Here is a 56,615-nt window from a genome sequence, read left to right as displayed (position 1 = left end):
CGCCGGGCTCGCCGCTGCCGTCTCGCCGGCCGTCGCGGTTCTGATCGTCGCCTGCCCGTGCGCGCTGGGCCTGGCCACTCCCACCGCCGTGCTCGTGGGCACCGGCCGCGGCTCGCAGCTCGGGATCCTCTTGCGCGGGCCAGAGGTGCTTGAAGCCAGCCGCGGCATCGACACGGTCGTGTTCGATAAGACCGGCACTCTCACCACCGGCGCCTTCCAAGTGGTCGAGTCGAGCGATGACGAGAGCCTACGGATGCTCGCCGCGCTCGAGCGCGGGTCCGAGCATCCGCTTGCCGCCGCGATCGTGGCCGGAGCCGCAGATCTGGACGTCCCTGAAGCGACCGGGTTCCGCGCGAGCGCCGGCTTCGGCGTGCGCGCCCGGGTGCAGGGCCGGCTGGTCGTCGCCGGCCGGCTGCGCTGGCTAGAGGAGCAGTGGGGCTTCGCGCCGGGGGATCTCGCCGAGCGAGCCGAGCGAGCCACCGCAGAGGGAGGCACCGTCGTCGGCGTCGGCTGGGATGGCGCGCTGCGTGGCTTCGCGGTGCTGCGCGACGAACCACGGTCGGAAGCCCCCCACACCGTGCAGACGCTTCGCGCGCGCGGACTGCGGGTGCTGGTGCTCACGGGCGACAATCCCGGTGCCGCGCGGGCCGTTGCCTCCGCCGTGGGGATCGACGAGGTGATCGCCGAGGTGCTGCCGGAGGAAAAACTGGCCGTCATTTCGCGGTTGCGCGCCGAGGGCCGCCGGGTCGCATTCGTCGGGGACGGTGTCAACGACGCCGCGGCGCTCGCGGCAGCCGATGTCGGCATCGCGATGGGCGCCGGCTCCGACGCCGCGATCGAGGCCAGCGACATCACTCTCGTCGGCGACGACCTCGGTCGCGTGCCCGACGCCCTCCGCCTCGGGCGCCGCACCCTCGGCATCATCCGCGGCAACCTCTTCTGGGCCTTCGCGTACAACGTCGCCGCGATTCCCTTGGCGATGGCCGGGCTGCTCGGCCCGCTTGTCGCTGGAGCCGCTATGGCCTTCTCGAGCGTCTTCGTGGTGCTGAACAGCTTGCGCCTGCGATCGTTCCGGTGACGGCTCCGCCGCGGTGAGGCTCTTGACGTTGCGCTTGCTTTTCGCAAGTGTCGGCAGATGAGCCTTTTCATCACCTGCCCGGTCGAGAGCGTCGAGCGCTCGACCGCCTTTTATACCGCCCTCGGCTGGATTCTCAATGCCGAGATGTCCGACCACCATGTGTCCTGCTTCGCGATCACGCCCGAGCAGTACGTCATGCTCGGCAGCCGCGAGATGTACGCGAGCGTCGGTGCCACCGACGAGCTGATCGGCGGACCCGACACGCCCTCGAAGGTGACCGTGTCCTTCGACCTCGACAGCCGCGAGGCAGTCGACGAACTCACCGAGCGCGCCGAGGCAGCGGGCGGGCGGATCGGCGACACCGACGACTATCCGTTCATGTACCAGCGCCAGTTCGATGACCCCGACGGCTACCACTACTCCCCGTTCTGGATGAAGCCGGACGCAGATCCAACGGCGTGAGCGTCCTCGCCGCAGCGCTCGACGTGATCGGAGCGCGGTGGGCGCTGCTCATCGTCGAGCGGCTGCTCGACGGTCCGCAGCGCTACGGAGACTTGCAGCGCGACCTCGGTGCGCCGACCAATATCCTCACGACCCGCCTGCGCGAACTCGAGGCGGCCGGCGTCCTCTCCCGCCTGCCCCTCCGGCACAACACCCGCGCCTACGCACTGACCGATCACGGGCTCGCCCTGCGCGAGCCAGTCCTCGCCCTCACCCGGTGGGGCACAGACCACACGCGGGTGCCGCTCGACATCGGGGGAACCTCCGACCGTTGAGGGAACCCGCTGCTCAGGGCTCCCTCGGCTGTGAAGTCTCCAGACATCGGTGACGGTTCGGGGTTCCCCCGCGAAGGGGGAGAGCCGCGGCTGGAGAGGGGGCGTCCTTCGTGGGGAGCGTTGCTAGCGTTGAGAACACGTCGTGCTGAGGGGCGTTGGTGAGGGGAAGCATGATCGGTCAGGTTGTCGGACACCAAGGCCCTCCCGCCCCCGCGGCGATGAAGCCAGTCACGAGCGAGCGTGCTAGCCGGTGAACGCATTCGAGGAACTCGTGGAGGACGTCCTTGGCGGCACCGCCCTCGCCTCTGCCGACGCTCTGCGCATTCTTCGAGCCCCCGACTCCGATCTGCTCGCGCTCGTCACCGCGGTGAGCAGGCTCCGCCGCGAATACTTCGGTGATCGGATCAAACTCAACTACCTCGTCAATCTGAAGTCGGGACTGTGCCAGGAGGATTGCGGCTACTGTTCGCAGGCCCTCGGATCGACCGCTGCGATTGTGACGTATTCCTGGCTAACTCCCGATGACGCGGTTGCCCAGGCGTCCGCGGGGATCGCCGGCGGTGCAGTTCGGGTCTGCCTGGTCGCGAGTGGCCGCGGGCCGCTGCACCGAGACATCGAGCGCGTCTGCCAGATCACGTCACAGCTCAAGCATCTACATCCGGATATCGAAGTGTGCGCCTGTCTCGGTCTCCTTAAGAACGGCCAAGCCGACCGGCTCGCTGCCGCCGGAGTCCATGCCTACAACCACAACATCAACACTGCCGAGTCGTTCCACGATGACATCGTTCGCACCCACACCTACGCGGACCGTGTCGAGACCATCGCGAAGGCGCATCGAGCGGGCCTCTCCCCCTGCAGCGGCCTCATCGTGGGGATGGGTGAGTCCGACGAACAGATCGTGGAGGCGCTCATGGCCCTCCGGGAGCTGGAGGCCGAGTCGATTCCGATCAACTTCCTGGTGCCCTTCGACGGCACCCCGATGGCGGACCGCTGGACGCTCACTCCGGCGCAGTGCATCCGCATCATCGCGCTGGCTCGGCTGATCCACCCCGATGCCGAGATCCGTCTCGCCGGCGGACGAGAACTTCACCTGCGAAGCCTGCAGCCTCTCGCGCTCCACCTCGCGAACTCGATCTTCCTCGGGGACTACCTCACGGCGGAAGGGCAAGCCGCCGCCGCTGACCTCGAACTCATCCGGGACAATGGCTTCACCATCATGACCCCCGAGACTGTTGCTGCCACTCCCGCACCCCGGTCACCTCGTACCCGCCAACGCGGTGCCGGTACCGGAGTTCCGCCCAACGCCTGAAACATCCCGGCGCCCCTCGTCGCGCCAGCACCGACGTGATTGGCTGGGGCGATGAGAACCGAGACCCGCCAGGGCGTCCCCGTCGTACTCACCGATGAGGAAGGAGCGGCGCTGTCCACTGGTGAGGACGCGCTCACGCTCATCGGCGAGACCTACGGCGGCGAGGCTGAGACGATCGTCGTGCCGGTCGGCCGACTCGATCCCGAGTTCTTCCGCCTCCGCTCCGGCATCGCAGGCGAGTTCGTGCAGAAGTTCGTCAACTACGGCAAGCGCCTCGTGATCCTCGGTGACGTGAGCGGATCCGTATCCGCGTCGAGCGCGCTACAGGCCTTCGTGGTCGAGTCCAACCGCGGCAACCATCTGTGGTTCGTGGCGGACCTCGACGCACTCGACGCCCGCCTCCGCGCCTGGGCAACCACGACCGACCCGGGTGCCGATCCCCGCGTGGAGCCAACTCCCGGCCCCGCCCGCTGATGCCGTTGCTCCGCCCCGGGCCCGACGGCGCTCCGCCTCGGCTCGACGGGCCGGTTCGCCTCCTGCTGCTCGCCGACACCCATCTACCCAAGCGGGCGAAGGCCCTGCCCGACGACGTGTGGCGGGCCGTCGAGGAGGCCGACCTCGTCGTGCACGCGGGCGACTGGGTCGACGAAGCGACGCTGGACATGCTGGAACACCACGCGGCGAGGCTCCTGGCGGTCTGGGGCAATAACGATCCGGAGGCTCTGCGAGCGCGGCTGCCCGAGGTCGCGCAAGCAAGCATCGCCGGCCTCGACGTTCGAGTCGTGCACGAGACCGGGCCGGCGACAGGCCGGGAGGCTCGCGCCGACGCGAACTTCCCGGGCGCCGACGTCCTGGTGTTCGGGCACAGCCACATTCCCTGGGACACCGTCTCCCCGGGTGGCCTGCGCCTGCTGAATCCCGGCTCGCCGACGGATCGACGACGCCAGCCGGTCTGCACGTTTCTGACCGCGGTGGCCGAGGCCGGAACGCTTCGCGAGGTCCGGCTGACGCCCCTTGCGCCTCCGGCACGAACCGTTCCCGGCGGCGGCGCAAGGGGGTCACAGGGGTTTTAGGTCGGCCTAAGCTCCCTGAGATGAGCAGCTCACACGACCACCCGGACTCCGCGCACCTGCGCCCGGAGGGTCTCGATGATGCCACGGTGGCGGCGCTCGGAAAGCTCTCGGAGGCGCTGGAAACGGTCGAGCACGCCCGAGGTCTGCTCTACGGCTTCCACCGGCTCACCGGAGCGGCCGATCTTGCGCTAGGCGAGGCCGTGGAGGCCTTCCGCGCGGCCGGACACCACGAGATCGCCGAGCGGCTCGACTCGGAGCTTGTTGGGCGCAACGTCATCGAGGGGCGCTGGACGTTCCAGATCGTGGAGGACTACGACGACTCCTATTACAGCTCCTTCCGCGAGAACGAGCGCGCCGCCCGCGAGACCCTTGCCGGCGGGCGACGGCATTTGCTCGAGTCCGAAATGAAAGAGGACCGCCGCTCCCAGGGCCATCGTCACCACGAGTCCCGGCCGGAGTCCGCATGAATGCCGTGATCCGGATGCACTCCTCAGCACTGCGGGTCAAGGCGGTCACCGCGGAACACGGCGGGCGTGGCACTACTCCTGGGTCTGGAGCGATGGTGCGACGCACCACCCTGAGCATCGACGGTCGCCGCTTTCTCTTAGCCGCCTCGCTCGACACGAAGGCGCTGGAGAAAAGCCTTGTCGAGGCGGTGCGTAACCGCGGCGACATGGTGAGCTTCACGGCCGCCGGTGAGCGCGAGGTCTGCGTGCTGGTCTCTCCCGGAGTGGCCGTTATTCTCGAGCACGAGGACGTGCCGATCGAGGATCCGGAGGCGGAGGATGCGCCGATCCTGTATGACGATGTCGAGTACCTGACCTAGTCGGGCTGACGACCCGGGCAAGGGGCCGTCGCGGTAAGCGATTGCGCGGACGACATGGGCGCCGTTCCCCTCGTCCGACACCTGATTTTTCGTAGCTCTTTGCGGTGCCGAGTCTCGATGATCGAGAGTGCCAAGCTGACCTTTCCCTCCCGTAAGGGTGATGAAGTGATAGCCGCGGCGAGCCATGGATCACTCTCGCCGATCTCGATGCCGCAACCTCGATATCGCGACAGCTTGGCGCGTTATGGACAAGGAATATGTAGACGTATACGAGTTCGAGCGGTCACGCGCTCGCGAGTATGGGATCTTCGTAGTGAATGCCTCAGCGCTCCTGCCTACTCCCCTGCGTAGGACAGCGTGCGAAGGTTCCTGTTGACGGCTGACTAGCTACTCTGTCCGCCTTCCCGAGACCCGCAGGGGGGCTATGTAAATTCACATCCCGCGCCACATTAGCCTGCACGCCGAGCCGAGCATTAGGGTCAGAGGTGCTGGAAAGGGCGACCCACGGACGATAGGAGCTATACCCGCCGTCCTCGTCGGCGCGCCCGAAGCTGGACCTCGACAGGGAGACCGTCGCGGTGGCCTTTAGGTAGTAGCCGCCGCGAATGATGCTACCTACCCGCACCGATAATCCTTCAGGCTCGTTGAGATACAAGGACATGCACCGTGCGGGATCAACACGCAGACGACTGCGAAGTTGTGCCACTGATGACTCCAGAATTTCCGACAGCTAATGCGGTCACTATCGAATAAATTACGGAAGGTTCTACATGAAGCGCATAAATCGACTACGGGTGGTTACGGCAATTACATTACCGCTATGCATCTCAGGGGCGTACATTCCGTCGCTTGCTTTTGCGAGCGAGACAAAAGACGCTAGTTTAGTAGTCGAACTCGAAGCCACAGGAGCTAGCGTCGCCGATGCATCCAGTTTAGCTAAAGAGACGGTCGTGGGTAAATCGGACGAGGGGGAGACCATTCAGATTGTCCATGTAAATGATCAGGATGCACTTGTCACGGTGCAGTATGCGCCATCCATGGATGCTAGCAATGCTAGCAATAATACGGCGTCAATTCCGAAGCCCGAAGTCACGACCATCAATGGCAATGTTTTCACATCAGGTAATTTTGGCGATGCAGTTGATCGTCATACGCCATTGGAAGCGGCGCCAGAGTTTGCGTCAGCAATTACCTCGGACTCTGCTAGCTTCGACTGGGACACGCCGCCAGGCGGAGAGTACAGCGTTCTCCGAGACGGAGACATTCGCGGAACTTCGTCGAACGGTCGCTTCACAGATACCGGGTTGAAGCCTGGGGATTCTTACGACTATGTCCTCGAAGGGAAAGCGGACGCTCAGGGGAACGTTGCGAGCCGAGCAATGACCGTCAGTGCACTTAGCGCCGACACCAATCACAGCGATCAGATAGTTTATCCGCTCAGATACCAGCCGAGCACGACAGCATACGATTATAAAACATTCATCCCGGACGCCACGGTGAGCAATTTTGAAGCAAAGGTCGGATGCGGGCTTGGGGACGGCGAGTCGTTCAAGGGAGATAACCGCGACTTCATTGGCCCGGGCGCAGGGGCTCCATATGAAACGTCATCCTACCGGACACAAATGTTCTTCAATGTAAATTGGGATAATACTGAGCCATACGATCTCGCCTATGTGAAGAGTGTAGGGCCGACGCGGAAGTTGAACTCCAAAGGTGACGTTATCGAGACTCGCACAGCTTCGGATGCGGGCATGGTGTTTCAAAATCCGACGCGCTCCGGCGATCTCGTGACGTTCGGTGTTTCTCACGAAGTTGGAGACCCTTTCTGTCTCGCTGGTGCTATCCGGTACTCTTTGACCTGGGTAAAAATCTATCGAAGTGGCTCTGTGTCAATTCAGGGTTCCCGTCAGCCAGTTCCATCTCACGAGGCTTACGCGCGGTTCTCGAATAGTGACGGAAGTGAGTCTTGGAAGACACTCTACCAAGGCACAGGCACCAATTTCCTCTGCCTCCTTCCGGGCGTTTGCCCTTCGGAGAATATCGACGAGACTGTTTCTGGCTAAGATCGCGTAGGGAGGTTTTATTGTGAGCAGAGTGCGTCTTCGATGGCTTGCAGCCTGCCTCGTTTCTGGACTCATTGGCAACGCGCCAGTCTCCCTGGGAGGAATGTTGGTCAGCGCTGAGGTTTTTGCCGCGGTAGTGTCGTCGGTATTCGTGGTCGTAGCGCTACCCGCTCTGCTCACGGTTCCGCGTCGTGTCCTCTCCGAGGATCGGCCAGAGCACGACGCGGAGCTACCGTGGAAACCCTTCGCGCGAGCGTCCGTCTTTTGCTCGGCCTTGACTTTCGCGGTCGGATTCTTATTCGACAATTTTGCTCCGGTCCACTACTGGGTAGACGGCAGTGGTATATTTATGAGCGTATCAATTCTCTTGTTCGCATCCCTTTTTGCCACACGATCGTTTTACACTTGGCGATCCTCCGTGTTGGTCGTTGCGGGGGCTGGATTAGTCACCTTGATTTACGCGGTTGTTGAATATACAGCGAGCTTGCACTAGCTACAGCGAGAAGTAGCTATCAGAAGCGCGGGGTCGGTCCTCCACTACACCGCCCCCGTGCTCGCCCAGAGGTGGAAGGCTGCGAGCGCGCGATGTGGCCGCCAGGCTTGCGAGGCCGCCTCCGCCTCGGCCGCGCTCACCCGTCCGAGCGCCCTCCGCAGCACCAGGTCGCCCGCAGGAAACGCATCCGGGTCGCCGAGCAGCCGCAGCGCGAGGTAATCAGCAGTCCAGGGACCGATGCCGGGAATCGCAAGCAGGAGACGACGCTGCTCGGGCAGGTCGCCGGCCCGGTCGAGCGCGAGACCGGCGAGGAATGCTTCGGCCACGGCGCACACGGTCCGCGCACGGGCGTTCGTGATTCCGATCGCCGCCCGCAGCTCATCGAACGCCGGGACGAGCAGAGCCTGCGGACTCGGGAAGGTCACCAGCCCTCGCTCCCCTGCGACTCCGAACGCCGCCACCATGCGCCCGCCGAAGGTGCGGGCCGCGGCGACCGACACCTGTTGGCCGAGGACCGCCATCACGGCCGCTTCGAAAGCCTCCGGATACTGGGTCGCTCGCAGGCCAGGTCGCGCCATTATCGAGCGGGCGAGCAGCGGCTCGTGCGACAGCACACGGCCACTCGCGACGACGTCGGAGTCGAGGTCGAACCACGCGCGCAGAGCGGCCGCGGCCGGAATCAGCACCGCTGGCGCAGCCTCGAGTCGCACCCCTGTCGCCGTCAGCTCGACCGCCACGGGGTGGGCGACGCCGTCGATCGTCAGCAGGCGCTCCAGCCGCCGGCCGTCCTCCGACACTCGCTCCACGCCCGGGAGAGCATGGTTGCGGAGCAGGTTCGCGGCACCCACGGAGTCGAAGGGTCCATTGGCGTAAAGGTCAGTCGTCGCGGTCAGAGCAGCAGCACCACCTTGTCGCGCGCCGCGAGTTCGAGTCGAGCCGCGTTGCGCGGAGCCGTGCCGGGATCGGCTCCGAAGCCTCCGCCTCGCATCAGCAGCTCGCCGACCTGGGCGGCGCGCTCGAACCCGGTGGCCTGCATCGCGACGACCATGTGCCCCGCCTCCCTTTCCCGGCGCCACTGCGCGCCCGAGCGCGACGCTAGCAGCCGGGAGCGCCGCAGTGTCCGATCCGCAGGGACCCCGTCCGATTCACCGGGGTGCCCGCGGCATCGCGACTGTCGATGCGCCGAGAGCCAGGCTCAGATCCCCTGCACATCAGACGGCTCCACACCGAGAACGCACGTTCCCGCAGCGCTTACCATGGGGGAATGTCCATGACAGCGCTCGTCGAGCACCCGCCCCGCGAGGCGATCCTTGCGGCCGCCGACCGCCTCTACTACGAGCGTGGCATCCAGTCTGTCGGCATGGACGAGCTGCGGACTGCGGCCGGCGTCTCGCTCAAGCGCCTCTACTCGGAGTTCCCCAGCAAAGAGTCCGTCATTGTCGCCGTGCTGCACGGCCGTCACGAGCAGTGGACGATCGGCGTCAGCGCCCGGGTTGCGGCGGCCACAGGTCCGCGTGGCAAGCTGCTCGCCATCTACGACTTTCTCTTCGATTGGTTCTCAGAGGACTCCTTCCGCGGCTGCGGCTTTATCAACGCTTTTGGCGAACTCGGCTCGTCGAATCCCGGAGTCGCCCTGCTTGCCCGCGAGCACAAGGACTCCTTTCAAACATTTCTCGCCCGCCTAGCAAAAGAAGCGGGAGGAGGCTCCGAGCTCGCCGCACAGCTCGCCATCCTGGCCGAGGGCGCCCAGACGACGGCGGCCATCTCCGGGAGCCCGGAAGCCGCGCTGCACGCCCGCCGCGCGGCCGAGATCCTGATCGATGCCGAGACGCGGCTCGTTCGCTCACCCTGAGGGCGCCGGCGAGTACCCATTGCCCGAGCGCCGAGAGGAGCATCCGGCTCGTCGTTCGCGGATCACGCCAGCCGGTGAGCGAAAGCACTGAGACGGCGCCAACGAAACCCGCGGCAATAGTGGATCTCCGGCAGGTGCTGCAAGGGTCTTGTCCGAGGCGGGATTAACTAGACCTTCTTAATACTCGCCTGCCTAGACTATTCAGATGGACGAGGTCACGCTGAAGCGCACCGAAGCCTTTTGGTACTCGGGCGAGACGACCGAGCCGGGAGCAGTCGAGGTGCTCGCCGCGATGCGAGCGTTCCGCACAGCGGAAGCAGCCATGCGTCGGCGGACGCGGGGGTCGATGGGAATGGGCGAGAACGATCTCCTCGCCGTCCAGTTCCTGATGCGGCGCCAGCAAAAGGGTGTGCCCGTGAGCGCGAAGGACCTGGCTGCCTACCTCGGCATCTCGTCTGCGTCGACCACTGTCCTCATAGATCGGCTCGTCAAGAGCGGTCATGTGGTGCGGGAGCCGCACCCGAGCGACCGGCGGGCTATCCGTATTGTTGCGACCGCCACGTCCCACCGCGAGGTCCGTGAGACTCTCGACGAGACGCACCAGCGGATGCTTGAGGCAGCCGAGACGCTGAATCCCTCCGAGGCCGACACCGTCATTCGTTTCCTGCAAACCATGCGCGACATCGTCGAACGCCCGGCGGCGATCCGATCGGTCGACCGCTCCACTGAGCTGCCGGCCGGCGAGTACGACGCGAACGATGTCTTGGAGCAGCGTCGCGCCTGAGACGCGGCTCCCTCGGCCCCAGGGCCTGCGAATTCGGCTTCGCACGCCGGAGATCCGCTCTGCCGACGATCTGCAAGCAGTTCCTGGTCGAGCGGCTGGACAGAAAACGCACTCTTGGATGTTTATAGCTAGCTCAACTAGTAGGAAGGTTATCTAGCGATATACGCTGATTTTTGTCAGCCATTCGCTCGCTAGATCGGAGACAACCATGGGCAACATCCTGTACGGCACCCCTCCCGCCGCCATCGAGGTCGAAGATCGCGCCCTCGCTCACCTCCAGATCGTGATCATCAACAAGTTCCGACGCGACGAGCGATTCCTGCTCACCCTCGATGCCAGTCCGCAGGCTGGAACGGGCCGCCGCGGCGTGTGGATGCACCCGACCATCCCGATCCAGTTCGAGTTCAAGGGCAGCCGTCAGCCCACGATCAATCCTGAATGGGTCGAGGCACTGATGGAACGCGCCAACAGCGGCGCCGGTCTTCGTATCGTCCCCGAGCCGGTGAACAACGCCGCCGTACCCCTGCGCCGGGCGGAGCCCGCGGCCTGACTTCTCGCGCCGGAGCGCGTACCCGATCGGCCTCCGACACTCTCCACGACCCGCTTCCCCCCGCAGGGACGCGGGTCGTGCCGTTCTCGCCACTGCTGAAAGGTCTGGCAGGTGCTGCGCAAGTGGTTGACACTACGCGCCACTGTCAGAAACACCCCCCTACACTTCCAATGCGGCACAGGATCGGTTCGGCGGGCTCGATCCTTCTGTCGCACCCATAACCGGTCGCCGGACGCACAGGCCCCCCTCCTGTGCGTCCGGCGTCCGGCGTCCGGCTGCGTGGCGTACGGCACGCGTCATCCCGAGGTCCGCCTTTCACAGGAGTCGACCTCATGAGCCGCGACGCGACCAGCCCCTCACCTACCGCCGACAGCACACCTCTACGGCCCGGGGACAAGTTCTGCGCCATTGTCGGCAACGAGACTGCGCAGTGGCGGATTGTGGCCGTGCTCGGTGTCCGCGTCCTCGCCGAGCGGATCGACGGCATCGGCCGCCGCAGCTTCACCCTTCGCTTCGTCCGGCACCAGATGTCACCCGAAGCGCACGTACCAGTTCCGCCCGCGACAGCGGGGGCTACTGCAAAGAGCGACCAGGCCATCGACACAGAGACGACGGACGCTGCCGAGCAGGCCCGCGACGCCGACGCGTCCTCCAGCTGAACAGAGACGCTTTGACCGACCGCCGAACAGGTCGACGGACGTGGGCGCGGCCTTGATCAGTTCAGCAACCGCTTCGCCAGAGGAGTGCCCGTAGGCTGAGGAGCACTTATCGATCCGAGGAGGAGTTCACCGTGCGGATCACTCACGTGACGGCGAGCAATTGGCGGAATTTCAAGACCTTGGACTTTCCGCTTGACAATCGCCTCTTCGTCGTCGGGCCCAATGCGTCAGGCAAGTCCAATCTACTCGACCTCTTTCGGTTCCTCGGCGACATCGCTGGGGCAGGTGGAGGCTTGACGTCGGCGATAGAACGCCGCGGCGGCATCAGCAAAGTTCGTAGCCTCTTCGCGCGAAACAACCAGGGCGGTCGGCTCATTATCGACCTCCGGCTGAGCGATGGCGAGGACGAATGGCGATACGTCTTGTCGATCCGCGGCGAGAAGGGCGGGCTGAACCGCCCGATTGTCGATCAAGAGCGAGTAGAGAAGAACGGGATAGTTCTTCTGCAACGTCCCGATCGCGAGGACGCGACAGACAGCGTTCGTCTCACACAGACGCACCTAGAGCAGATAGCTGCGAATCAGCAGTTCCGGGTGCTCGCCGATTACTTCGCCAAGACGCAGTACTTTCATCTCGTACCTCAGATCATCCGTGATCCCGCGCGGATAGGGGCCCTTGCCGGTGATCCATATGGGGCCGACTTCATTGCACAGATGAATGCCGTGCCCACGGCGACGAAGAACGCGTGGCTCCGTCGGATGGAAACAGCTTTGCAATCCGCAGTGCCCGAGTTCCAATCCCTCAAGTTGGAGGTTGACTCGGCGGGGCGACCGCACCTCATCGCCGGTTATAAGAATTGGCGGGAGACGCCCGCGCGTCAGAGCGAGGCCGACTTCTCCGACGGGACGCTCCGACTGATCGGGTTGCTCTGGACTTTGATTAGTGCTCCATCAAACGGCGGAGTCCTGCTGCTCGAAGAACCGGAACTGTCCCTCAACTCCGCGATCGTCCGCACGCTGCCAACCGTTCTCGCTGCCACCCAGAGAGATCGAAATCTCCAGGTGGTCCTTTCGACACACGCCCCAGAGCTGCTCGATGACGAGGGAATCCGGGCTGAGGAGGTGCTCGTGCTGAGAGTCACCGAAGACGGCACGGTCGCGCACCTGATATCGGAAATCACCGAAGTCTCGGGAGAGCTGGACGCTGAGCTTCCGATGTCTGACATCGTCGATGGATTGATCGCGCCGCAGGATCTCACAGGCCTGATCACCGCCCAAGGAAAGAAGCGGAAGTGATCAATATCGCTGTGGAGGGTGAATCAGATCGAGAGATGGCTTCGGCCGTCGCACGGGAGGCGGGGAAGTCCGTGAATAAGGTCCGTGTCGCGGGAGGGAAGACGCGTCTCGATCCCCTCATCCCCAAATACAACAACGCGTCGGCGCAGACACCCTGGGTAGTCTTTCGCGACTCCGACTCACGGTGCCCAGTGTCACTGCGGGCGGAGCTGGGGGCACAGATCTCACGGTGGAACGCGTCATTTTCTCTCCGTGTCGCACACACGATGTCCGAGGCATGGCTTCTCGCGGACGCTGAGGCGTTCTCCTCGTACTTCGCCGTGTCACGTGCACGTGTGCCCGTCGATCCCGAGGCCCTTCCTCATGCCACAAGGACACTGCTCGCACTGTGTGCCGATTCACGATCTGCAGCGATCCGACGGGATGTCACCGCGTCCGGCGGCGCAATCGGCCCCCTCTTCGTCTCGCGGATCAACGACTTCGCATCGACGGTGTGGCGGCCCGCTCTCGCCGTGGGGAGGAGCGACAGCTTGCGCAGGGCTGTCAACCGAATTCGAGAGCTCGACTCCTCGCGATCGGTCGACTGAGTAACCTCGCCGCTGACGGCGCGCCCACGATGGGTTGGATGCACACCTGGCGACGGCACGGAGCGCGCGTGACAGGGACGACGGAGCGCCTCCTTTCCCGGAAAGGTATGACCCCTACGGGATCAATCGCTCCGCGCGGTAGCGGTCGAACAGCGCCGTGAACGAGTCGACGGTGCGGTGGTAGGTGCTGAAGCCGGCGACGCGCGACTTGCCGATGTCGGTGACGACCTCGATCATCCGCCCGAGGTCGGCGTCCGTGTGCCACCACGAGGCGACGCGCTCGAGGTCGGGCTCGATCAGGCCGTGCTCTCGCACGAGGCGCTGCCACGTGGCGCCCGACTCCGCCATCTGCCGCTCGAGCGGCTGCGGCTCCTCGCCGGGTCCGACGGGCTCGACTCCGAAGTACTCGGCGATCCGGGCCCACATCCAGCGCCAGCGGAACACGTCACCGTTGACTACGTTGAACGCCTCATCACGGCCCGCCTCGGATGTCGCCGCCCACAGCATCTGCTCAGCCAGGATCGTCGAGTCCGTCATATCGGTCAGCCCATTCCACTGCGTCAGCGAGCCGGGGAACACAAAGGGAGTGCCCTGGGCCCGGTGGATCGACGCAGCGACCGCCAGGGTGAGCCCCATGTTCATGGCGTTCCCCACGGCGTGGCCGATTACCGTGTGCGAGCGATGCACTGACCAGGTGAAACCGGCCCGCTCCGCTGCGGCGAAAAGTTCGTCCTCCTGCGCGTAGTAGAAGTTCGGCGCATCAAGGCGCTCCTCCTCCTCATGGAACGGAGTGTCAGGCATGGCGCCCTGACCGTACGCCTCGAAGGGGCCGAGGTAGTGCTTCAGACCCGTCACGAGGGCGACGTGTTCAAGGGGAGCGTGCGCGAGGGCGGCGAGGAGGTCTCGGACCATCCCGCCATTCACGGCGATGTTCTCCTCCTCGCTCGCCTGCCGCGACCACGCGGTGAAGAAGACGTGGGTGGGTCGCTGGTCGGAGAGGACGCGCGCGAGGTCATCGGCCGAGCGGAGGTCGGCGGCCAACGGAGTGACGCCCGGACGTGCGGCGACCGGCCGCCGCGACAGGGCGATCACCGGCCACTCGCATTCGGTCAGGAGGTCGACGAGGGCTGAGCCTCCGATGCCCGTCGCACCGACGACGAGGGCGCTCTGGGTGCTGGACGGGTGAAGGGGCGTGGAGGAGGGCATGCCCTGTCCCAACGCCTGGCGGCGTGCTGCATTCCCACCGGTCCCCCGGCCGCGAGCACGCAGCGTGCACCGAGAGTTCATCCTGAGACAGGGTGCGGCGACCACTCCCCCACTGCCAGGCTGGACGGATGACTCCGCAGACCCCCGCACTTCGGCCGTTCGGACCCTCTGGCGCGCGGGTGACCCGCCTCACGCTGGGCACGTCCTGGCGACCCGAGCGGGTAGCCGACCTCGACCGGGTGCCGGCGCTTGACCGCGTGCTCGACTCCGAGGCTGTCTCGCGCCCCGTCTCGGTGATCGACACCTCCAACGAGTACGCCCAGGGCCACAGCGAGCGTCTTATCGGCGAGGCGCTGCTCGCCCGGGGCGGCGTGCCCGAGGGGATCACCGTGGTCACCAAGCTCGACCGCGATCCCAGCACCGGCAGCTACTCGGCCGAGCGGATGCGGCGCAGCCTCGACGAGAGCCGCGAGCGCCTCGGGATGGATGTCCTCCCCCTGCTCTACCTGCACGATCCGGAGCGCATTTCCTACGACACGGCGTTCGCCGAGGACGGCCCCGTTCGCGCGCTCGTGGCGATGAAGGACGCGGGTGTCGCCCTGTCGATCGGCATCTCTGGCGGGCCGGCGCCCATGCTGCGCCACTACGTCGAGACCGGGCTCTTCGACGCGGTCATCACGCACAACCGCTTCACGCTGGTCGACCGCTCGGCCGAGGAGCTGATCGACGTCTCCGTCGCGCACGGCGTCATCGTGGTGAATGCGGCAGTGTACGGCGGAGGGGCGCTCGCCCGGTGGCCCGAGCCGGTCGCCTCCTACGCATACCAGCCGGCGCCGACCGCCCCCATCGACGCTGTCGCGGCGATGGGGGCGGCGTGCGAGCGCGCGGGCGTACCCCTGGCCGCCGCGGCGCTCCAGTTCTCGACCCGCGACCGGCGCGTGACGACCACGGTGGTGGGCGCCACCTCCGCAGAGCACTACGACGCGTTCGTCGCCGACGACGCGCTCGAGATTCCGGACGCGCTGTTCGAAGAGCTGGAGTCGCTCGCTCCCCCGAGCAGTGCCTGGCAGGACACGCCCGGCTCGCTCTGGCCGCGCTGATCCGGCATACCCACCCCCTGCCGTCGGTTGCAGCCTGTGCCCCTACCCCCCACCGCGAGATGTCCTTCGGTACGCCTCCTTCGGCGTGCCGCGTACCCAAGAGGCATCTCGCGCACGGGGAGAGGAGGGGACGACGAGACGTGGATGGAGAGACGTGAACGAGACTGCACTATTCCAAGCGCTGACGCTGCGGTCGAGGACCGCGCGCAATCGGCTCTGGGCCGCACCCATGTGCCAATACTCGGTGGAGGCGCAGGACGGCGTGCCGACTCCGTGGCACCTCGTGCACCTCGGCGGACTCGCGCGCGGCGGGGTCGGAGTGGTGATCGCGGAGGCGACCGCCGTCGAGCCGACTGGGCGGATCAGTCCCTGGGACACCGGGCTGTGGAACGACGTGCAGCGCGACGCATGGGCGCCAATTGTCGACTTCGTGCACGGGCGAGGCGCACTCGCGGGCATCCAGCTCGCGCACGCCGGGCGGAAGGCCTCGACCTACCGCGAGTGGAGCGGGCGTGGCTCGGTCCCACACGACGAGGGCGGCTGGGAAACGGTCGCACCATCGGCTGTCGCCTTCGACGGCTATGCGGAGCCGCGCGAGCTGGGCGCCGAGGAGTTGCCGGGCCTCGTCGAGGCTTTCCGTGCTTCCGCTCGCCGCGCCGTCGAGGCCGGCTTCGACGTGATTGAACTGCACGCAGCACACGGCTACTTGCTGCACCAGTTCCTCTCACCGCTGGCGAACCGGCGCGACGACTCGTACGGCGGCTCGCTCGAGAACCGCGCCCGGCTGCTGCTCGAGGTCGTCCGGGCCGTCCGTGCTGAGATCGGCGAGTTGGTGTTGCTGGTGCGCTTCTCGGCCACCGACTGGGCCGAGGGCGGCTGGACGCTGGAGGAGACTATCCGCGTGTCGGAGTGGGCACGGGACGACGGCGTCGATCTGTTCGACGTGTCCACCGGCGGACTCGTCAGCGGCACCGACATCCCGGTCGCCCCGCTCTACCAGGTTCCGTTCGCCCGGGATCTGCGGAGGGCGACAGGCGCGCCGGTCGGCGCCGTGGGACTGATCACTACCGCTGAGCAGGCGGAGGGAATCGTCGCGGTTGGCGATGCTGACGTCGTGCTGCTGGCAAGGGAACTCCTCCGCGACCCTCATGCGCCGATGCGCATCGCCCACGAACTCGGCGCCCCGCTCCCCGTGCCCCCGCAGTACGCCCGCGCCTGGCGCTGACCCGTCCCCTCGCTTCTCAGCCCTCTCGGCACGGACGTGCGAGATGCCACTTGCTTACACGTTCCTCGGCGTGTCGCGTACTCAAGTGGCATCTCGCGGGAGGGCGGGGAGTCAGCTGTCGGAGTCGGCGGGGGTGTCCTCTTCGGGGTTGAAGTGGGAGTCGCCGGAGACGCCGACGGCGAGGCCGTCCGTGGAGGCGGGGATGGTGCCGTCGGTACCGACGCCGCCGTCCTTCTTCTCGCCATCGGCGTCAGTCGGGGTGCTACTGTCTGACACGGCTCAGGCCTCGACGTCGCCGCGCCAGGCGCCGTCCGGCGAGCCCTGCTTCTCGATGTACTCCTTGAAGTTCTTCAGATCCTTCTTCACAGCGTGGCCGCCGGCGCCCACGAGCGAGCCAACCGTCTCGAGGAAGCCCTTCGGCTCCCAGTCCAACTGCACGGTGACCCGGGTCTCGGCGTCCGAGAGCTTGTGGAAGGTGACAACACCCGCGTGATCGGTCTCGCCGCCGGTGCTGTTCCACGCGACGCGCTCGTCGGGGTGCTGCTCGGTGATGTTGGCCTCGAACTCCCGCTCGACGGGTCCGACCTTCACCTTCCAGACGGTAAGAGTGTCGGTGACCTGCTGGATCGACTCGACCTCGTCAAGAAAGCGCGGGAACTCCTCGAACTGGGTCCACTGGTTGTAGGCGACGGAGACGGGGACGTTGACGTCGACGGTCTCGATGATCTGCGGCACGGTGGTGCTCCTTGCTGTCTCACTCGGTGTGCGGCGGTCCGCTGCTGCGGTCGTCATACTCGACGCTAGGCGGGAGTCGCCTGGGAGCGCACCGGGTTGCGGACTCCCCCGAACGTGGTAAACGTGCCACCTCCTGCGCGCCGAAGCGCCGCGCGTCAGCCGTCCTGGGGGTCGCCGCCCAGCTGGCCGATGGCGGGGAGTGGCCCGCCGTCATCCGCCCCCGTGCGCCGCCACCGGGCGATCGCGTTGCCGAGGTGGTAGATCACCAGGGCGGCGCCCGCACCGAGCACAATGCCGCCGAGCTGGAAGCCCCCGGACGTGAACGAGAAGCCGGCGATCGCGATCACCAGCGAGACCGCAGCCGTGTACTGGTTGACCGGACGGGTGAAGTCGACGCTGTTGTCGATCCAGATTTTGATGCCGATGATGCCGATCAGGCCATACAGGGCGGTGGTCGTGCCACCGAGCACTCCCGCGGGGATGGAGTTGAAGACCGCGCCGACCTTGGGCGAGAGGCTGAGCAGGACCGCCGTCACTCCGGCGACCCAGTAGACGGCGGTGGAGTAGACGCGGGTCGCGGCCATGACTCCGATGTTCTCGCCGTAGGTCGTGGTGCCGGAACCGCCGAACGCACCGGAGATGGTGGTCGCCACACCATCGGCGATCAGGGCGCGGCCAGTGCTCGCGTTGGCGGAGGCGTCGGTCATCGACGCGACACCGCGGACGTGCCCGACGTTCTCGGCGACCAGCACAAGCACGACAGGGAGGAACATCGCGATGCCCGACCACGTCGATCCGGACGCGAAGTCGGGGAACGTGAAGGGCGGCAGCCCCAACCAGTCGGCCGCGGCGACCGAAGAATAGTCGATTTCGTCGAACAGAAGCGCGGCCACGTAGCCGATTACCACGCCGAGGAAGATCGAGACGCGGCCGAGGAAACCGCGGAAGAACACGCTCGACAGGATGATCGCGGCGAGAGTGATCGTGCCCGTGACGGGCGCCTCCTTGAAACTCATGTAGGCGGTCGGAGCCAGGTTGAAGCCGATCAGCGCCACGATCGCACCGGCGACCACCGGCGGCATCAGGCGGTCGATCCAGCCGAGGCCGACCACCTGCACCACGACACCGACCGCGGCGAGCAGGAGACCGACGGCCACGACTCCGGCGAGCGCCGACCCCGTGCCGCCCACGGTGGTCGCGGCCGTGACCGGTGCGATAAACGCGAAACTCGAGCCGAGATAGCTGGGAAGCCGGTTGCGCGTGATGAGGAGGAACAGGAGCGTGCCGACTCCCGAGAACAGCAGCGTCGTGGAGACCGGGAAGCCGGTGAGCACCGGCACCAGGAACGTGGCGCCGAACATCGCGATGACGTGCTGGATGCCGATCGCCACCGTCGCCGGCCAACCGAGCCGTTCGCTGGGGGCGACGACAGCGCCAGGCTCGACGGTGCGGCCGTCTCCGTGCAAAGTCCAGATGGGCATGGGGCTCCTCGGCGGGGGAAAGGGAGGCGGGGGTTGACGCTTAGGCTAGCGACCACCTGCGCGTGGCGGGCAGTCCACCCGATAGCCGGAGAAGGGAGCAGCGGAGGCATGTCAGCTCCCCTTGTCGGCCCCGAGCGATTCGCTGCTCTCGTCGCCACGGTCGCCGATCCTGTCCGTCGCTACCTCTGGCGGCGCACCGACGAGTCGCAGGCCGACGGTGTGCTCGCCGCGACTCTCGAGGTACTGCACCAGCGCGCAGACGACCTGACCGACGTCGATCCCGTCGCCTGGGCGCTCGGCGTCGCCCGACTGCACCTCCAGTCCGCGCAGCGGCTCCAGCGTCGGCAGGTTTTCCTCGCCCAGCGAATCGACGTCGCCGAGCCGCCGCTGCAACACGCCGACGAGCACTCCGACGTGGAAGCGGCAGTACGCCTCGCGCTGGCGCGGGTCCGCGAGAGTGACGCCGAACTACTCCGGCTGTGGTCGTGGGAGGGGCTCACTGTCCCCGGTATCGGAGTCGTCCAGGCCGAGCCGGCAGACGCCGTCGCGCTGCGCCTTGATCGCGCGCGCCGCGAGTTCACCGAACTCTCCCTCTCCGCGTCGGGTGGCGGGGACGATCCACGCACGCTGCTTCGGCGCGTCGATCCCGCCGGCTCCCTGCCTCCGCTCGCGCCGGTGGAACTCGCCGCTCACATCGCCGCGGCCGCCGGAGGACCCGGCACCGAGCGACCTCCCGCGACGTCCCGCCGCCGCTCGCCGTGGCTCATCGCAGGAGTGGGGGTGCTCAGCGCCGGCGCCGCCGCGTCCCTCCTGCTCCCCTTCGCGCTCGGCGTCGGCGGCGGATCGACGTCATCATTCCGGCTGTACGCCACCGGCGGCCCGGGAGCGGTGTGCTCGCCGGTCACGGAGGCGGCCCTCGCCCCGGCGCAGGTCGCTTTCCGCGCCGAGGTCAGCGGCATCGACGCAGCGGTCGTCACGTTGCACGTCCTCGATCGCTACGCCGGAGAGGTCGGCGACTCGGTCACGGTGACCCAGGCCGCCGAGTCGGCCATCGACGGCGCCCCGATCACGTTCGAGAACGGCGTCGACTACCTGCTTGCAGCCGACGGCGACACGATCCTGACCTGCGGCCTGAGCGGACCCAGCTCGCCCGAACTGACCCGGTTGTATCGGGAGGCGTTCGCGGCGCGGTAGGCCGGGTTGCACAGCCGCATGTTCCTGGCAAGGGGGCTCCGTGAAGCGCAAGCTCGACCCAGGCTGAGGGAAACGTTCGACGATTCCCGGAGGCAATCATGTTCTTCCACGTACAACGGCTGATCAACAACATCGAGCAGGACGAGCCAGATCCGGCCGCCGCAAACGCGCTCCAGGAGGGGCTCGGCGGCCAGTTCGGCGAGATGCGCACCATGATGCAGTACCTCTTCCAGGCCATGAACTTCCGCGGCGCGGACGCGAAGCCGTATCGCGACCTCATCCAGGGCATCGGTACAGAGGAGATCAGCCACGTTGAGCTGATCGGCACGACTATCTCGCGCCTGCTGGACGGATCGCCGCGCTACCAGGGCAAGCCCACGGATCCGCTCGACACACCGGGTGCCGGCGGCGCGACTCCGCTGAACATCGCCCTTGACACGAGCAACATCCACCACTATCTCGTGGGCGCCCAGGGTGCGCTGCCTGTGGACGCTGCGGGAAACCCATGGAGCGGCAGCTACGTCTACAACTCGGGCAACCTCGTACTCGACCTGCTGTACAACCTCATGCTCGAGTCGACCGGGCGCCTGCAGAAGTGCCGCATTTATGAAATGACGGACAATAAGACGGCACGCTCGACCATCGCCTATTTGATCGTGCGCGACCAGGCGCACGAGAACGGCTACGCGAAGGCGCTCGAGACACTCGGCATTGACTGGAGAAAGACTCTCCCCATCCCGAAGACCAACGCCGAAAAGTTCCCCGAGGTAAAGAAGCTCGTCGACCTCGGCCTCCAGAGCAAGCAGTACACGTTCGACCTTGAAGGCGCGTCGGAGGCGGGCAAGATCTTCCGCGGCGCCTCGCCCTCGCAGGACGGGACAGATCTGGAGTCGAAGGAACAGGCACCCGAGGGCGTCCCCTCGGTGATCGCGCCGGAGCGCTTCGAGGAGTTCTCCCCTGGCCTGGACCCCGAGCTGCTCACGCTCATCCAGACCACCGCCGAGATGGAGCTTGACGAGATCAGCTCCTTCTACGGTCCGACCTCGAAGTGACGGCCCGGGTCCCGCGCGCCGCGTGCTGCGCGGGACCCGCTTGCCGAGGCAGCCGGGCGCGGCCCCGCTTAAGGCGAGCGAACTCGACGTTTGCACAGAGTGCCGCTCCGACGACTCGATCTCGTGCCCAGCTGCGTCACTAGCCGGCTTTGTTACCAGCTGGCGCGATCTTTCCGGTGTCTGGTAGGTGGCTGCACTTGTGCGTTCTCAACTCAGGATGGATGCTCGCCCGAGCACGAGAACAGGCGGAATGGAGGAGAACTCCCAGACATTCTTCCTACTTTTGGAACTTCACCACCTGATCGCGACAGTCCAGGAGCGGTCGCCTGTCGACCTTCGTCACCGCGCGGCACAACGTCGGCTGAGAATCACGCTCATCCACAGTGGTAGATAACGAGCACTCTCAGCCGACGTTGCGGCGTCTTTAGTGGCGGAACATCCGCGCGGTTGTCTCGAACAGGCCCTTCACCGGACGCTGCTGCTCGCCCTGCTGGGCGCCGAGGATGATGATGACGGACGTCAGCACCGGAATCGCCCACTGCGTGACCTTCTGCACACGAAGCGCGGTAGTCAGCTCAGGCGATGTGTCCGGCGAGGCCTCGGTGACCCCAGGAGCGCCCTCGTCCGCGTGCTTCGCCTGGGTCGCGCCGGCGATCGCAGCGATGACCGATGCGGCACCGGCAAGCCCGGTAACGACCGTCTTCACGGCCGTGTTTGTGCGGCTCTCCTGCTGGTTGGCCAGACGGGTCTTGTTGGCGAGGATCAGCCCGATGCCGCCAACGCCGTGGGCGGCGATCGCGGCGAGCTGCACCGGGGTCCAGCGCGCCCAACCGTCCGAGGCGAGGCGGAGGCGCTCAGCGGGGTCGGCGGAGGTAGACGCGGCGCCGTTCAGGCCGACGGCGCCCATCAGGGATCCGCCGAACCAGGCGGCGGCTCCGAGGTCGTGCAGGCTGCGAACGAGCGTATTGCGTGAGGGCATTGAGGGCCTCTTCTCTGGTGGGAGCCCGAGCGGCTCGGGACAGGACGAACCCTTTCGACGGTACGCGCGCCCCGGAAGAGCGCACGGGGCTTGACGTCTCACCCTCCGGCACGCTGCGCTGGTCTCACAGGTACGAGGTAGAGGGGCATCCGCAATGACGACCGGCGAGATCACCGACGACGACAAGCAAACGATCCGTGATGAGTTTCACGACGCCGTCAACATGACGTCGAAAGAACTCGAGCATTGGCTCAGCACCGACGAGTCGCAGGAGGTCGGCCACAAGCCCGAGGGCGATGGCGAGTCGGTCGGCCACGAGAGCGGGCGTCGCATTATCGATATCCTCGGCACCGCTCATTCCGACCTCGACGACGACGATTACGCCCACATGAGGAAGGTCACGGGATACGTGCACCGGCACTCGACGCAGCGTCCCTCGGGCGATGTCACGGAGACGAAGTGGCGCTACTCGCTGATGAACTGGGGGAACGATCCGTTGAAATGACGCGGCCGACGCCCGGCGGTGCCGTCCGCACCGAGTCAGCGTCGCCGCGACACCTACGGAATCGAGGTTGACAGGAGGTCATCCCGCGTTCTGTCGGTCTGTGCCACCGCTGAATCTCGCCGACACACGATTCGCCAAGATAGGGGGCATGCGCATTCTTAGCGTCGCGGCCGCGATCATCACCGACGACGGCCACATTCTCGCTTGCAGACGGCGCGCCGACAAGATATCCGGTGGGCTGTGGGAATTCCCCGGCGGCAAGATCGAGGCGGAGGAAACACCCCAAGCCGCAGTATCGCGCGAAATTCGCGAGGAACTAGGAATTCACATAGCGGTCGGGAAGCTGCTGACCGTCGATGACACCGCCACCAGCGCCCTCACTATCCGTCTGCACTGTTACCACGCGACTCTCCTCTACGAGCGTCCCACGGCAAGCAGCGATCACGACCGTCTTCTCTGGCTCACTCCGGATGAACTGGCCGCGCTGAACTGGGCTGCGCCGGACCGTCCCGCCGTCCGCCTCCTGTCCCCTGTGGGCGACTGACGCCAGAAGCGTCCCTGCCGAGAGGCGAGGCGGAGAGACAGGGAGCAACGCCTACTTGACTGGCACTTATGGAGATCTTCGTCGGAGTCGTCCGCGTACTCGGCGGACTGGTCATCGCAGGGCTGGCGGTCGTCGCGGTCATGCTCGGGAGGCGCGCGATCTTCGCTTCTCTGGTCGATGTCGAGGTGCGCCTCGCGCGCGCGGGCGACGACGGGTGGCGGGTTGGCATGAGGGTGCGTAACTCCGGCTCGGAGCGACGCAGGCCGGGCGAGCCGGGCAATGGGGGTGCTCGTCCGCGACACCGGCGATCCTTTGGAATTCTGGCAAGCGCTGCATGCCTCGCGCACTCTCGGCCACTATCCCCGCTCGACTCTGCACTATCGCACAGGAAATCGCCGCCTATCCCGCAGAGAGCTTCGAGAGGATCCACACATCGCAAGAGACACTTCTGCTCAGCACCACGTCACCGAGGACGGTCCCGGTCATGATTCTGCTCCGCACCCACGCCAACCGCTGGATCGCCCGCGCCCACCGAAGCCGCGCCGTCCTTGGCAGCATCACCCTCGTCGAGGGTATGCACCGCTTGACCTACCGGACGGTCCGCCTCGACCCCGCTGGCGGGGAGTGCGTCCTCCTGCGCGACACCACCGCCCTCGAGGAGGCCTTCGCCGTCCTCCTCGCTGGCCTCGAGCGCTCCGGTCTTCTTGGCGCCGCACGGTCGACCGAGCCCGCGAACGGCGAAGGCGTCGATGACGAGTCAATGGCCGCGGATATCGAGCCACCGCTCACAGTGAACGCGAAGCTGGAAGCGGCCGTCTGAGCCCGGCCAAGGGATAACTCCGAACGCCCGCTTTCGAGGATCGGGCTCGGCTCGTCATATGCGCTCATTCCTTCCTCCGATCGGCCAGGTTTCTCCGCCAGGCAGGGACGGCTCGACCCAGCGGGAGACGTTCGCCGGCGCTTGAGTGGTCGGGACGTCTTTGGGGCCGATGATTCGGCGGAGCCAGTCCGGCCGACGAGAGCGCAAGAGCGCGGTCCGCCAGCGCGGATCAGTCCGCGCGAGAAGGTGCGGGTCGATGGGCCGGAGCACGCCGTCTACCCGTTCCTCGACGAGGACGGTGCGCGGTCGAGAGCGATGCAGACGTCGCATGGGTTCCCGTTCGGGATGAGCGTGGCCGGACCGTGTCCGCAACTGCTGCTCAAGCTGCTCCGGGTCCAGCGCCGACCACGCGGTGATGCCGCTTCGCCCATCAGGCAACGGGAAGCGCTCGGTGATGCGGAACGGGAAGTCGTCGTGGGTCATGCGGTGGTGCCTTTCGAAGAGCCGGTGAGGGCCCCGGGTCGCGGAGGGCGACCCGGGGCCGAGGTGGAGTGGTTAGTTGACGTGGGTCGAGCGCGAACGACGGCGCATCGCCATCAGTGCTCCGCCGGCGAGGAGGAGCGTTGCTGCACTGCCGACGAGGGGTCCGACCGGCACCCCTGTTGAGGCCAGCGCCGCCGTCGAAGCGAGCACTGTCGGCACGACTCCGATCGGAGGCACCGCGACCCGCGCGCAGCTGGCGGAGGCGTCGTCAGCGCAGGGGTGAGCAACCGACGTCGGCTCGAAGTCGTCGGGTACGCCTTCGAGACGCGCGCGATTCGGAATGGTCCATGCGTCCACTCCGTCGGCGACCCGGCCGGTCACCGTGAAGGTGGTCGACGTTCCGGGCGCCAGGGACAGATTCTCAACGGAGAGGTCGGAGGACGCGGGACCGCCGTCCTGCGACATTGTCACCTCACTGAGGTGCTCCAGTTCAGGGACGTCCGTCAGGGTGACGCCCTCGGCGGGGCGCGCTCCCTCGTTGGCAATCACGATGTGGAAGCCGGCCCGCTCGCCGTGGTCGACGGTCTCATCGATGGCGGTCTTGTCGATCGAAAGGCGTCCGGGCACGGCGGGCACGGTAATTTCCGCGCAGGAGAATCCGGCGTCGTCGGCGCAGGCACTCTCAATCGTCGGCGGGTCGAAGCCCTCTGGCTGCTGCGTGATCGCGACGCGGTTCGGCACAGACATCGCGTCGAACCCGTCGGCGATCCTCCCGCTCACGTGCAGCGAGAGCTGCCCACCAGCAGGAATCGTCAGACCGGTGACGGGCTCCGTGGCAGGCTGCGTACCTCCTACGCCGTCGTCGATGGTCGGCTCCAGGAGTCGGTCAAGCGTCGGCACATCGGTGATCCCGACATCGACAGCGTCGATCGATCCCGTGTTCGCCACGACGATGTCAAAGCCGGCGGTGCCACCGTGCTCCGCGCTCTCCTGAGAGGCGGTCTTGCGCAGCAGTAGCCCGCCACTACGGACGGTGTGCGAGACGGTGGCGCAAGGGTTCGCGTCGGTCCCGGTGCTCGACTCGGAGGGTACGAACCGAGCTCCGGCAAGGCAGGCCGTGTTCGTCAGCGCATCATCGCCCGCCCCGTTCACAATCACATCGAACGCGAATTCCGCGGTCGCCCCGACCGGGAGCGTCCCGGCGGACCAGGCGATGCGACCCGTCGACTGGTCTACCGCCGCCGAACCGCGGGAGGTGCGGATCGAAGCCGGGTCGAGGTCGGCGTCGTCCAGCACTCCCTCGTCGAGGTAGTCGATCACGGACGCGTCGGGGTAATCTCCGGAGCCGTCCGAGGTGAGCACAACCCGGTATGGAACCCGTGCACCGGGCACGAGCGGAGTGGCGGAGTCAACAGACGACGTTTTCGCGATCGTCACGTGCGGAACGAGCGGGTCGAGGCCGGTGACGGCGACCGCGCTGTCGGATCCGAAGGACCAGTCGTCGATCGCCCGTAGGTCTCCGTAGGAACCGTGCACCGAGTCGTTCTCGTTGGGCGCGCGACCCTTGCCCGAGTCATCCCCCTCCCAGCGGTGGATCCCTGCGGTCGAGTCGCTACCCGCCTCACCGGAGGTTTCCGCCGTGGTGCTCGAGTAGCGTTCCGAACCCGACTGAGCGAAGAGAGAATCGTCCCAGTGAATCGTCGACCTGCTCCCGTCCCCTCCCGTCGATCGTTGGATCGACACGCCGCCACTGGAGGACTCAGCGTCCACGCGAGTGAAGTGGAACTCGTTCGTGCGACCAACAGCAGCACGGAAGGTGACGTCGCGAGCCGCACTGTCGACTGTTCCGCCCTTCCCGTCGAGACCGTCCCAGTCCACTGAGAATGGCCCCGTGCTCCCCGCGATCCGGGTGAGGTGGACATCCCGGTCGCCGTCATATGCTCCGTCGCCGTCCGCGTCTATGTCGATGACGATTGTTCCCGGTTGGGTGCCGAGGCTCCCCGTCACGGTCCCTGCGTTCGAGCCCGTCGACGAGCGCTTGTAGGCCAGCCCGTCGATGGTCGGAGCGCGGTATTCCGGGGCAATCGACTCCGGCAGGTCTGCCGACGGTGGATCGAGGAAGAGCTTGTAGGTCTGAAGACCATCAATCCCCGAGCGGCCGGACGCCTGCACATATTGCGCTCCGATTCCTCCTGCCTCGGAGGACTGTGGCATGGGCACCGAGAGATACGAAGGATCGGAGGAACCGACTCGCACGTTCCCCTTGTTGGTGGCCTGCAGAGTCGAGGCGACTCCGTCGTATCCACGCAGACCGAGTTCGTAGCGTGCGCCCGTCTCTGTCACCGCATGCAGGGAGAAGGAGGACCGCCGCTCTTCGGGAGTGGAGTAGGACTCGCGAGCCCCCGACTGGATGCCGTACGAGGTGGACCACACTCTGCCCGCAAGCGCGGAACCACGGTCGTCCTCGACGCCGACGTTCCAGACGAGGTTGACCGGAGCGGTCACGTCGTCGTCCGCTACCTCGATCAGGTAGACGCCTGACTCGGACGCAGTGAAAGTTCCGCCGGCGGTCGTGGTCGGTGGTGCGCCCCGTGGAAAGACCTGCTGATCGAGGACCGCGCCGTCAGGGGCGGTCACCTTCGCCGTCCCGCCGCCGCTCTCCCCCTCTCCCGCGCCGGAGCCGCCCTTCAGCGGATGCAGATCGACACGGAGCGTTTCACCTGTGCGCACGTACGCCGAAATCGTCGTCACTCCCGCATTCGTGGCGCCGCCGTGAAGCAGCGTGTTCTCGATTGTCGTGTGCGGAGCGTCGGCCGCCATCGCCGGAGATGGAGCCAGCCCTCCTCCGAGTAGGCCGCCGACGAGCACACAGCCCATCGTCGTTCCGACGAGAGCGCGTGCCGTCCACGCCCGAGACCGTCGACGCTCGTCCCGCCCCGACTGTTCCGTTCGATTCATCCGATGTCCTCTCTTCTGCCGCCCGAACGCACTGCGCCGGTGGCGATCGTTCAGCCCCCACGGGAGGAGGCTATTGACGGCCGGGGTCCTGCCGCGGCGAGAGGTAGCACTTCTGGGGAGAACGGCGCGAGATAACACCTGGGGAGGGATGGAGCGGCCCGCAATGCAGCGAATTCCCCCCTCGTTCGGGGCAAATGAGGTTCGCGAGCGTCGAAGGCCTGGAACCGCCCTACTCGGTGAGCGACCATGCCTCGGGAGCGACGCCCGAGCGGTTCGAGGCAGGGAGCCAGTTCACGAACGACGCGTACGAGGTCTCATCGCCCGCTACAAGTTGCGTAACGGCACTCAGCACATCGATCGTTCCCCGATCTCGACGCGGTCAAGGCTCTACTCGAACTCCTGAACGGCTGGACCCAGGGAAATGCGCGTTCCGACGTCTACCGCGCGGACCCACCTCCTGTCCGACACCCAGATCGCGCCCGACCTCTTGCTGGCAGCGGTCTAGACGAGCTCCCCTGACTGGGCGTAGACGTCGAATGGCTCGGCGAAGAAGTACACCATTATCTCTCCGATGACAACTCTTTCAGAGGCGGGAAGCCCGGGGAAAAGCCAGGCTGCAGCGAGAGCCCCACAGGATTTCGGCCATGAGAAGAACCTCGACGCTCCCGCCGAGTACGAGCATCATGGCGCCGGCAGTCCACGAGAGCAGAGTGCCACCGTAGGCCTGATCCCAGAAAAACGTCTCCAGGTTTCCTTCCGAGAAGTGCCGGGCGATCAGGTAAAAACGGTGTGATCCGAGTCAAGGTGATGGGCGGAGGGACACCCAGAACACCGGAAAAGCAGCGCACGAGGTGCGCGCAACCGTCTCGACCGGATTCGTCATGTCATCCTTCGGGGGAGGGCTGCGCAGAGTCGCGCTCACCACGGTAGAAGACCACATCGAACCCGACGAACTTCTAGTCGTGGGAAGCGGGCATCAAGCCGGACCGACCAGGAAGCCGATGATTCACGGACGAACCGGAAAACCCAGACGATCACTAGGAGAAACGAGAACGGCCCACCGAAGCGGGCCGTTCTGCTCTGTCTCAACCAGAGTGCGCCCGGAGGGATTCGAACCCCCAACCTTCTGATCCGTAGTCAGATGCTCTATCCGTTGAGCTACGGGCGCAGTGCATCGCGTCGCCCGGAGGCGCACGCAACGAGGTACGACTATACATGCCGCGGACCCCCTCCGCGAATCACGGAGGGCAGCGCTGAGCGCATACCCAGACGGTGAGGCGCCGCTCCTGACGCACTATCTCGCCACTCACGTGGACGTCTCGCGGCACTGAAGCGCCGGTAGCGTGGCACTCATGGAGGCTGCCGCGATTGAGCTCGTGCAGTTCGTCGTCTCACCGCTGCACCGCTTCGAGGGCCGCCCTTCCGACGGGCCGATTCCCTCCGAGGGTAACGAGCAGCCCGAGCAGATCCGGATCCGCGCTGGCCTCGGCATTGTCGGCGACCGTTACTTTGCGCAACGCGCCCACCGCACGGCGGCGATCACCTTCTTCGCCGTCGAGACCCTTGAGCGCATCGCCGCCGAACTTGGCACCGGACCCTTTGACCCCTCGGACGCCCGGCGCAACATCGTGGTCCGCGGCGCCGACATCGACGCCCTCACGGGACGCACGTTCGCTGTCGAACAGGGAGACGAGCGGATCGAGTTCCAGGGCGGCCGGCCGGCCAATCCCTGCGCGTGGATGGACGTCTCCCTCGCCCCCGGCGCCTTCCGCGCGATGCGACGACACGGTGGAGTGCGTACGACACCGCTGACCGGTGGCTCCCTCCACATCGGGCCGGCACGGCTGATCCTCCACAGATCGGAAGACATGCTGATCTGAGCCCGGCGGTGACCGCCTAGGCTCGCAGCGATCCATCCCCGACTGAAGGAGGCACTTGTGCTCCGTCCGAGCGACCTCCTCCCTACCCTCGCCTCAACTCTGCGCCGCGCACTCCGGGACGTCGTCGCGACGACACTCTCCCGACGTCGAGACCCCCGCCGCCGCTACCGCAGCACCGATGTCTCGGTCCAGCGTGTGCACGACGGCGATGTTTGGGCCCGGGTTAGCACCGTAGGGCGCGACGGCGAGCGGACCTTCGTCCTCGTCCCTGGCATCGGTGTCGCAGCCACCTACTTCGAGCGGCTGGCACCCGCACTCAACGAGTTCGGACCTGTGCACGCCCTCGATTTGCCGGGCTTTGGCGGAGTGCCGCACCCAGTCGACTCACGCCGGATGGACATCGGCGACTACGCCGACCTGGTCGGAGCGGTGATCGACAAGCTCGGGCTCGAGGATCCCGTGGTCCTCGGCCATTCGATGGGCACACAGGTCGTCGCCGAACTTGCGGCGCGACGGCCAGAGCTCAGCACCATCGTCTTACTCGGCCCAGTAATGAACCGGCACGAGCGCAGCATCCCGACCGCCGCCCTGCGCTTCGCGCAATCCAGCGTCAGGGAGCCGCTGCAAGTGGCCCTGCTCGCGGCCGGCGCCTACCTGCTCTGCGGTCCGCGCTGGTTCTCGCGTGTGCTGCCCGAGATGATGCAGTACCGGATCGAGGACACTGTGCCGCAGATCCGCGCCTCGACGCTCGTCATCCGCGGCGAATTCGACCGCCTCGTGCCGCGGGAGTGGGCCGAGGAGATCGCCGTGGCCATCCCGCACGCGCGTGCCTGGGAGATCCCGGGAGCCTCGCATTCGGTGATGCACGCTCACGCCGAGGAGGTGGCGCGACTCTGCGTCGAGCACGCCCGCGCTCCGCAGCCAGATCACGGGGAGGCGGTTCTGCGGCGTTACCCCGATTCCGAAGTCGACCACTCGGAGGAAGATGCGGCTATCGGAGATCCGCTTGGCGCTCTCCGCGGCCGCATCACCGAGCTCGCGGGCATCCTCGTCGATGACGACTCGCTCATCGCCGAGGGCAAGACGCAGCATGCGGAAGCGAGTGACCCGTCGGCACTGCACGACGAGGCACCCGACCACAGCGAGCTGGTCGACCGCGACGGACACGAGCACTGACCGGGCACACCACGCTCAGGGCTCCCTGCCCACAATCTCCTCGCGGATGCGGCGGAGATCTTCTGCCAGTGCACCCAGCAGGATCCAGTGCTGTGGATGCGGCGTCGCAATCACCAGTGGGGCCGTGAGGGCGGGCAGCTCGTCGGTGATCGCCTCCGGCTCCGGGAGGTCGACCGCGGACTGCACGAGCAGCCGGAGATCATGAGCGGCCCGGTGCAGTTGCACAGCGATGGCCGAGATCGTCGGCTCGCCGACCAAGTCCTCGTCATAGAGATCGTGCACGGTGCGGGTCATCCCGCGCACTCGGGTCACGATGCGTCCGAGCCGCGGCATGACCGAATCAAGGGCGAGCAGCCGATCGCGGTGCGCAGAGCGTCGAGGATTCAGTCGCAACGATTCCTCGCCTGTCGCGATGGCCTCCTCCGCCTTGTGCTGCATGGTTTGCAAGAGTCGTGCGGTGATCAGCAATTCGTCGAGGCGGCGAGCGGGCACCGGCTCCTGCAGCGCGTCGGCCAGGTCGTCGAGGCTTGCCGAGAGCTGCGCGGTCAGGTCGCCGACCGCCCGCTCGGCCGGAGCGAGCGCGACCGGGGGCACGATCAAAACGTTGACCACGACTCCGACAGCCGCGCCCACGAGCGTCTCGAGAATGCGGTCGAGCGCGTAGTTCGGAGTCACTGCGCCAACCGAAAGCACCAGCATCGCGCTGATCGGGATCTGTACAGCGGACGCCGGGGTGAGCCGCACCACCCAGCCCACGACGATCGCGGCAACGATCGCGACAAGCACGATGATGCTGTCGCCACCGAGCAGGGTGCCAATCACCGAACCGACGATGACGCCGATGATCACACCGACGGAGCGCTCGAGTGCCTTCGAGAACGACTGGTTGATGCTCGGCGCGACAACCAACAACGCCGCGATAGCCCCGAAGACCGGCAACGTCCCGGGGAAGATCAGCGCTGCGAGCATCCAGGTGACGGCAGTGGCCACCGCCGTCTTCACCAGCTGCAGGACCGGTGGCCTAGTCGGCACGGTAAAGCTGGAGGTCAGGCTCATGGGTCCACGGTAGTGAGCGCCACCGACATCATCGACGTTCGACGGCATCAACGATCGCGAGCACCGCGCGCAGAGAATGGAAAGCCTCCTCCCGCACTGAATCAGGCACGCCCGCAGAACTCGGGAAAGCGTGATCCACCAGCGCACTCCCCGCTTCCGTCCGCGTGATGAGCGCACCGTGCGCCATCTGCCGGGTTGGCCGAGCGCCCCACCAGACCACGCCGATCCGGAGCATTGACTCCCCTCGTGATCGCCGCACCGGAGTCGGAGTCGCACCGACGCTGATCGCCAACCGGGCGTCGCTAGACAACGACGGTCGGTGCCGTAATGCGGGCCGCTCTCCGAAGGGCGCAACGTCGATTAGTGCACGCCGCACCGGAACAGCTTCTAGACTTTCCGCATGGAGCGGACGACGACAGCGGTCATGGCCGAGATCGCTGCGGCGATCGATGAGTTCCGCGAGTTGGCTTGGGTGCAGGACGACCGCGCGAGGTCGAATGCCGCCATCTGGCTCGACCAGCTGTTCGCTGAGGTGACTACCCGCCGCGACCTTCGCCGTGCCGCCGCCGAGGCACTGCAGCTCTGGGGCGGCATGGGCTCCTTTTCCGACGTCTGCTGCACGCACGTGGACCATGCGGTCGAGCGCCTGCGTCGGGCACTTCGAGCAGCGCAGTCGTGGCTACTCCGCGAGGGCTGAGAGGCTCGACGAGACAGGCGCGGAGTGACGCGGCTCCGTAACCGTGAAGGCCCCTGCTTTGGTGGAAGCGTGGGTCGTACGCAGGATGAGCGGAGGTTCGACAGAGCCCCGCGGTCGTCATGGATGCACTGGTACCCAACCCGAGCACCGGGACTCACGTCTGCATCGAACTCCTGACGAGGCAGAGCACATCACGAGGCAGAGCACATCTCGTTCGCCAATGTCGTTCACGAAGACTGCGGATCGCTCCCCGAGCGAAAGAGAACTCCCGACTAGCGCGACCGGTGCTCACCAAGGAGAAACTCAATATCTTCGGACCTGGCCAACGACGACCGGTGAACCATCGCAGCGGCACTCAATCACCCTCGCAATGCGACAGATGTCGGCGTGGAATACCACCCAAGCGCTCAAGAGCTGAGGCCCCCTACTTCCGCGTCATTCCGGGAAAGTAGAGGGCCTCACAGTGGCGGTACCGGTGGGATTTGAACCCACGGTGGACGCAAGCCCACACATGTTTTCGAGACATGCTCCTTCGGCCGCTCGGACACGGTACCGAGGACGAGTGTAGGCGACGGCCGGAATCCACGCCAATCGGACCGTCCACGCCGATCAGCGGTGATCAGGCCGAAAGGAGGAACGTAAGCACGCGCTCCCACTCCGATAGTGCGAGCAGATGGCCTCGATCTGGGACGAAATCGAGGCGCGAGTCGGGCAAGCGCCCGGCGTACCACTCGGCGTGACGGCGGCCGACGACCGCGTCCTCCGCGCCGTAGAGCAGCAGCGTCGGCGACACCACATCCTCGACCGCGAAGCCCCACTCCTGCACGCCGTATCCGATGAGGTCAGCCGCCACCCCGAGCGTGCCCTGAGCGACTGCGCGCTCGAGCATGCGGTCGAGGCGCTTGCGGACGCCGGGGGCTTCGAGAACCGAGGTGTCCGCCTCGGCGGCGCCGAGCATCCCAAGTAGCGCGTCGGGGCCAGGGGCAATGCCGATGGCCGCATCAAGGGAGGCGCTGAGCGAACGGACGGCCTCGGCGAGCGGGAGAGCGGCGAGGGCCTCGAACACTGCGCGGTTCTCATCACCAACCCAGGGGACCGCGTCGTCGGGCGCGGGCGTCGCGATCACGGCGACGCGCTGGACCAGCCCGGGGTAGTTGGCGGAAAGAGCCAAAGCGACACGCCCGCCTGCCGACCAGCCTGCCGCACAGACGGAGGCGATACCTGCGGCCGCGAGGTACTCGGCGATGTCGGCGGCGGCCTGCTCGGGGCTTGCACCGGCACCCGCGCCGGCCACGTCGAGGTCGGTCAGGAGCCCGGAGGCGCCGTAGCCCGGACGGTCGAAGGAGAGCAGGCGAACTCCGTGGCCTGCGGTCGCGACGGGGTCGGGATCGAAATCGGACGACCCGGGCGCCGGGTGCGCCAGCACGAGAACCCGCTCCGCGCCGTCGGGGCCCGACCAGGTGACTCCGAGCGGGCGGCCTGACTTGAGAACGTGCACTGTCGAGGGCATGCCCTCAGTCTCGCGCAGACCTCCGACGCTGGCTGGGCAGCGCTGGAGCGAGAGCGTCCTCCACAGCGCGTTTTCTGCCGGTGTGTCCCCAGGAGTGGCGTGGCCCGGCTCCCGCGTCGGTGGTCGAAGGTAGTGTCGAATACACGTTCGATAAAGCGGCGTCCGACGCAGCCGTAGCCGACGCAACGACGGCCGTCGACGCGACGCCCGACGAAACGACATTGTCGGGGGTCCCCCGTAGCGTCGCGCTCGTCTGCTTCCCCGCCCCGAAAGGACCTCATGGCCTCCTCGAAGACACGCACCGCCGCATACCGCTGCTCAGAATGTGGCTGGACGACCGCGAAGTGGGTCGGCCGCTGCGGCGAGTGCCAGCAGTGGGGCTCCGTAGTCGAGAGCACTGAGCGCACCAGCCTCGTGCGCGCGGTGACGGCCGTCGCTCCCGCCGCCGGTCGGGTCGCTCGGCCGATCACGCAGATCGAGACGACGTCAGCCGCCCACCGTCCCACCGGCGTAGGCGAACTCGACCGGGTTCTTGGAGGAGGCATCGTCGCCGGCGCGGTCGTCCTGCTCTCCGGAGAGCCGGGGGTGGGCAAGTCGACACTCCTGCTCGAGGTGGCGAGCCGGGCTGCGGCCAAGGGCCAGCGGGTTCTCTACGTCAGTGCGGAGGAGTCGGCCGCGCAGGTGCGGATGCGGGCCGAGCGCACGGGTGCCATGCACGAAAGCCTCTTCCTTGCGGCCGAGACCGACCTCGGCACCGTTCTCGGCCATATCGACGATGTCCGACCGGACCTCCTCATCGTCGACTCGGTGCAGACCGTCGCGAGCAGCACCATTGACGGCCTCCCGGGCGGCCCGAGCCAGGTGCGCGAAGTGGCGGCGACTCTCATCAGGGTCTGCAAAGAGCGGGCGCTCCCCCTCGTGCTCGTGGGACACGTGACGAAGGACGGTTCGATCGCCGGCCCACGCCTGCTCGAGCACTTGGTCGACGTTGTCTGTCATTTCGAGGGCGACCGTCAGACTGCCCTTCGTTTCGTACGCTCGCTCAAGAACCGCTTCGGCCCAACGGACGAGGTCGGTTGCTTCGAGATGACCGCCGAGGGCATCGCCGAAATTCCCGACCCGAGCGGCCTCTTCCTCAGCCGAACCCGTTTCCCGACGCCCGGGATCTGCGTCACTGTCGCGATGGAGGGGCGTCGCGCGCTGCCCGTTGAGATCCAGGCACTGGTGATCGCGAACGACGGCGAACATCCTCGTCGAGTGACGAACGGCGTCGATCCCTCCCGCGTAGCAATGATCCTGGCGGTCCTCGAACGGCAGGCGGGCCTCCCGCTACGCCGCTGCGACGTGTATGTCTCAACGGTGGGCGGGGTCAAGCTGATGGAGCCGGCGGCCGACCTCGCCATCGCGGTCGCCATCGCCTCCGCTCACGCCTATACACCGCTGCGCCCGGGGATCGCGGCCTTCGGCGAGATCAGCCTCTCCGGCGACATCCGCCCAGCCTCGGGCGCGAAGCAGCGCGCCGGCGAGGCGACACGGCTCGGCCACCCCTCCCACCTCGACTCGAGCGCCTTCACGCTCTCGAGTGCCATCACCCACGCGCTCGTTCCCGTGCCCGAGCGCATCCGGGCCGAAAGCGTCCGACCTGAGCGCGTCCCCGCAGGGTGATCGGCAACCCGCCCCGCCTATGCTCCACCACCACCACCACCGCTCACCAAAATCGACGACGGATCGAAGACCCGCACTGCGTCGTCCGGCTTCCGGTCGCCCCCCGTCTCCTCGATCCTCACCAGCCCGCGGACAGCGGCGCCGAGGAGGGCTACGGCGGACGCTTTCGCCGGCGTCCCGAGCAGGGCCGCGGAGAGCCTGCGCCGGCGAGTCATATTCGGCCACAACGGTCGGCCGGCCCGAGCAAAACCCTGCCGAGGCGCCCCGACATGCCTCTGTATGCCGCGCACGTTCCCCGCGAGGAACGTCCCCCGGAGCGGACTACTGAAGCAGGAATTGGGTCGGCGAGGCCGAGGGAATCCCCGCGACCGACACCGACAGATTGTAGGCGGCACCTCCCGCCCCGACCGCTTCGCGCCCGCCCGAGCACGTCTCCGCGGAGGAGCGAGTGCGGTCCCAGGTCAGCGCGCTGCCCGTCACCGAGCGGCCGGCCTGGAGCAGCATCGGGAGGTCGGTGGCGCCGGTCTGGCAGTCGGTCGAGGTCCAGATCTGCTCCGACCCGCTGGTGATGGTAAAGACCTGCTTGCTCGTGCCAGCGTCGATCAGGCAGTCGGCGCTGGACGTGTTGGTCAACGAGAGTGAAAGCTGCGGTTCTGCACCGGGCGCGTAACTCGATGCGTCAGTGACGGCCGTCACGGCGACGGAGTCGGCCGTGCACGCGGGGGCCGCACCGGGCGTCGCTTCGGGGGAGGTCGAGGGGTACAGCGTGGGCAGCGAGGTCGTCGGAGTGGGGCTCGGCTGCGCATCGGGGGCGCCTGCCCAGGGCTGCAGCGAGAGGACGATCGCGAGGCCGGCGACGATCACGACCAGCGCGAGCAGGACCGCGGCCCGGCGTCGCCGGTAGACCCGAGAGGGTAAGCGGCGGGGCGGCGGAGTCACCGGGACAGGCTACGACGAATGAGCTGTCAGAGCGTCTTGAGCATGCGGGTATTGCCGAGAGTGTTCGGCTTGACCCGGGCGAGGTCGAGGAACTCGGCGACGCCCTCGTCGGGCGAGCGCAGCAGCTCGGCGTACACCTCAGGATCGACAACCTTTTCGCCGATCGGCTCGAAGCCGTGCCGAGCGAAAAAGTCGACCTCGAAGGTGAGGCAAAACAGCCGCGTGAGGCCGAGTTCACGGGCGTCATTCTCGAGGCGCTCCAGGATGTGATGGCCGACGCCCCTGCCAAGCCAGTCCTTCGCGACCGCGAGTGTGCGCACCTCCGCGATGTCGTCCCACATCACGTGCAGCGCGCCGCAGCCGATGGCGGTGCCGTCACCGTCCTCCGCGATCCGGAACTCCTGAACGGCGCCGTAGAGCACGACGCGGTCCTTGCCGAGGAGGACGCGCTCGTTCACAAGCGGCTCACTCAGCTGCTGGATGAACGGGACATCGCTCGTGCGCGCCCGGCGCACTGGGTACTTCCAATCAGCCACCCGTCCAGCCTAGGGCCGCAAGGCGCCGGCCCCACCGCGAGGCGCCGCCCCGACTGGTGTCTCGCCGCACAGTCGGTTGTCTCGCCGCACAGTCGGTGCCTCCACCACAACTGACCGGGAAACGACGACGTGCCCGCCCCGCTGAGGAGGGACGGGCACGAATCGGTCGGAACCGCTACGCCATCAGGTCGGGCGTCGCCGGGCCGGCGGTGGCCGCTCCGGAAGACGCACCGGCACTGATCGAGATCAGCCGCGGCGTTGTGGTGAACACGAAGCCGTTGTCCACAAAGTCCACATGAACGTGGTCGCCTGCGCCGAGTTCCCCGTGCAGGATCCGCTCGGACAGCTGGTCCTCGATCTCGCGCTGGATCGCGCGACGAAGAGGGCGAGCGCCGAGAGCCGGGTCGAACCCGACCTCGATCAGCCGCTCCTTGGCCGACTGCGTCAACTCGACAGTCATGTCACGGTCGAGCAAACGATCGCTCAGGCGCTTAATGAACAGGTCGACAATCTGCAGCAGCTCGGGCTTCGACAGCTGCGGGAAGACGATGACATCGTCCACGCGGTTGAGGAATTCAGGCTTGAAGTGCTTCTTCAGCTCCTCGTTGACCTTGCCGCGCATGCGGTCGTAGCCGGTCGCAGTGTCGCCCTCGATCTGGAACCCGACGGGACCGCCGGCGATGTCACGAGCACCGAGGTTGGTGGTCATGATGATGACGGTGTTCTTGAAGTCGACGACACGGCCCTGGCCGTCGGTCAGTCGACCTTCCTCCAGGATCTGCAAGAGCGAATTGAAGATGTCCGGGTGCGCCTTCTCGATCTCATCAAAAAGGACCACGCTGAACGGCTTGCGCCGCACCTTCTCGGTGAGCTGGCCACCCTCCTCGAAGCCGACGAACCCGGGAGGGGCGCCGAACAGCCGCGAGACCGTGTGCTTCTCCCCGTACTCCGACATATCAAGCGAGATCATCGCGTTTTCGTCGTCGAAGAGGAACTCGGCGAGAGCCTTGGCGAGCTCGGTCTTTCCGACACCAGTCGGGCCAGCGAAGATGAACGACCCGGAGGGGCGTTTGGGGTCCTTAAGGCCGGCACGAGTGCGGCGGATGGTCCGCGAGAGGGCCGCGATAGCCTCCTCCTGACCGATAACCCGCTGGTGCAGAGCCTTCTCCATGAAGACGAGCCGCGAAGACTCCTCTTCGGTCAGTTTGAAGACCGGGATGCCCGTCGCCTGGGCGAGGACTTCGGCGATCAGACCTTCATCGACCACCCCGGTGGCCTTGACATCGCCGGACTTCCACTGCTTTTCGAGGCGCAGGCGCTCACCGAGCAGCTGCTTCTCCTCATCGCGGAGTGAAGCGGCCTTCTCGAAGTCCTGATCTTCGATTGCGGCCTCCTTGGCCGCGCGGACGACGGCGATGCGATCGTCGAAGTCGCGTAGCTCCGGCGGCGCCGAAAGGATCGAGAGACGCAGGCGTGCGCCAGCCTCATCGATCAGGTCGATCGCCTTGTCCGGCAGGAAACGGTCGCTGATATAACGGTCGGCCAGGTTGGCCGCCGAGACGATCGCGCCGTCGGTGATGGACACCTTGTGGTGCGCCTCGTAGCGGTCGCGCAGTCCCTTAAGGATGTTGATCGTGTGGGGCAGCGACGGCTCCGCGACCTGGATCGGCTGGAAGCGGCGCTCAAGAGCGGCGTCCTTTTCGAAGTGCTTGCGGTACTCATCGAGCGTGGTCGCGCCAATGGTCTGCAGCTCGCCGCGGGCAAGCAGCGGCTTGAGGATCGACGCGGCGTCGATCGCACCTTCTGCGGCCCCTGCGCCGACGAGGGTGTGGATCTCGTCGATGAAGGTGATGATGTCGCCGCGGGTGCGGATCTCCTTCGTGACCTTCTTCAGGCGCTCCTCGAAATCTCCGCGATAGCGGGAGCCGGCGATGAGCGAGCCGAGGTCAAGCGTGTAGAGCTGCTTATCCTTGAGCGTCTCGGGCACGTCTCCGCGCACGATCGCCTGTGCGAGTCCTTCGACAACGGCGGTCTTGCCGACGCCGGGCTCACCGATCAGGACAGGGTTGTTCTTGGAGCGGCGGGAGAGGATCTGCATGACCCGCTCGATCTCCTTCTCGCGCCCGATGACCGGGTCGAGCTTGTTGTCGCGCGCCGCCTGTGTGAGGTTGCGTCCGAACTGGTCGAGGATCTGCGAACCTCCCTGAGGCTGCTGCTGCTCACCGCCCACGGCGACCTGCTCCTTGCCCTGGTAGCCGGAGAGCAGCTGGATGACCTGCTGACGCACGCGGTTCAGGTCGGCGCCGAGCTTGACCAGCACCTGGGCCGCGACACCCTCGCCCTCGCGGATGAGGCCGAGCAGGATGTGCTCGGTCCCGATGTAGTTGTGACCGAGCTGCAGCGCTTCGCGCAGGGACAGCTCGAGGACCTTCTTCGCTCGAGGCGTGAAGGGGATGTGGCCGGTCGGCTGCTGCTGCCCCTGGCCGATGATGTCCTGCACCTGCTCGCGCACTGCGTCGAGCGAAATGCCGAGGGATTCGAGCGCCTTGGCGGCAACTCCCTCGCCCTCATGGATCAGCCCGAGCAGGATGTGCTCCGTGCCGATGTAGTTGTGATTGAGCATCTTGGCCTCTTCCTGGGCCAGGACGACGACGCGCCGCGCGCGATCGGTGAATCTCTCGAACATGCTGTCACTCCCTACAGAACCCGCAGGGGTGGGCTCCGATACGTCGACTGTAGCCAGCGTTGAGCCCGCTGCGGAGGCCTGTTCGCCCTGGGCGTGAGGGCGGCTGAGGAGAAGGAGTGGGATGCGGTATCCCCCGACAGGGGTAGGCAGGGCGCGCCAGAGTTCGGGCCGTCACGAACCGACCAGTGATCGGCACGCGATCGCGCGGAAAGGCCATGGTCGGCCGCGATCGGACCTCCTCGACGTGGGGCAGGTCGAGGACGAGCCGTCGGCTCCGAGACTGCGGGATCTCGAGACCTGGCGCTACGCCCGGTCAGGATCCGACGTTGTGCGCCAGCTTTGCCGTAACTGGATCGACTCCGTCAAGGTGGCCGCGCTTCGTGATGGATTCCTCCGGCCGGGTCCTCGCGCTCGCGACCCTCAATGGCGCAAGCGGAGACGGCGTCAGCTCCCGCAGCAACTCCCGCTGAATCGGCGCCGGTCGTCCATACCACATTGACGCCCGATCTGCGGGAGGCATGCGATGGACGCGATCTTCTCGACGAAGGAGGACTCGCAGAAAACGTCACGGACGCATGGCGAAGAAAATCTGCGCCAAAATATCCGAGCACCACTCGCCGTGAGGGGGCCTCGACACTTCCGAAAGAAGCACCACATGACAGCACGCTCCCATCCGTTCGTCACCGCAGCTCTCGCCGCAGCGACCCTCGGCCTCGTCCTTGCCACAGCGGCCCCTGCCTCGGCCGCCCCCACCTCCGAGACGACAAGTGGCGAGGAGGCCCTCGGCTACAACGGTGGCGGCATCACCGTCGATGCCGGCCCGGCCTACGCGGGCTACGACGTCTTCGTCCAATCACAGTTGCCCAGCTCGCTCTCCGGCAAGGGCGGAAGGCTCACGCTGGAGAAGGCGTCGCTCGATGCAGAGGGCTCGGCCCGGATCGTCAACTTCGCCGGCCCCGTCAACCTGTACTTCTTTAGCCCGAGCGCAGTCGTTCCGGACTTCGAATTGCCGCCCCAGCCAGAGGCGACCGCGGCAATCTACCGCGGCGAAGAAGTCACGTACGACGTCGATCCGATCGCTGGTACCGCTGTCATCCAGGGCGCCGTGCCCACGGTCGTCGCGCCCGCGGAGAGCAGCTACGAGCCCTACATCATTCCGTTCACCACTGCGACCGTCGCACCCTCGAGCTACGCGCTGGGCCAGCCCTTCGATCTCACGTTCTCGAACGTCTCCTGGGAAGGGGACAACGACCTGGACGGGCTGTCGACCAGTGTCGTCATCTACTCCGACCGGACGACGCTCGGCACTCCGACGATCGCCAACGCCGCCGTCACCCAGACCATCGGCGCCGAGTGGACGACTGATCCGCACAGGGTCGCCCTGATGGACTCCTACGGGCGCATCTTGACCAGCGCGACGCTCGACGGCGGTGCTGCCGCGAAGGCGACCCCGACCGACACACCGACCGAAACTCCCGTCGCCACGGTTTCCGCCACAGACACCGGCTCGAAACCGACCGCAGCCTCGCCGCACCTCGCCGAGACCGGAGTCGAGGCAGGCGGATTTGCCCTCGCCGCCTCCGCTCTCCTCCTCGCCGGAGCGGGCGGGCTCATCGTGGCGCATCGTCGCCGCGCGAGCGCCTGAGATCTCGGAACATGAGTGACGGGACGGGCGGGTCGGGGAGCAGATCTCCTCGCCCGCCCGTCCCCATATCTGATCCGGTGAGCACGAGAAAGGTCCTCGCCGCAGTCGCCGGATCGCTGCTCATCCCGGGGCTCGGACACCGCCTCCTCGGTGCGCGTCGAGCCGCTGCTGTGCGTCTGGGAGTCGCCGCGACCGCGAGCGTCGGGATACTCGTCCTGTGTGGGATGATCGCGTCCGATCCGTCCCTCCTCGTGCGACTCGCCACCGATCCGATGGCTGTCGCCGTCGCAGGCACGCTCGGTGCGGGTCTCGGTCTCTTTTGGCTCTCGGGCCCTGTCACTGCGGCGTTCCTCGTGCGTCCGCGACGGCGGGCTCGAGCGGCGCTCGCCCTTGTCACCGTGGTCGCGGCGGCTCTGCCCCTGGGCGCGACGACGTGGTGGGTAACCGCCGCCGTCGCGCAGCACGATCTGCTCACCTCGGTCTTCGCCTCCGGCCGCGGCATCACGCCCGTCGATGGGCGCTACAACATTCTGGTGATGGGGCTCGACGCCGATCCGAACCGCGACCAGGTGCTCTTGCCCGACTCGCTGACCCTCGTCAGCGTCGATGCCGTCACCGGTCGGAGCGTCCTCTTCGGCATCCCGCGGACGGCGTCGAACTATCTCTATCCCGAGGGCTCCGCTCTGGCCCGCGCACTGCCGGAGGGCACCCGGTGTATGGCCGGTTGCGGAGTGAACCATCTCTATCAGTACGGAGCGACTCATCCTGAGCTGTACCCGGGCGACCCGGATCCCGGCGCCGCCGCCATGCGCGATGCAGTAGAGGGGTACGCAGGTCTGCCTATCTCGGCCACGGTCTCGATCCGGATGACCGGATTCATCGACCTCGTCGATGCGCTGGGCGGGGTCTCGGTCGTGAACACCAGGCCGGTGCTCCAGGCGGGAGTGCCCGACGACGGTAGCGGACGGCCGGTCGAGTATGGGCCGCCGATCCCTACCGGTCTGCAGCACCTCGACGGCTCCCAGGCGCTGTGGTACGCCCGCTCCCGAGTGAACACATCCGACGCCGACCGCTCCGAACGCCAGGCTTGTCTCCAAGCCGCCCTCTTTCGCCAGGTCGATCCGCTGACCATCCTCACCCGCTTCACCGCCCTCGCGCGCTCCGGATCCGAGAACGTCGCGACGAGCCTCCCGACCAGCGCCCTTCCCGCTCTGGCCCGGCTCGCGAACTCGGCACGCACCCATCCCTTCGTCCGCGTCGAGCTCGGCGAACCGTTGACGCTGCCGGAGCGGCCGGACACGGAACTCATACACCGAACGGTTCTTGCGGCGATCGGCGGAGGAGATGACTCCGAAGCGACACGGATCAGCGTGCCCGAGCCGGACGCCGGGGTGAACGGACCGGCCGTCTCGACGCCGTCGGCCCAGGGCGCCACAGAGCCGGCCTGCAGCGTCCCCTAAGCGGGAGCAACGAGCGCGAGAGTCCAAAAGTTGTCGCACTCGAGCTCGAGTGCGACAACTTTTGGACAGTGGGTGCGGGGTACGTCAGGACGGGTCGGGCGCCTTGCCCGCCGCAGCGGCGGCAGCACGGTCGGTCGCGTCGGCGGTCTCGCGGAAGGCGCGGCGCGGGTCCTGCAGCGCGCTCATCGGCGAGAGGTCGCGCGGAGCGACCGCGTCGGCGAGCCAACCCGTGATGATCCGCCACTTCCGGTCGAGGGTTGGCATCGCGACGCCGTGATAGGCGCGATGCGCGAGCCAGGCCGGGAAGCCCCGCAACCGAACGCCCTTAATCAGGCCTGCGCCCTTGCCGATCCCATACTCGGCGACCGTGCCGACGGAGGCGTGGCGGTACTCCTCCATGGTGCCGCCGGTGAGGTCGGCGATGATGTTGCGCGCGAGGAGCTTGGCCTGCCGAACGGCATTTTGGGCATTCGGCGGGTAATAGGCGGGCTGCTTGTCGGCCGTGAGATCCGGCACCTGAGCCCCGTCGCCGGCAGCCCAGGCTCCGCCGACAGGCTCGCCATCCTCGCGGACGACGCGCAGGCGCGCATCCGCCATCACGTGCCCCCTCGGCCCGCGCGGCGCGTCGGTCGCGTCCAGGATCGGGTTCGGCTTGACGCCCGCGGTCCAGACGATGGTCGCCGCGGGAATGCGCTCGCCGGAGGAGAGTTCGACGACACCGCCCTCGCACGAGGGCATCGTCGTCTTCAGATGAATGTGCACGCCGCGCGAGCGGAGGTGGTTGAGCGTCCACTCCGAAAGCTCGGGGCCAACCTCCGGAGCAACGCGATCGAGCGCTTCGACGAGGTGCCACGTGACGTCGCCCATCGAAAGCGAGGGCTGAGCGGCGAGAGTGCGACGGCTGAGGTCGAGCAATTCGCTCAACGCCTCGACTCCGGTGTAGCCGCCACCGATGAAGACGAAGGTGAGCAGGCGGCGGCGCTCCACTGGGTCGGTCGTGAGCGCCGCCTTCGCGATGTTCTCGATGACGCGGTCGCGCAGGTGCGCCGCCTCCTCTACAGTCTTGAAGCCGATGCCATGCTCGGAAAGACCGGGCGTAGGAAAGGTGCGGGTCACGGCGCCAAGAGCAAAGACAACCTGATCGAATTCGAGCGTGCGCGTCGAGCCGTCTATCGCCGCGACGGACGCGCTGCGCTCGGCCAGACTTACCCCGGTGATCGCACCACGGATGACGCGGGTGCGCTTGAGCGCCGAGACGAGCGGGACCGTGACATGCCGGGGCTGCACGTGGCCACCCGCGACCTCCGGAAGCAGCGGCTGGTAGGTCATGTAGGGGTTCGGCTCGACCACGGTGACGTCGATCGGCGCCTCCCCCCGCCGCTTCTCAAGTCCCCAGGCTGTGTAGAGGCCGACGTAGCCACCGCCGAGGATGAGGATGCGCGTCGTGCCGGATGCCGTCATGTCCGTTCCCTTCTCGAACCCGGCGCCGATCAGACGGAACCGGGTGGTGCTGAGGACGGTCCGACGGTACGCGCGGGCGCCGAGCACGACCAGGGCCTTGCGCGACGCGCGCCGGAGCCACAGGCTACGGCGTTCGCCTACCCCGCGGACACCGCCTCGCGCCCGCCGAGCTGCCGCCTGCGCCGATACTCCGTCGGGGAGAGCCCCGTCTCGGCGGCGATGGCTCGACGGAGCCGGTCGGGCGACGTAAAGCCAGTGCTGCTCGCGATATCGGCGAGGGGCACCTCGTCACTGGCGGCGGCGACCAAGCGCAGCGCATTCTTGGTGCGGATGGACACGATGAAGTCGCGCAGGGTGGTCTGCCGCTCCTGAGCCATAGCCCGCTGCAACGAGCGGAGGCTGACCTGGCAGCGGAAGGCGACCGTTGCAGGATCGAGGTGCGGGTCAGCGTAGTCGGCCAAGATCACCTGCACGGCCGCCTCGACCATGTCGTGCACGCCCAGGCTGACGCTGTCCTCCTCCCGGACCGCGCTGAGCAGTCGCCCGAGGCGCAGCACGGTTCCCTGGAGGTACTCGGACTGCACAGGGTGCTCGACATCGAGGTCGGCTAGGAACGCTCGGAGCACGGTCCGGGCGGTGGTAGTGACCGGGGAGGGAGGAAGTCGGTTCGCGCCGTCGAGTCGGTGCATCCGATCGCCCTCGACCGCGTCGATGCAGAGAGTGAGGAAGCGGGCGGGCCGCGACGTCTGGATCATGATCCGCTCCTCCGCCGAGAGCGCCAACCCGCCGTCGGTCACCGTCGTGAATCCCGCCTCCGTCTCGAGCCCAAGAGTCCCCTCCATTGGCAGCAGAAAGGCGGAGGAGGCGGTGCTCAAGCCCGCGTCCGGCCAGCGCACAGCGAATGCCGTGCTGACGACGTGCAGAACACGCACCCGGTCGACCGCACCGACAAGAAGGTCCATCCGAAAATCGAGTGGCTTCTCGACTCGGATGTCGACCGTGCGACGAACAGCGGCGAGACCATCCATTCCGCGAAGGCGGACGGAGCGGAGCCCGGGACTCATCGGGACGGATACCGGGTTAAGGAGGGTCGTTCGAGGGACCACCGTGAGGACTCCATTTCATGACGCGGAGCAATTAGGCACCGAGCCCCGAGTCTAGGGTAACTGAGTTATACTCGCACTCCCCCTGATGGGGGATCTGGCACGGTCGTCACTGCAGCGCTGAGGTGAGTCGCGCGAGATTGTCGAGCAGTGTCGAGCGGAGGGGCTGCTGGTGCCACTCCCGCAGAGTCAGTTCCCGTGAGTGCTCGCGATACTCCTGCTGCACCTGACGCAGGTCTTCGACGAATTCAGAACCGCGCACCATGAGCGAGACCTCGAGGTTCAATGTGAACGATCGCATGTCCATGTTGCTGGAGCCGATGACAGCAACATCGTCGTCAATGGTGAAGTGCTTGGCGTGCAGGATGGTCGGCGTGCGGTACATCCAAATTTGCACGCCCGCGGTGAGCAGCGTCTCGTAGTAGGAGCGCTGAGCGTGGTAGACGACTGCCTGGTCCCCGATCTCGGAGACGAAGAGTTCCACGTGCACGCCGCGCCTCGTCGCCGTCGTGATCGCGTAGAGCATCGCCTCGTCCGGGACGAAGTACGGGCTCGTGATAATGATCGACTTCTGCGCCGAATAGAGCAGGGTGAGGAACAGCCGCAGGTTGTTCTCGCCCTCGAAGCCCGGCCCGCTCGGGACGACCTGGCAGTCGATGGTGTCGCGCTGCTGCAACGCCTCCATCGGCTCCGACTCGCGCAGCATCAGCTCATCGGTCTCGCTATACCAGTCGGTGATGAAGATCGCGTTGATGCCCTGCACCACCGGACCTTCGAGACGCACCATCAAGTCGTGCCAGTGCAGACCCCGGCGGATGTTGCCGCGCTTGTTGTAGCTCGAGTCGACGACGTTCTGCGAGCCCATGAAGGCCACCGTGCCATCGACGATCAGTAGCTTGCGGTGATTGCGCAGATCCGGACGCTGATACTGCCCCCGCCAGGGGCGCACAGGCAGCATGTACGACCAGCTTGCCCCGGCCTCCTCGAGTGCGCGGAGGCGGCGGTACGTCCCGCTGAAGTAGCCCGGGACACGGATGGACGCGATGTGGTCGAGCAGGATCCGCACCCGCACTCCCCGTGCGACCGCACGGTCGAGGGCGTCGAAGAAAGGCGCCGTTGTCGAGTCGGCGGCAAGAATGTAGAACTCGCAGTGCACGTAGCGTCTAGCGCGGTCGATCTCGCGGGCCATCGCCTCGATTGTCTGCTCGTAATTGCCCTGGAGGCGCGCGTCGTTTCCACCGACGAGCGGCATCGCGCCGAGGTTGCGGTTGAGGGTGACGACTGATTCGAGCCACTGCGGCCACGGATGCTCCTGGGCTACTCGGTCGATCCCCTCGGTCGAATCCAGGATGAAACGGTTGATCTCCTGCTGCTTCCGGCGGCGCTTGCGCGGGAGGCGGTTGCTCCCGATGAAGAGGAAGAGCAGGATGCCGACGTAGGGGATCAGGAAGATTGCCATCAGCCAGGCGAGGCCCGTCGTTGGTCGACGGTTGCGTGGAACGACGATGACGGCGATCACCCGCACGACGAGTTCGACGACGATCGCGGCGATCGGGAGGATCACCGTTGAGTCCGGTGCGGGCACCGCGCCTCCTCGTTCGTCGTGCAGAGCTGGTCACCGAACGCGCCGACGGGCCGCGGGCCGGCGGTGGTCAGGAGGCGTCGCGAGGCGGCAGGCCGCGGCGGACGCGCTCGCGGGCCTCGATGCGGTCGTACGCACGGCGTTCATTGCGGTCCGAGCGGATCAGCGCTCGCATCACGAACCAGAAGATGAGTCCGACGGTGATCGTCGGAACGAGGGCCCACAGCCCCTGGTTCCACAGCTCCCAATCCATGCTGGTGATCCTACCCGTGGCCTGCCGGAGCGCGCCCTGAAGGGGGGAGCCCGTTCGCTCAGCGGCCGGAATGACTCCCCTTTCTACGTGCTCTTGACCGATTTGTTCAGGGCCGCCGCATCGGAGTTCAGCCCCTCGAGTTCGGACCGGAGGCCGTCGTACACAGCGATGTCCGTGTCAATGGCGGCGCGGGTGGCATCGATCGCTTGCCCTCGCGCGAGCAGGTCCGCACGCTCGGCCTCGAACTCCGCCGACGACGAGAAGGCACCACTGTCGGCCCGGGCGTTGAAACTGTCGATTTCGGAGTTGAGCGCGTCGTACTCGGCGTTGTTCGCATCGACCCGGGCGGTGAGGTCCGTGTACATCGACTCCATGCGGGAGACCAGATCATCGATCCGCTTCTCTAGATCAGAGAACACGGCCTCGTAGCGCGCGTTTAACTCGACGACGACGGAACGGTCGGTAAAGAACGTGGCGTAATGCGCCTCCAGGGCCGGTGGGAGATCGGCGACCTCGGTGCCCAGGATCGAGTGCAGCTCGTTGACCCGCTCACCGAGCCCGCCGGTGCGGTACAGCTCGAGCCGCTTCGCCACCGCACCGTCCTGCGGGAGCGCCGCGTACACCGCCTCGAGTTGGGCACCGAGCTCGGCCTGCTCGTCGCGAGGGAGGCGAGCCCACGCGGCGTGCAACATCTCGTGCGCTGCCGTGACGTCACGCACGCCGTCGAGGTCGGGATTCGAGACGTCCGAAATGAAGATGTCAGTGCCGGTGTAACACCCGAGGACGATCTCGTCTGAGGCGCCGTAGCCGCAGCGAGCGTTGAAGCCGGCAGTCGGCTCGACAGACGGGTGCGATGCGTAATAGAGGGCGCGGCCTCGCTGCGACATGGCGGTGCGCTCGGCGAAACCCGCGACCGTGGCGTCCGGAGTGAACGCCTCCGCCGCCCGACGGTCGGCGAGCGCGGTGCGGACGGGCCCGGAGGAGGTGACCACCGAGGTGGCGACGACAGCGCCGACGCCGAACTGGGCGATCGTCAGCACGACGGCCGCTGCTGTCGCGACGATGCCGGATGCCCTGGGCATGTCTTCCCCCGTCCGGCCGGGAGGCCGCTGGTGTGGTTGCGGTGTTGTGTCTGTGCCGTGATGTCTGCGGAGTCGCCTCCGCCGACTGCGACCCTACTTGACCAGCCGAGAACAGATCATCTCGCGCATGCCAAGTCCGGTGAAGGCGCGCCACGCGCTCGGCCAGGAGCTGCGACCGTTGACGTTGATTCGCGCCGGTTCAAGCGCAACGGGTGATCGTGATAGCCGCACGAGATCTCTCTACGAGCCCTGATGACTCTCTTCGTCGCGCGGCCTTTCTTGCCTCTGCTTAGCGCGAGTGATCAAAGTGAGCGCGGTGACGAATGGGGGAATAACCAAGCACAGCCACCCCCCGATCGGCGCGCCGAGAAAGAAGAACAGTACCGCCAGTGCGCCCTGGATGAGCAGGAACCAGCGGATCGTCCTCCATGAGGTGAAATCCATAGTCTCCATGCATGCACACCCCGTCAACAGAAGGTGGCGGGGCACACTGCCATTCCACTCAATGCCCCACCGACGCCGCTCGCGGCGACCTTAACCGACGAAGTGCTCACTGGGAATTTGGCGGCCATAGCAGGAACCGCCTGCGTAACCGACGCCCTCATGGCTCGCACTCCCGCACACGTCACTTTTTCCACACACGCTTCTTCACCATCGGCCGCTTCCAGTCTCTCGTCTCTTGACTCACCTATCTGGGCACAGATTTTGTTTACCACTGCGCATTGTCGGCCCCACCGAGGACCAAACACTGACACCCTCGTGTGAGCGTTCTCACCCTCACGTGTTCGAGGTCACCCGCACTGCCGACGCGAGGGCCGCCGATTATGTCATAAGTGGAACATGCTCGCGGCAGGTCAGACGGAGTAGTCGACAGGAGCCCGCTAGAAGGTGCCGAACCGGTCACTATCGCTAGTCGAGCCGTCGCGCGAAGTGATGAGAGGTGATGTCCATTCGCTCACGGAGGTAGAAGCGGTGTGCGTCATAGCGTTGAACCCCGGAGTCGAGTTCGATCGCCATGCAGCCCAGTTCTCGACCTCGCTCCGCCAGGGCGGCCAGGAGGGTCGCGCCGTGGCCGCGCGAACGTTCGGCGGCAGCAGTGGAGAGGTCGTCGATGTAGAGCTTCCGGATCGCGCTCGTGGTGACCACGACCCGCCAGCCGGCGACAGCCACACAACGGTCACTCTGGAACAGCGCGGTGAAGTGTAAGCCTTGGGGAGCACCTTCCCGCAGTACCAGATCGAGCAGTTCGTCGGTGAGATGCGGGCGCAGTTCACGGAGGACGGGGAGGGCGACAGCCCACCGCGGATCGCCGGATTCCAGGTCGATGAGCACGGCGAGGAGCCTAACGCGCGCCGCTCCACAGGGGGACCCCCAATCGACTTGGCTGGAGGAGATGACGTCGACCTGTGGATCACGGCACCTACCATGTCCCCGATTGCATGGCACGACCGCGCTTTCGACATAAATTGACTAATATCTAACGCGAAATTTACACTGAGCGATTGGGGTTGGTTCCGACGAGCCTCACTAACATAGTTTCGTCGGTTGACCCCACGGTAATAACGGCAAATACCTCATAACTTCTTCCGTCTGCTCTCAATACAGCCCAGGTCAGCACCTCGTTGATACTGAGAGCATCATCGAGAAGATAAGCATCAAGATTCCAGCCGAATTCCTCCGACTGTCGAGACCAAAAATTTACTCGATAGTGGGGTGAATTAATTCTTTCCATTTCTTCGGAGTGTTCCGTCTGACGCTCGATCATCACACTACTATTACATCTACAGACGACGAACACCAACCCGGGGGAACCGAAATAAAAAGGGGGAAATCGCTTGCCGCGGTCATTTCAGCTTTGGCGCCACTGGGAAAACCGTTGAGGCGACAACTTCATGCCCGACGAACATGAGGTCAATCACGATCACCGTCGACAGGGAACCGTACGAGTCCGACCCACCTCCTCTTCATGGCCGCTTGAAATCCATATGAAGAAGATCGACGAATAGCGTCGAAGAAGCTCCAGTCGGGTCGATCTCGGCGTGCGCTCGACCCGACGAGTCCCAAGCTGAGGTCCGAGTCGCGGATGCCTCCTGTAAAGAGGACCGCAGCGGGGTGGCCGATGCGGGGCGTGCAGGTTTGGGGGTCGAGTGCGCTCGCCCCCCTGCTGAGGGCCGACCGGCTCCGGTCGGTCGATGGCGCTCTGCGAGCGGAACGAGGCGGACCAGAACAGGCCGTTGTCTCGGATGGCCGTCTCGCGGATGCCGAGTCCGATAATCACGCGCCACACAGTTGACCATGCGAGTATATATCGGCTTTGCTTGCCGGTGAGGCTCGCGGTTCCGGCGCGGCCGCCTCGTCCGACCACTCCGGACCACGCAATCCACTCAGCAGCCGCGCATCGGTGGCGGTCGGAAGGCATCGTTCGGTCACGACGACACATCACGGGGAGTGATATGCACGAGGAGATGCGCGAGGCACGGGCCGACCGTGAGGTCCTGCCGGAGACGGTCATCGAACTGCGGTCGTTCTCGAAATCGTTCGGTGATTTCCCTGCCGTGACAGACGTGAGCCTGGATGTTCAGCGAGGCGAGGTTCTCGGCTTCCTCGGACCGAACGGCGCCGGGAAGACGACGACGATCGAGTGCATCGTGGGACTGCAACGCCCGTCTGCGGGGACCGTCCGAGTCCTCGGCTTCGACCCCGCTCGCGACCGGGACGAGATCACTCGGCGAGTCGCCGTGCAGCCGCAGTCGGCAAGCCTCTTCGATACCGTGACCGTCCGGGAGACGCTCGAACTGTTTGCCTCTTTCCACGAAGCCCCACGTCCCATCGAGGACATCCTCGCCGAGATCGACCTGACCGACCACGCAGACAAGCGCGCCAAGAAGCTCTCCGGCGGTCAGGCCCGACGGCTTCTCCTCGGTGTCGCGCTGGTCGCGGATCCCGAGGTGCTCATCCTGGACGAGCCCTCCGCCGGGCTGGACCCCGCGGCCCGGCAAGCCCTCTGGCGGGTGATCCACGGTCTCCGGGACCGAGGGACGACGGTCGTGCTCTCCACTCACCACATGGACGAGGCGACCTCCGTCTGCGACCGCGTCGCCATCATCGTGGGAGGCCGCCTCGTGGCGCTGGACAGCCCGGATGAGCTGATTCGTCAGCGTGCAGGCACAAGCGACGTCGCCTTCACCACCGCGCCGACGACGACCGACGAGCAGATCGCCGAGACGCTCCATGGGGTGCCGTTCGAATCGGAGAAGGTACTCGGCGGCGTCCGCGTGCGCCTCCGTACCGATGACCCGGATGAACTTATCCGCCGCATTACCTTCGATCGGTCCCTCCATGCGCGCGAACTGACTGTGCGACAGGGCAGCCTCGAGGACATCTTTCTCGAACTCGCGGAGCTTCCCGATGACCGGCGACGAAGCGAGCAGCAGGACGCGACGAAAGGCCGGCAACCATGACACAGGCGATCACCACCGTGCGGCGGAGCCGACGGACAGAATTGAAGCAGCTCACTGTGCTGAGTACGCGCGAATTGCTGCGGAACGTCAAGACGATCGTCGGGTTGACGTTCATGTTTTTCTTCTTCCTGCTCCTCATGATGGGGATCGACTTCGTCGTCAATGGCGGACGTCCAGCCCCGATTGTGTCGGTGGCTGCGGGGCCACAGGCGGCTTCAGTGGTGACGGCGCTGCACGACCGAGGTATCGAGGTCCGGTCCGTCGACGCGTCCGACGAGGTCACAGCCATGATCGCTATCGAGGATGGTCAGGGTCACATCGTCCTCCCCTCGAAGAAAAAGCCGGCATGGAAAGAACTCGTCGCCGCGGTGCATTCGGTCGGCGTTCCGACGTCGCAGATCGCCGTCACCGATGCCTCCGGGTCGCCTGAGACCGACGTCCTTCGGGTCAACCTCGCGGCAGTCCTGGCGATGGGGTTCATGGCGATCGCGTTCGTGGGCACGTCGGTGCCCCTCGTTGCGCTGCGTCAGCGCGGGACGTTACGTCTGCTCGGGACGACGCCCGTGCGCCGAATGTCGTTCATTCTCGCGCAGAGCCCCGTCCGATTCGCTCTCGGGATGGCAGAAGCCCTCGTGATCGTCGGAGTCGCCTGGACGCAGGGATACGTCGAATCGTTCTCCATTGTCAGACTGTTTGTCACGCTCGTCCTGGGGCTCGCGATGCTTTTCGCATTCGCCTACCTGCTGGCGAGTCGGTCGTCGAATCCGGACCTCATGGCTCAGATCACGGGGTTCCTGCCGGTCGTCCTGATCCTGACGTCAGGCAGCGTCATACCGCTCGACGTCTTCCCGGATGTCGTCCGCTCCATCACGTACGCCTTCCCGAGCACGTGGTTCATGCAGGCGGTCGGCGCCGATATTGCGGGGACCACACCATTCCTCCCGGTCCCGTGGCTCTGGCTCATGATGGCGGCAGCCGGGATGACGGCGGCACTGCTCGCCGCTCGGCTCTTCACCTGGGACCAGGGGGACCGGTAACTCGCGCGCTCGGAAAAACCGAGGCGCCGACTCCTCTGTCTTTCGACCCAGCGGACGCCGACGCCTCACGACCTACTTCACCAGCGGGAACAGGATCGTCTCGCGGATGCCGAGGCCGGTGATCGCCATCAGCAAGCGGTCGATCCCCATCCCCATCCCGCCCGTCGGCGGCATGCCGTGCTCGAGCGCGCGGAGGAAGTCCTCGTCAAGGCGCATCGCCTCGTCGTCGCCCGCCGCGGCCTGGCGCGCTTGCTCCACAAAGCGCTCGCGCTGCACGACCGGGTCGACCAGCTCGGAGTAGCCGGTCGCCAGCTCGAAGCCGCGGACGTAGAGGTCCCACTTCTCAACGACACCCGGGATGCTCCGGTGGGCGCGCACGAGAGGCGAGGTATCGACAGGGAAGTCCATGACGAAAGTCGGGCGCGTGAGGCCGCCCTTCACGAAGTGCTCCCACAGTTCTTCGATGTACTTGCCGCGAGTGGGCACGTGCACGTCGACGCCCTCGCGCGCGGCGAGTGTCTCGAGTTCGATCAGCGGAGTCTCGGGAGTGATCGCGATGCCCGCCGCGACGGACAGGCTCTCGTACATCGAGATGCGGTCCCACTCGCCGCCGAGATCGAACTCGGTGCCGTCGGCCCAGGTGACGACGTGTGAGCCGGCGACGGCCTGTGCCGCATTCTGGATCAGCTCCTGAGTGAGGTCGGCGATCGAGGTGTAGTCGCCGTAAGCCTGGTACGCCTCGAGCATCGCGAACTCGGGCGAGTGCGTGGAGTCGGCGCCCTCGTTGCGGAAGTTACGGTTGATCTCGAAGACCCGGTCGATGCCTCCGACGACCGCGCGCTTGAGATAGAGCTCGGGCGCGATGCGGAGATACAGCTCGGTGTCGAACGCGTTGGAGTGCGTGGCGAAGGGGCGGGCGGAGGCACCGCCATGCATCACCTGGAGCATCGGCGTCTCGACCTCGAGGAACTCGTGCGCCGCGAAAGTGCTGCGCAGGGAGGCGTTGACTCTCGCCCGGGTGACCACGGTCTCGCGGGCCTGACGCCGCACGATCAGATCGAGGTAGCGCTGACGCATCCGGGTCTCGTCGCCGAGTTCGCTGTGCAGGTTCGGCAGTGGGAGGAGCGCCTTCGCGGCGATGGCCCACTCCGAGACCCAGACGCTCAGCTCGCCGCGCTTGCTCGAGATGACCTCGCCGGCAACGAAGAGGTGGTCGCCCAGGTCGATCAACTCCTTCCACGCCGCCAGCGACTCCTCACCGACGTCGCCGAGTGACACCATCGCCTGGATGCGCTCGCCGTCACCCGACTGGAGGGTCGCGAAGCAGAGCTTGCCGGTGTTGCGCTGGAACACGACGCGGCCAGCGAGACCGACACGCTCTCCCGTCCTCACGTCCAACTCGATGCCCTCGTGCCGCGCGCGGACGGCCGCGATGGTGTCGGTGACTGCGACGGCGACGGGGTAGGCACCCGCGCCGAGGTCGTCGCCGGCGAGCTCGAGCAGGCGCTCACGCTTGACGAGGCGGACGGCCTTCTGTTCGGAGGCCTCCTGCTCGAGCGCGTGCTGCTCGGCGGCGGTGCGCGCGGTCGGCTCGGTCGGGGGCACGGGGGCGTCGGGAGTATCGGCCATGGCGCGGTGCTTTCGGTAGGAGGCGGGCGGCCGAGATCAGGCGAGCAGGATCGGGCCGTTGTCGAGGAGGCGGGTGCTGCCGACACGCGCGGCGACGAGCACGAGGGCCGGACCGCGGTGGTCGGCGTCGACCGGGAGGAGCGTCGCGGGATTCACCACGGCGAGGTAGTCCAGCCTAACGAGCGGTTCATCCCGCGCGACGGCGCGCGCCGCGTCGATGGCCGCGTCGGCGCCGCGGTCGGCCGCTGCTGCGGCAGCGACGAGGAGTCGCGGGAGTGCGAGTCCCGCTCGGCGCTGCTCGTCGTCGAGGTAGCGGTTGCGGCTGGAGCGGGCGAGCCCATCCTCCTCCCGCACGATGTCGACGCCCTCGACGGCAACGGGGAGGTCGAGGTCGAGGACCATGCGACGCACGAGGAACAGCTGCTGCGCGTCCTTCTGCCCGAAGACCGTGACGTCGGGCTGCACGATGTTCAGCAGCTTCGCGACGACGGTGAGCATCCCGTCGAAGTGTCCCGGCCGTGAGCGACCCTCGTAGAGGCCGCCGACCTCGCCCGTCACGACCCGGGTGGCCGTGGGGCCGTCGGGATACATCTCGGCGACGTCTGGCGCGAAGACGACGTCGACCCCCGCCGCGTTGAGCAGTGCGGTGTCGCCAGCGAGGTCGCGCGGGTAACGGTCGAGGTCTTCGCTCGGCCCGAATTGCAGCGGATTCACGAAGACCGAGACCACGACGACGTCGGCGAGCTCGCGCGCCCGGGCAACGAGCGCCAGGTGTCCGGCGTGCAGCGCCCCCATCGTCGCGACGAGTGCGACGCTTTTCCCGGCCCGCCGCTCCTTGTGCAGCCACTCGCGGAGGTCGCTAATACGCGGGACGGTGCTGATCACCTGTCGATGCTACCGGCGGGCCTGACGATGCCGCCGCCTCCACCCCTCCTCCGCTGAGACACTGCAACGGCGGCCCGCGAGCGATCCTGATACCGTGCCCCTCAATGAGCCCCACTCGCGTCCAGACGTCGCCGCCACTCGGCCCCGCACTGCGCGCGCTTCTCGCGGCGCAGGTGCTGGCCTCCACCGCGGCGGGGCTGGTGCTCACGACGGCGAGCGTTGCGGCGGTGGCGCTATCGGGAACCGAGCAGGTGGCCGGAGCGACCCAGACGGCGATGGTTGTAGGAGCGAGTGCGCTCACCGTCCCCCTCGCGCGCCTCTCCGAACGCTTCGGTCGCCGCGCGGCTCTCTCGCTCGCGTACAGCTGTGCGGCGGCCGGCGCGCTGGTCGGCGCAGCGGCGATCGGGCTGGGGTTGTGGTGGCTGCTCGTCCTCGGCACCGTCCTCATCGGCGGCGGGACCGTCGCCGGGCTGGCCGCGCGCTTCGCCGCAGCCGAGTTCACTCCCGCCCCGGAGAGGACGGCCACCATGATCGCGCTGGTCCTGTGGGCATCGACGGTCGGCTCGCTGGTCGGTCCGAATCTCGCCGCGGTCACCGCCGGCGCGGCGTCCTTCGTCCTTCCCGCTGTGCTCTACGGAGCTGCCGCAGCGTGCGTTCGCATCGGCCTACCGACGACCACCGCGGCGCTGACGCGTCCTGTTGTCGTGCGCGCGAACGCGGTCACTGTGCTCCGTGCGCATCCTCGAGCCCGCGCGGGAGTCGCGATCTCGGTGGCCTCCCACGCCGTGATGATCGCGCTCATGGCGCTGGCTCCGGTGCACCTGCACCACGCGGGTCAGCACGGGGGCGGCGAGCACGGGACGGATGAGCAGACCACGGTGATCGTCGGCATCGTGCTGAGCGGGCATCTCGCCGCGATGTACGGATTCAGTCCTCTCTTCGGGCTGCTCGTGCGGCGCTGGGGTGCCCTGCGTAGCGGAGCGGCCGGCCTCGCTCTGACGGCCGTGGCCGCGGGGATACTCGCTGTCGCAGCGACGAGCGGGCCCTTGCTGTTCGGGATCGGTCTCGCCCTGCTGGGCGCGGCGTGGTCGCTGGGAACAGTCGCCGGCTCGACGCTGGTCACCCTCGACCTCGGTCCCGCGGATCGCGCGGCCGCTCAGAGCGCGACGGATCTCCTGCTCAACGTGGGCGGCGGAGCGGCGAGCATCGCCGCTGGACTCGTGGTCGCGGCCACCGGGTATGTCG

General features: G+C 66.6%; 55 protein-coding genes and 2 tRNA genes (2 of these 57 running past the window's edge). 31 read left to right on the top strand and 26 right to left on the bottom strand.

Going from position 1 to position 56,615, the window contains the following annotated elements:
• The 9 genes from B0H03_RS00855 to B0H03_RS00815 form a co-directional block, all read left to right on the top strand.
• Window positions 1-1,078, top strand: partial view of a heavy metal translocating P-type ATPase gene (locus B0H03_RS00855; RefSeq protein WP_258062081.1) — the end only. The gene continues 1,133 nt to the left of window position 1, outside the view; the window shows 1,078 of its 2,211 coding nt (coding positions 1,134-2,211); its start codon lies beyond the left edge, outside the window; it ends in the stop codon at window positions 1,076-1,078.
• A gap of 57 nt (window positions 1,079-1,135) precedes the next feature.
• Window positions 1,136-1,540, top strand: coding sequence for a VOC family protein (locus tag B0H03_RS00850; protein WP_104266237.1), 405 nt, complete (start codon window positions 1,136-1,138; stop codon window positions 1,538-1,540).
• The gene (locus B0H03_RS00845; protein ID WP_104266236.1) at window positions 1,537-1,854 is read left to right on the top strand and encodes a winged helix-turn-helix transcriptional regulator; all 318 of its coding nucleotides are present in this window, start codon (window positions 1,537-1,539) and stop codon (window positions 1,852-1,854) included. Before B0H03_RS00850 ends, B0H03_RS00845 begins: the two co-directional genes overlap by 4 nt.
• Before the next feature lie 250 nt (window positions 1,855-2,104).
• Complete coding sequence (gene bioB / locus B0H03_RS00840; RefSeq protein WP_104266235.1) at window positions 2,105-3,163, top strand: biotin synthase BioB; 1,059 nt, start codon at window positions 2,105-2,107, stop codon at window positions 3,161-3,163.
• A gap of 51 nt (window positions 3,164-3,214) precedes the next feature.
• Window positions 3,215-3,637: a DUF4180 domain-containing protein gene (locus B0H03_RS00835; RefSeq protein ID WP_104266234.1), complete on the top strand. Its 423-nt coding sequence runs from the start codon at window positions 3,215-3,217 to the stop codon at window positions 3,635-3,637.
• The gene (locus tag B0H03_RS00830; protein WP_104266233.1) at window positions 3,637-4,236 is read left to right on the top strand and encodes a metallophosphoesterase family protein; all 600 of its coding nucleotides are present in this window, start codon (window positions 3,637-3,639) and stop codon (window positions 4,234-4,236) included. Before B0H03_RS00835 ends, B0H03_RS00830 begins: the two co-directional genes overlap by 1 nt.
• 20 nt (window positions 4,237-4,256) lie before the next feature.
• Window positions 4,257-4,703 (top strand): hypothetical protein, encoded by a 447-nt coding sequence (locus tag B0H03_RS00825; protein WP_104266232.1) that lies wholly within the window; start codon window positions 4,257-4,259, stop codon window positions 4,701-4,703.
• On the top strand, window positions 4,700-5,062 hold the full coding sequence (locus B0H03_RS00820; protein WP_104266231.1) for a hypothetical protein: 363 nt from the start codon (window positions 4,700-4,702) through the stop codon (window positions 5,060-5,062). The genes B0H03_RS00825 and B0H03_RS00820 overlap by 4 nt, the downstream gene beginning before the upstream one ends.
• A 770-nt stretch (window positions 5,063-5,832) precedes the next feature.
• On the top strand, window positions 5,833-7,125 hold the full coding sequence (locus B0H03_RS00815) for a DUF3238 domain-containing protein (RefSeq protein WP_109714830.1): 1,293 nt from the start codon (window positions 5,833-5,835) through the stop codon (window positions 7,123-7,125).
• A 537-nt stretch (window positions 7,126-7,662) separates the two neighbouring features.
• On the opposite strand, the gene B0H03_RS00810 is transcribed toward B0H03_RS00815, so the two are convergent.
• Window positions 7,663-8,511, bottom strand: a complete 849-nt coding sequence (locus tag B0H03_RS00810) for a DNA-3-methyladenine glycosylase family protein (protein WP_258062083.1) — start codon at window positions 8,509-8,511, stop codon at window positions 7,663-7,665.
• Window positions 8,508-8,666 (bottom strand): hypothetical protein, encoded by a 159-nt coding sequence (locus B0H03_RS16420; RefSeq protein ID WP_160487191.1) that lies wholly within the window; start codon window positions 8,664-8,666, stop codon window positions 8,508-8,510. The genes B0H03_RS00810 and B0H03_RS16420 overlap by 4 nt, the downstream gene beginning before the upstream one ends.
• A gap of 222 nt (window positions 8,667-8,888) precedes the next feature.
• On the opposite strand from B0H03_RS16420, the gene B0H03_RS00805 reads away from it, so the two are divergent.
• The 5 genes from B0H03_RS00805 (at window position 8,889) to B0H03_RS00785 (ending at window position 12,758) form a co-directional block, all read left to right on the top strand.
• Complete coding sequence (locus B0H03_RS00805; RefSeq protein ID WP_104266229.1) at window positions 8,889-9,470, top strand: TetR/AcrR family transcriptional regulator; 582 nt, start codon at window positions 8,889-8,891, stop codon at window positions 9,468-9,470.
• A gap of 205 nt (window positions 9,471-9,675) precedes the next feature.
• Window positions 9,676-10,254, top strand: a complete 579-nt coding sequence (locus tag B0H03_RS00800; RefSeq protein ID WP_104266228.1) for a MarR family winged helix-turn-helix transcriptional regulator — start codon at window positions 9,676-9,678, stop codon at window positions 10,252-10,254.
• Between the two features lie 208 nt (window positions 10,255-10,462).
• Window positions 10,463-10,804 carry a DUF7882 family protein gene (locus B0H03_RS00795; RefSeq protein ID WP_104266227.1) on the top strand — a complete coding sequence of 114 codons (342 nt, stop codon included), beginning with the start codon at window positions 10,463-10,465 and terminating at the stop codon, window positions 10,802-10,804.
• A gap of 332 nt (window positions 10,805-11,136) precedes the next feature.
• The gene (locus B0H03_RS00790) at window positions 11,137-11,463 is read left to right on the top strand and encodes a hypothetical protein (RefSeq protein WP_104266226.1); all 327 of its coding nucleotides are present in this window, start codon (window positions 11,137-11,139) and stop codon (window positions 11,461-11,463) included.
• A gap of 131 nt (window positions 11,464-11,594) precedes the next feature.
• A complete protein-coding gene (locus B0H03_RS00785) occupies window positions 11,595-12,758 on the top strand; it encodes an AAA family ATPase (RefSeq protein ID WP_104266225.1) in 1,164 nt (387 codons plus the stop codon).
• Between the two features lie 701 nt (window positions 12,759-13,459).
• On the opposite strand, the gene B0H03_RS00775 is transcribed toward B0H03_RS00785, so the two are convergent.
• On the bottom strand, window positions 13,460-14,551 hold the full coding sequence (locus B0H03_RS00775) for an SDR family oxidoreductase (RefSeq protein ID WP_104266223.1): 1,092 nt from the start codon (window positions 14,549-14,551) through the stop codon (window positions 13,460-13,462).
• A 128-nt stretch (window positions 14,552-14,679) separates the two neighbouring features.
• Here B0H03_RS00775 and B0H03_RS00770 point away from each other — a divergent pair, with 128 nt between their 5' ends.
• Together B0H03_RS00770 and B0H03_RS00765 are read left to right on the top strand one after the other, a co-directional pair.
• Window positions 14,680-15,651 carry an aldo/keto reductase gene (locus tag B0H03_RS00770; RefSeq protein ID WP_104266222.1) on the top strand — a complete coding sequence of 324 codons (972 nt, stop codon included), beginning with the start codon at window positions 14,680-14,682 and terminating at the stop codon, window positions 15,649-15,651.
• A gap of 154 nt (window positions 15,652-15,805) precedes the next feature.
• Window positions 15,806-16,876 carry an NADH:flavin oxidoreductase/NADH oxidase gene (locus B0H03_RS00765; RefSeq protein ID WP_104266221.1) on the top strand — a complete coding sequence of 357 codons (1,071 nt, stop codon included), beginning with the start codon at window positions 15,806-15,808 and terminating at the stop codon, window positions 16,874-16,876.
• Window positions 16,877-16,987: 111 nt separating this feature from the next.
• Here the strand turns inward: B0H03_RS00765 and B0H03_RS16415 are convergent, their stop codons facing one another.
• The 3 genes from B0H03_RS16415 to B0H03_RS00755 all read right to left on the bottom strand — a co-directional run bounded on the left by B0H03_RS16415 (window position 16,988) and on the right by B0H03_RS00755 (window position 19,092).
• Window positions 16,988-17,152 carry a hypothetical protein gene (locus B0H03_RS16415; RefSeq protein ID WP_164860208.1) on the bottom strand — a complete coding sequence of 55 codons (165 nt, stop codon included), beginning with the start codon at window positions 17,150-17,152 and terminating at the stop codon, window positions 16,988-16,990.
• A gap of 3 nt (window positions 17,153-17,155) precedes the next feature.
• Entirely contained in the window at window positions 17,156-17,611 is a 456-nt protein-coding gene (locus tag B0H03_RS00760) for an SRPBCC family protein (protein ID WP_104266220.1), read from the bottom strand.
• A 155-nt stretch (window positions 17,612-17,766) separates the two neighbouring features.
• Window positions 17,767-19,092: a uracil-xanthine permease family protein gene (locus B0H03_RS00755; RefSeq protein WP_104266219.1), complete on the bottom strand. Its 1,326-nt coding sequence runs from the start codon at window positions 19,090-19,092 to the stop codon at window positions 17,767-17,769.
• A 108-nt stretch (window positions 19,093-19,200) separates the two neighbouring features.
• On the opposite strand from B0H03_RS00755, the gene B0H03_RS00750 reads away from it, so the two are divergent.
• Entirely contained in the window at window positions 19,201-20,286 is a 1,086-nt protein-coding gene (locus tag B0H03_RS00750; protein ID WP_104266218.1) for a sigma-70 family RNA polymerase sigma factor, read from the top strand.
• Between the two features lie 98 nt (window positions 20,287-20,384).
• Window positions 20,385-21,338, top strand: a complete 954-nt coding sequence (locus tag B0H03_RS00745; RefSeq protein WP_104266217.1) for a manganese catalase family protein — start codon at window positions 20,385-20,387, stop codon at window positions 21,336-21,338.
• A gap of 424 nt (window positions 21,339-21,762) precedes the next feature.
• On the opposite strand, the gene B0H03_RS00740 is transcribed toward B0H03_RS00745, so the two are convergent.
• Entirely contained in the window at window positions 21,763-22,317 is a 555-nt protein-coding gene (locus B0H03_RS00740; RefSeq protein WP_104266216.1) for a hypothetical protein, read from the bottom strand.
• Between the two features lie 154 nt (window positions 22,318-22,471).
• Between B0H03_RS00740 and B0H03_RS00735 the strand changes: the two genes are divergently transcribed.
• The 3 genes from B0H03_RS00735 (at window position 22,472) to B0H03_RS00725 (ending at window position 24,186) form a co-directional block, all read left to right on the top strand.
• Entirely contained in the window at window positions 22,472-22,822 is a 351-nt protein-coding gene (locus B0H03_RS00735) for a DUF3140 domain-containing protein (RefSeq protein ID WP_181075090.1), read from the top strand.
• A 148-nt stretch (window positions 22,823-22,970) separates the two neighbouring features.
• Window positions 22,971-23,366: a (deoxy)nucleoside triphosphate pyrophosphohydrolase gene (locus tag B0H03_RS00730; RefSeq protein ID WP_104266255.1), complete on the top strand. Its 396-nt coding sequence runs from the start codon at window positions 22,971-22,973 to the stop codon at window positions 23,364-23,366.
• A 484-nt stretch (window positions 23,367-23,850) separates the two neighbouring features.
• Entirely contained in the window at window positions 23,851-24,186 is a 336-nt protein-coding gene (locus B0H03_RS00725) for a hypothetical protein (protein ID WP_127844072.1), read from the top strand.
• A 54-nt stretch (window positions 24,187-24,240) separates the two neighbouring features.
• On the opposite strand, the gene B0H03_RS00720 is transcribed toward B0H03_RS00725, so the two are convergent.
• The 3 genes from B0H03_RS00720 to B0H03_RS17205 form a co-directional block, all read right to left on the bottom strand.
• Window positions 24,241-24,669, bottom strand: a complete 429-nt coding sequence (locus tag B0H03_RS00720; RefSeq protein WP_104266214.1) for a hypothetical protein — start codon at window positions 24,667-24,669, stop codon at window positions 24,241-24,243.
• A gap of 72 nt (window positions 24,670-24,741) precedes the next feature.
• Window positions 24,742-27,627 (bottom strand): DUF7927 domain-containing protein, encoded by a 2,886-nt coding sequence (locus tag B0H03_RS00715; RefSeq protein WP_104266213.1) that lies wholly within the window; start codon window positions 27,625-27,627, stop codon window positions 24,742-24,744.
• A 229-nt stretch (window positions 27,628-27,856) separates the two neighbouring features.
• Window positions 27,857-27,979 carry a hypothetical protein gene (locus B0H03_RS17205; protein WP_258076329.1) on the bottom strand — a complete coding sequence of 41 codons (123 nt, stop codon included), beginning with the start codon at window positions 27,977-27,979 and terminating at the stop codon, window positions 27,857-27,859.
• Between the two features lie 219 nt (window positions 27,980-28,198).
• On the opposite strand from B0H03_RS17205, the gene B0H03_RS16075 reads away from it, so the two are divergent.
• Entirely contained in the window at window positions 28,199-28,420 is a 222-nt protein-coding gene (locus B0H03_RS16075; protein WP_127844071.1) for a hypothetical protein, read from the top strand.
• Window positions 28,421-28,722: 302 nt separating this feature from the next.
• Here B0H03_RS16075 and B0H03_RS00710 read toward each other — a convergent pair.
• A tRNA-Arg gene (locus B0H03_RS00710) sits at window positions 28,723-28,795 on the bottom strand.
• Between the two features lie 184 nt (window positions 28,796-28,979).
• Between B0H03_RS00710 and B0H03_RS00705 the strand changes: the two genes are divergently transcribed.
• Entirely contained in the window at window positions 28,980-29,507 is a 528-nt protein-coding gene (locus B0H03_RS00705) for an MOSC domain-containing protein (protein WP_104266212.1), read from the top strand.
• Between the two features lie 57 nt (window positions 29,508-29,564).
• A complete protein-coding gene (locus tag B0H03_RS00700) occupies window positions 29,565-30,683 on the top strand; it encodes an alpha/beta fold hydrolase (RefSeq protein WP_241560471.1) in 1,119 nt (372 codons plus the stop codon).
• Between the two features lie 15 nt (window positions 30,684-30,698).
• Here B0H03_RS00700 and B0H03_RS00695 read toward each other — a convergent pair whose 3' ends face one another.
• A complete protein-coding gene (locus B0H03_RS00695) occupies window positions 30,699-31,739 on the bottom strand; it encodes an FUSC family protein (protein WP_104266253.1) in 1,041 nt (346 codons plus the stop codon).
• A gap of 400 nt (window positions 31,740-32,139) precedes the next feature.
• On the opposite strand from B0H03_RS00695, the gene B0H03_RS00685 reads away from it, so the two are divergent.
• On the top strand, window positions 32,140-32,436 hold the full coding sequence (locus B0H03_RS00685) for a DUF6966 domain-containing protein (protein WP_104266210.1): 297 nt from the start codon (window positions 32,140-32,142) through the stop codon (window positions 32,434-32,436).
• A 464-nt stretch (window positions 32,437-32,900) separates the two neighbouring features.
• On the opposite strand, the gene B0H03_RS00680 is transcribed toward B0H03_RS00685, so the two are convergent.
• Window positions 32,901-32,990: transfer RNA gene (locus B0H03_RS00680), tRNA-Ser, on the bottom strand.
• Between the two features lie 65 nt (window positions 32,991-33,055).
• The gene (locus B0H03_RS00675; protein WP_160487190.1) at window positions 33,056-33,946 is read right to left on the bottom strand and encodes an alpha/beta fold hydrolase; all 891 of its coding nucleotides are present in this window, start codon (window positions 33,944-33,946) and stop codon (window positions 33,056-33,058) included.
• 279 nt (window positions 33,947-34,225) lie between these two features.
• Between B0H03_RS00675 and radA the strand changes: the two genes are divergently transcribed.
• Window positions 34,226-35,611: a DNA repair protein RadA gene (gene radA, locus B0H03_RS00670; protein WP_104266208.1), complete on the top strand. Its 1,386-nt coding sequence runs from the start codon at window positions 34,226-34,228 to the stop codon at window positions 35,609-35,611.
• Window positions 35,612-35,932: 321 nt separating this feature from the next.
• Here radA and B0H03_RS00660 read toward each other — a convergent pair whose 3' ends face one another.
• The 3 genes from B0H03_RS00660 to B0H03_RS00650 all read right to left on the bottom strand — a co-directional run bounded on the left by B0H03_RS00660 (window position 35,933) and on the right by B0H03_RS00650 (window position 39,772).
• The gene (locus tag B0H03_RS00660) at window positions 35,933-36,550 is read right to left on the bottom strand and encodes a hypothetical protein (RefSeq protein WP_104266206.1); all 618 of its coding nucleotides are present in this window, start codon (window positions 36,548-36,550) and stop codon (window positions 35,933-35,935) included.
• 26 nt (window positions 36,551-36,576) lie between these two features.
• On the bottom strand, window positions 36,577-37,086 hold the full coding sequence (locus B0H03_RS00655; RefSeq protein ID WP_104266205.1) for an amino-acid N-acetyltransferase: 510 nt from the start codon (window positions 37,084-37,086) through the stop codon (window positions 36,577-36,579).
• 175 nt (window positions 37,087-37,261) lie between these two features.
• A complete protein-coding gene (locus tag B0H03_RS00650; RefSeq protein ID WP_104266204.1) occupies window positions 37,262-39,772 on the bottom strand; it encodes an ATP-dependent Clp protease ATP-binding subunit in 2,511 nt (836 codons plus the stop codon).
• A gap of 655 nt (window positions 39,773-40,427) precedes the next feature.
• Between B0H03_RS00650 and B0H03_RS00645 the strand changes: the two genes are divergently transcribed.
• Both B0H03_RS00645 and B0H03_RS00640 read left to right on the top strand, forming a co-directional pair.
• Window positions 40,428-41,417 (top strand): LPXTG cell wall anchor domain-containing protein, encoded by a 990-nt coding sequence (locus B0H03_RS00645; protein ID WP_104266203.1) that lies wholly within the window; start codon window positions 40,428-40,430, stop codon window positions 41,415-41,417.
• A 77-nt stretch (window positions 41,418-41,494) separates the two neighbouring features.
• On the top strand, window positions 41,495-42,877 hold the full coding sequence (locus B0H03_RS00640; protein ID WP_160487189.1) for an LCP family protein: 1,383 nt from the start codon (window positions 41,495-41,497) through the stop codon (window positions 42,875-42,877).
• A gap of 84 nt (window positions 42,878-42,961) precedes the next feature.
• On the opposite strand, the gene B0H03_RS00635 is transcribed toward B0H03_RS00640, so the two are convergent.
• From B0H03_RS00635 to B0H03_RS00600, 7 genes are all read right to left on the bottom strand, one after another.
• Entirely contained in the window at window positions 42,962-44,425 is a 1,464-nt protein-coding gene (locus B0H03_RS00635) for an NAD(P)/FAD-dependent oxidoreductase (RefSeq protein ID WP_241560470.1), read from the bottom strand.
• Window positions 44,426-44,475: 50 nt separating this feature from the next.
• Complete coding sequence (locus B0H03_RS00630; RefSeq protein WP_127844070.1) at window positions 44,476-45,444, bottom strand: helix-turn-helix domain-containing protein; 969 nt, start codon at window positions 45,442-45,444, stop codon at window positions 44,476-44,478.
• Between the two features lie 106 nt (window positions 45,445-45,550).
• Window positions 45,551-47,026, bottom strand: a complete 1,476-nt coding sequence (cls, locus tag B0H03_RS00625; RefSeq protein WP_104266200.1) for a cardiolipin synthase — start codon at window positions 47,024-47,026, stop codon at window positions 45,551-45,553.
• A gap of 67 nt (window positions 47,027-47,093) precedes the next feature.
• Window positions 47,094-47,276, bottom strand: coding sequence for a hypothetical protein (locus B0H03_RS00620; protein ID WP_104266199.1), 183 nt, complete (start codon window positions 47,274-47,276; stop codon window positions 47,094-47,096).
• 83 nt (window positions 47,277-47,359) lie between these two features.
• Complete coding sequence (locus B0H03_RS00615) at window positions 47,360-48,358, bottom strand: hypothetical protein (protein WP_104266198.1); 999 nt, start codon at window positions 48,356-48,358, stop codon at window positions 47,360-47,362.
• A gap of 909 nt (window positions 48,359-49,267) precedes the next feature.
• Complete coding sequence (locus B0H03_RS00605; RefSeq protein ID WP_104266196.1) at window positions 49,268-49,690, bottom strand: GNAT family N-acetyltransferase; 423 nt, start codon at window positions 49,688-49,690, stop codon at window positions 49,268-49,270.
• 157 nt (window positions 49,691-49,847) lie between these two features.
• Window positions 49,848-50,123, bottom strand: coding sequence for a hypothetical protein (locus B0H03_RS00600; protein ID WP_104266195.1), 276 nt, complete (start codon window positions 50,121-50,123; stop codon window positions 49,848-49,850).
• 700 nt (window positions 50,124-50,823) lie between these two features.
• Between B0H03_RS00600 and B0H03_RS00595 the strand changes: the two genes are divergently transcribed.
• On the top strand, window positions 50,824-51,819 hold the full coding sequence (locus tag B0H03_RS00595; RefSeq protein WP_237399260.1) for an ABC transporter ATP-binding protein: 996 nt from the start codon (window positions 50,824-50,826) through the stop codon (window positions 51,817-51,819).
• Window positions 51,816-52,856: an ABC transporter permease gene (locus B0H03_RS00590; protein ID WP_104266193.1), complete on the top strand. Its 1,041-nt coding sequence runs from the start codon at window positions 51,816-51,818 to the stop codon at window positions 52,854-52,856. The genes B0H03_RS00595 and B0H03_RS00590 overlap by 4 nt, the downstream gene beginning before the upstream one ends.
• Window positions 52,857-52,928: 72 nt before the next feature.
• On the opposite strand, the gene lysS is transcribed toward B0H03_RS00590, so the two are convergent.
• Both lysS and panC read right to left on the bottom strand, forming a co-directional pair.
• Entirely contained in the window at window positions 52,929-54,485 is a 1,557-nt protein-coding gene (gene lysS, locus B0H03_RS00585) for a lysine--tRNA ligase (RefSeq protein ID WP_104266192.1), read from the bottom strand.
• 36 nt (window positions 54,486-54,521) lie between these two features.
• Entirely contained in the window at window positions 54,522-55,370 is an 849-nt protein-coding gene (gene panC, locus B0H03_RS00580; RefSeq protein WP_104266191.1) for a pantoate--beta-alanine ligase, read from the bottom strand.
• Window positions 55,371-55,474: 104 nt separating this feature from the next.
• Here panC and B0H03_RS00575 point away from each other — a divergent pair, with 104 nt between their 5' ends.
• Window positions 55,475-56,615, top strand: partial view of an MFS transporter gene (locus B0H03_RS00575; protein ID WP_104266190.1) — the 5' portion only. It continues 98 nt past the right edge of the window; 1,141 of the gene's 1,239 nt are visible here — the first part of the coding sequence; the start codon lies at window positions 55,475-55,477; its stop codon lies beyond the right edge, outside the window.

It is taken from the genome of Rathayibacter iranicus NCPPB 2253 = VKM Ac-1602 (assembly GCF_003149025.1).
GTDB lineage: Bacteria > Actinomycetota > Actinomycetes > Actinomycetales > Microbacteriaceae > Rathayibacter > Rathayibacter iranicus.
The sequence above is the reverse complement of the archived record's forward strand: the minus strand, read 5'-3'. Positions and strand labels throughout refer to the sequence as shown.

Excerpts from the sequence above, each read along its gene's own strand:
- B0H03_RS00850 (WP_104266237.1), top strand. The coding sequence starts at position 1,136 with ATGAGCCTTTTCATCACCTGCCCGGTCGAGAGCGTCGAGCGCTCGACC.
- B0H03_RS00835 (WP_104266234.1), top strand. The coding sequence starts at position 3,215 with ATGAGAACCGAGACCCGCCAGGGCGTCCCCGTCGTACTCACCGATGAG.
- B0H03_RS00830 (WP_104266233.1), top strand. The coding sequence starts at position 3,637 with ATGCCGTTGCTCCGCCCCGGGCCCGACGGCGCTCCGCCTCGGCTCGAC.
- B0H03_RS00825 (WP_104266232.1), top strand. The coding sequence starts at position 4,257 with ATGAGCAGCTCACACGACCACCCGGACTCCGCGCACCTGCGCCCGGAG.
- B0H03_RS00820 (WP_104266231.1), top strand. The coding sequence starts at position 4,700 with ATGAATGCCGTGATCCGGATGCACTCCTCAGCACTGCGGGTCAAGGCG.
- B0H03_RS00815 (WP_109714830.1), top strand. The coding sequence starts at position 5,833 with ATGAAGCGCATAAATCGACTACGGGTGGTTACGGCAATTACATTACCG.
- B0H03_RS16420 (WP_160487191.1), bottom strand. The coding sequence starts at position 8,666 with ATGGTCGTCGCGATGCAGGCCACCGGGTTCGAGCGCGCCGCCCAGGTC.
- B0H03_RS00805 (WP_104266229.1), top strand. The coding sequence starts at position 8,889 with ATGACAGCGCTCGTCGAGCACCCGCCCCGCGAGGCGATCCTTGCGGCC.
- B0H03_RS00800 (WP_104266228.1), top strand. The coding sequence starts at position 9,676 with ATGGACGAGGTCACGCTGAAGCGCACCGAAGCCTTTTGGTACTCGGGC.
- B0H03_RS00795 (WP_104266227.1), top strand. The coding sequence starts at position 10,463 with ATGGGCAACATCCTGTACGGCACCCCTCCCGCCGCCATCGAGGTCGAA.
- B0H03_RS00790 (WP_104266226.1), top strand. The coding sequence starts at position 11,137 with ATGAGCCGCGACGCGACCAGCCCCTCACCTACCGCCGACAGCACACCT.
- B0H03_RS00775 (WP_104266223.1), bottom strand. The coding sequence starts at position 14,551 with ATGCCCTCCTCCACGCCCCTTCACCCGTCCAGCACCCAGAGCGCCCTC.
- B0H03_RS00770 (WP_104266222.1), top strand. The coding sequence starts at position 14,680 with ATGACTCCGCAGACCCCCGCACTTCGGCCGTTCGGACCCTCTGGCGCG.
- B0H03_RS00755 (WP_104266219.1), bottom strand. The coding sequence starts at position 19,092 with ATGCCCATCTGGACTTTGCACGGAGACGGCCGCACCGTCGAGCCTGGC.
- B0H03_RS00750 (WP_104266218.1), top strand. The coding sequence starts at position 19,201 with ATGTCAGCTCCCCTTGTCGGCCCCGAGCGATTCGCTGCTCTCGTCGCC.
- B0H03_RS00745 (WP_104266217.1), top strand. The coding sequence starts at position 20,385 with ATGTTCTTCCACGTACAACGGCTGATCAACAACATCGAGCAGGACGAG.
- B0H03_RS00740 (WP_104266216.1), bottom strand. The coding sequence starts at position 22,317 with ATGCCCTCACGCAATACGCTCGTTCGCAGCCTGCACGACCTCGGAGCC.
- B0H03_RS00735 (WP_181075090.1), top strand. The coding sequence starts at position 22,472 with ATGACGACCGGCGAGATCACCGACGACGACAAGCAAACGATCCGTGAT.
- B0H03_RS00730 (WP_104266255.1), top strand. The coding sequence starts at position 22,971 with ATGCGCATTCTTAGCGTCGCGGCCGCGATCATCACCGACGACGGCCAC.
- B0H03_RS00725 (WP_127844072.1), top strand. The coding sequence starts at position 23,851 with ATGATTCTGCTCCGCACCCACGCCAACCGCTGGATCGCCCGCGCCCAC.
- B0H03_RS00720 (WP_104266214.1), bottom strand. The coding sequence starts at position 24,669 with ATGACCCACGACGACTTCCCGTTCCGCATCACCGAGCGCTTCCCGTTG.
- B0H03_RS00715 (WP_104266213.1), bottom strand. The coding sequence starts at position 27,627 with ATGAATCGAACGGAACAGTCGGGGCGGGACGAGCGTCGACGGTCTCGG.
- B0H03_RS16075 (WP_127844071.1), top strand. The coding sequence starts at position 28,199 with ATGACAACTCTTTCAGAGGCGGGAAGCCCGGGGAAAAGCCAGGCTGCA.
- B0H03_RS00705 (WP_104266212.1), top strand. The coding sequence starts at position 28,980 with ATGGAGGCTGCCGCGATTGAGCTCGTGCAGTTCGTCGTCTCACCGCTG.
- B0H03_RS00695 (WP_104266253.1), bottom strand. The coding sequence starts at position 31,739 with ATGAGCCTGACCTCCAGCTTTACCGTGCCGACTAGGCCACCGGTCCTG.
- B0H03_RS00685 (WP_104266210.1), top strand. The coding sequence starts at position 32,140 with ATGGAGCGGACGACGACAGCGGTCATGGCCGAGATCGCTGCGGCGATC.
- B0H03_RS00675 (WP_160487190.1), bottom strand. The coding sequence starts at position 33,946 with ATGCCCTCGACAGTGCACGTTCTCAAGTCAGGCCGCCCGCTCGGAGTC.
- radA (WP_104266208.1), top strand. The coding sequence starts at position 34,226 with ATGGCCTCCTCGAAGACACGCACCGCCGCATACCGCTGCTCAGAATGT.
- B0H03_RS00650 (WP_104266204.1), bottom strand. The coding sequence starts at position 39,772 with ATGTTCGAGAGATTCACCGATCGCGCGCGGCGCGTCGTCGTCCTGGCC.
- B0H03_RS00645 (WP_104266203.1), top strand. The coding sequence starts at position 40,428 with ATGACAGCACGCTCCCATCCGTTCGTCACCGCAGCTCTCGCCGCAGCG.
- B0H03_RS00620 (WP_104266199.1), bottom strand. The coding sequence starts at position 47,276 with ATGGATTGGGAGCTGTGGAACCAGGGGCTGTGGGCCCTCGTTCCGACG.
- B0H03_RS00615 (WP_104266198.1), bottom strand. The coding sequence starts at position 48,358 with ATGCCCAGGGCATCCGGCATCGTCGCGACAGCAGCGGCCGTCGTGCTG.
- B0H03_RS00600 (WP_104266195.1), bottom strand. The coding sequence starts at position 50,123 with ATGATCGAGCGTCAGACGGAACACTCCGAAGAAATGGAAAGAATTAAT.
- B0H03_RS00595 (WP_237399260.1), top strand. The coding sequence starts at position 50,824 with ATGCGCGAGGCACGGGCCGACCGTGAGGTCCTGCCGGAGACGGTCATC.
- B0H03_RS00590 (WP_104266193.1), top strand. The coding sequence starts at position 51,816 with ATGACACAGGCGATCACCACCGTGCGGCGGAGCCGACGGACAGAATTG.
- lysS (WP_104266192.1), bottom strand. The coding sequence starts at position 54,485 with ATGGCCGATACTCCCGACGCCCCCGTGCCCCCGACCGAGCCGACCGCG.